The 52,841-nt window shown below is 66.3% G+C and carries 43 protein-coding genes and 3 pseudogenes (1 of these 46 cut by a window edge); 15 read left to right on the plus strand and 31 right to left on the minus strand.

Features of this window, described 5'->3' with window-relative positions:
* On the minus strand, window positions 1-207 hold the 5' portion of the coding sequence (gene repA / locus J5474_RS06550; protein WP_209360017.1) for a plasmid partitioning protein RepA. The gene continues 978 nt to the left of window position 1, outside the view; the window shows 207 of its 1,185 coding nt (coding positions 1-207); its start codon is at window positions 205-207; its stop codon lies beyond the left edge, outside the window.
* A gap of 499 nt (window positions 208-706) precedes the next feature.
* On the opposite strand from repA, the gene J5474_RS06555 reads away from it, so the two are divergent.
* Complete coding sequence (locus J5474_RS06555) at window positions 707-1,537, plus strand: MBL fold metallo-hydrolase (RefSeq protein WP_209360018.1); 831 nt, start codon at window positions 707-709, stop codon at window positions 1,535-1,537.
* A gap of 6 nt (window positions 1,538-1,543) precedes the next feature.
* Here J5474_RS06555 and J5474_RS06560 read toward each other — a convergent pair whose 3' ends face one another.
* The 4 genes from J5474_RS06560 to J5474_RS06575 form a co-directional block, all read right to left on the minus strand.
* Window positions 1,544-2,617 carry a 4-oxalomesaconate tautomerase gene (locus tag J5474_RS06560; RefSeq protein WP_209360019.1) on the minus strand — a complete coding sequence of 358 codons (1,074 nt, stop codon included), beginning with the start codon at window positions 2,615-2,617 and terminating at the stop codon, window positions 1,544-1,546.
* Complete coding sequence (locus J5474_RS06565; RefSeq protein ID WP_209360020.1) at window positions 2,610-3,281, minus strand: 4-carboxy-4-hydroxy-2-oxoadipate aldolase/oxaloacetate decarboxylase; 672 nt, start codon at window positions 3,279-3,281, stop codon at window positions 2,610-2,612. The genes J5474_RS06560 and J5474_RS06565 overlap by 8 nt, the downstream gene beginning before the upstream one ends.
* Before the next feature lie 93 nt (window positions 3,282-3,374).
* Entirely contained in the window at window positions 3,375-4,334 is a 960-nt protein-coding gene (locus J5474_RS06570) for a VOC family protein (RefSeq protein WP_209360021.1), read from the minus strand.
* 11 nt (window positions 4,335-4,345) lie between these two features.
* Window positions 4,346-5,071, minus strand: coding sequence for a PIG-L deacetylase family protein (locus J5474_RS06575; RefSeq protein WP_209360022.1), 726 nt, complete (start codon window positions 5,069-5,071; stop codon window positions 4,346-4,348).
* 182 nt (window positions 5,072-5,253) lie between these two features.
* Here J5474_RS06575 and J5474_RS06580 point away from each other — a divergent pair, with 182 nt between their 5' ends.
* Window positions 5,254-6,432, plus strand: coding sequence for a LysR family transcriptional regulator (locus J5474_RS06580; protein ID WP_209360023.1), 1,179 nt, complete (start codon window positions 5,254-5,256; stop codon window positions 6,430-6,432).
* A 21-nt stretch (window positions 6,433-6,453) separates the two neighbouring features.
* On the opposite strand, the gene J5474_RS06585 is transcribed toward J5474_RS06580, so the two are convergent.
* From J5474_RS06585 to J5474_RS06605, 5 genes are all read right to left on the minus strand, one after another.
* A complete protein-coding gene (locus tag J5474_RS06585; RefSeq protein WP_209360024.1) occupies window positions 6,454-8,013 on the minus strand; it encodes an FGGY-family carbohydrate kinase in 1,560 nt (519 codons plus the stop codon).
* 91 nt (window positions 8,014-8,104) lie between these two features.
* Window positions 8,105-9,211, minus strand: coding sequence for an N-acetylglucosamine-6-phosphate deacetylase (gene nagA, locus J5474_RS06590; RefSeq protein ID WP_425342864.1), 1,107 nt, complete (start codon window positions 9,209-9,211; stop codon window positions 8,105-8,107).
* On the minus strand, window positions 9,208-10,242 hold the full coding sequence (locus tag J5474_RS06595; protein ID WP_209360025.1) for an SIS domain-containing protein: 1,035 nt from the start codon (window positions 10,240-10,242) through the stop codon (window positions 9,208-9,210). Before J5474_RS06595 ends, nagA begins: the two co-directional genes overlap by 4 nt.
* Window positions 10,239-11,000, minus strand: coding sequence for a GntR family transcriptional regulator (locus J5474_RS06600; RefSeq protein ID WP_209360026.1), 762 nt, complete (start codon window positions 10,998-11,000; stop codon window positions 10,239-10,241). Before J5474_RS06600 ends, J5474_RS06595 begins: the two co-directional genes overlap by 4 nt.
* A complete protein-coding gene (locus J5474_RS06605) occupies window positions 10,997-11,869 on the minus strand; it encodes a glucosamine kinase nucleotide-binding domain-containing protein (RefSeq protein ID WP_209360027.1) in 873 nt (290 codons plus the stop codon). The genes J5474_RS06600 and J5474_RS06605 overlap by 4 nt, the downstream gene beginning before the upstream one ends.
* Before the next feature lie 137 nt (window positions 11,870-12,006).
* Here J5474_RS06605 and J5474_RS06610 point away from each other — a divergent pair, with 137 nt between their 5' ends.
* The 7 genes from J5474_RS06610 to J5474_RS06640 all read left to right on the plus strand — a co-directional run bounded on the left by J5474_RS06610 (window position 12,007) and on the right by J5474_RS06640 (window position 18,890).
* Complete coding sequence (locus J5474_RS06610) at window positions 12,007-12,927, plus strand: N-acetylmuramic acid 6-phosphate etherase (RefSeq protein WP_209360028.1); 921 nt, start codon at window positions 12,007-12,009, stop codon at window positions 12,925-12,927.
* A complete protein-coding gene (locus tag J5474_RS06615; protein WP_209360029.1) occupies window positions 12,924-14,171 on the plus strand; it encodes an ABC transporter substrate-binding protein in 1,248 nt (415 codons plus the stop codon). The genes J5474_RS06610 and J5474_RS06615 overlap by 4 nt, the downstream gene beginning before the upstream one ends.
* A 51-nt stretch (window positions 14,172-14,222) precedes the next feature.
* Window positions 14,223-15,125 (plus strand): carbohydrate ABC transporter permease, encoded by a 903-nt coding sequence (locus J5474_RS06620; protein ID WP_209360030.1) that lies wholly within the window; start codon window positions 14,223-14,225, stop codon window positions 15,123-15,125.
* 3 nt (window positions 15,126-15,128) lie between these two features.
* Entirely contained in the window at window positions 15,129-15,953 is an 825-nt protein-coding gene (locus J5474_RS06625; protein ID WP_209360031.1) for a carbohydrate ABC transporter permease, read from the plus strand.
* 88 nt (window positions 15,954-16,041) lie between these two features.
* Complete coding sequence (locus J5474_RS06630; RefSeq protein WP_209360032.1) at window positions 16,042-17,067, plus strand: Gfo/Idh/MocA family protein; 1,026 nt, start codon at window positions 16,042-16,044, stop codon at window positions 17,065-17,067.
* The gene (locus tag J5474_RS06635; RefSeq protein ID WP_209360033.1) at window positions 17,064-18,059 is read left to right on the plus strand and encodes an ABC transporter ATP-binding protein; all 996 of its coding nucleotides are present in this window, start codon (window positions 17,064-17,066) and stop codon (window positions 18,057-18,059) included. The genes J5474_RS06630 and J5474_RS06635 overlap by 4 nt, the downstream gene beginning before the upstream one ends.
* Before the next feature lie 198 nt (window positions 18,060-18,257).
* The gene (locus J5474_RS06640; RefSeq protein WP_209360034.1) at window positions 18,258-18,890 is read left to right on the plus strand and encodes a nucleoside/nucleotide kinase family protein; all 633 of its coding nucleotides are present in this window, start codon (window positions 18,258-18,260) and stop codon (window positions 18,888-18,890) included.
* On the opposite strand, the gene treY is transcribed toward J5474_RS06640, so the two are convergent.
* From treY to acsA, 13 genes are all read right to left on the minus strand, one after another.
* Window positions 18,891-21,077, minus strand: a complete 2,187-nt coding sequence (treY, locus tag J5474_RS06645; RefSeq protein WP_209360035.1) for a malto-oligosyltrehalose synthase — start codon at window positions 21,075-21,077, stop codon at window positions 18,891-18,893.
* The gene (treZ, locus tag J5474_RS06650; protein WP_209360036.1) at window positions 21,074-22,807 is read right to left on the minus strand and encodes a malto-oligosyltrehalose trehalohydrolase; all 1,734 of its coding nucleotides are present in this window, start codon (window positions 22,805-22,807) and stop codon (window positions 21,074-21,076) included. The genes treY and treZ overlap by 4 nt, the downstream gene beginning before the upstream one ends.
* Window positions 22,804-24,885: a glycogen debranching protein GlgX gene (gene glgX, locus J5474_RS06655; RefSeq protein WP_209360037.1), complete on the minus strand. Its 2,082-nt coding sequence runs from the start codon at window positions 24,883-24,885 to the stop codon at window positions 22,804-22,806. Before glgX ends, treZ begins: the two co-directional genes overlap by 4 nt.
* A gap of 1 nt (window position 24,886) precedes the next feature.
* Complete coding sequence (locus J5474_RS06660) at window positions 24,887-26,035, minus strand: sugar phosphate nucleotidyltransferase (protein WP_209360038.1); 1,149 nt, start codon at window positions 26,033-26,035, stop codon at window positions 24,887-24,889.
* A 574-nt stretch (window positions 26,036-26,609) separates the two neighbouring features.
* Window positions 26,610-29,006, minus strand: a complete 2,397-nt coding sequence (ppsA, locus tag J5474_RS06665; protein ID WP_209360039.1) for a phosphoenolpyruvate synthase — start codon at window positions 29,004-29,006, stop codon at window positions 26,610-26,612.
* 85 nt (window positions 29,007-29,091) lie between these two features.
* Window positions 29,092-30,198: an ABC transporter ATP-binding protein gene (locus tag J5474_RS06670; protein WP_209360040.1), complete on the minus strand. Its 1,107-nt coding sequence runs from the start codon at window positions 30,196-30,198 to the stop codon at window positions 29,092-29,094.
* A gap of 2 nt (window positions 30,199-30,200) precedes the next feature.
* Window positions 30,201-31,094 (minus strand): carbohydrate ABC transporter permease, encoded by an 894-nt coding sequence (locus J5474_RS06675; RefSeq protein WP_209360041.1) that lies wholly within the window; start codon window positions 31,092-31,094, stop codon window positions 30,201-30,203.
* Window positions 31,091-31,993, minus strand: a complete 903-nt coding sequence (locus J5474_RS06680; RefSeq protein WP_209360042.1) for a carbohydrate ABC transporter permease — start codon at window positions 31,991-31,993, stop codon at window positions 31,091-31,093. Before J5474_RS06680 ends, J5474_RS06675 begins: the two co-directional genes overlap by 4 nt.
* Window positions 31,994-32,039: 46 nt before the next feature.
* Window positions 32,040-33,287 carry an ABC transporter substrate-binding protein gene (locus tag J5474_RS06685; protein WP_209360341.1) on the minus strand — a complete coding sequence of 416 codons (1,248 nt, stop codon included), beginning with the start codon at window positions 33,285-33,287 and terminating at the stop codon, window positions 32,040-32,042.
* Window positions 33,288-33,461: 174 nt separating this feature from the next.
* Window positions 33,462-33,713, minus strand: a complete 252-nt coding sequence (locus tag J5474_RS06690; protein WP_209360043.1) for an acyl carrier protein — start codon at window positions 33,711-33,713, stop codon at window positions 33,462-33,464.
* Complete coding sequence (locus J5474_RS06695) at window positions 33,710-34,951, minus strand: dihydrolipoamide acetyltransferase family protein (RefSeq protein ID WP_245216298.1); 1,242 nt, start codon at window positions 34,949-34,951, stop codon at window positions 33,710-33,712. Before J5474_RS06695 ends, J5474_RS06690 begins: the two co-directional genes overlap by 4 nt.
* 16 nt (window positions 34,952-34,967) lie before the next feature.
* Window positions 34,968-36,956, minus strand: coding sequence for a pyruvate dehydrogenase (acetyl-transferring) E1 component subunit alpha (pdhA, locus tag J5474_RS06700; RefSeq protein ID WP_245216300.1), 1,989 nt, complete (start codon window positions 36,954-36,956; stop codon window positions 34,968-34,970).
* A gap of 2 nt (window positions 36,957-36,958) precedes the next feature.
* Entirely contained in the window at window positions 36,959-38,656 is a 1,698-nt protein-coding gene (gene acsA / locus J5474_RS06705; RefSeq protein WP_209360046.1) for an acetate--CoA ligase, read from the minus strand.
* A 416-nt stretch (window positions 38,657-39,072) separates the two neighbouring features.
* Between acsA and J5474_RS06710 the strand changes: the two genes are divergently transcribed.
* Window positions 39,073-41,652, plus strand: coding sequence for a cation-translocating P-type ATPase (locus J5474_RS06710; protein WP_245216302.1), 2,580 nt, complete (start codon window positions 39,073-39,075; stop codon window positions 41,650-41,652).
* 14 nt (window positions 41,653-41,666) lie between these two features.
* On the opposite strand, the gene J5474_RS06715 is transcribed toward J5474_RS06710, so the two are convergent.
* Entirely contained in the window at window positions 41,667-42,824 is a 1,158-nt protein-coding gene (locus J5474_RS06715; protein WP_209360047.1) for an EI24 domain-containing protein, read from the minus strand.
* A gap of 430 nt (window positions 42,825-43,254) precedes the next feature.
* Here J5474_RS06715 and J5474_RS06720 point away from each other — a divergent pair, with 430 nt between their 5' ends.
* Entirely contained in the window at window positions 43,255-43,983 is a 729-nt protein-coding gene (locus J5474_RS06720; RefSeq protein WP_209360048.1) for a response regulator transcription factor, read from the plus strand.
* Here J5474_RS06720 and J5474_RS06725 read toward each other — a convergent pair.
* Together J5474_RS06725 and J5474_RS06730 are read right to left on the minus strand one after the other, a co-directional pair.
* A complete protein-coding gene (locus tag J5474_RS06725; protein WP_209360049.1) occupies window positions 43,938-45,929 on the minus strand; it encodes a hybrid sensor histidine kinase/response regulator in 1,992 nt (663 codons plus the stop codon). The two genes, J5474_RS06720 and J5474_RS06725, sit on opposite strands and share 46 nt — an antisense overlap.
* Before the next feature lie 105 nt (window positions 45,930-46,034).
* Window positions 46,035-46,460, minus strand: a complete 426-nt coding sequence (locus tag J5474_RS06730) for a phasin family protein (protein WP_209360050.1) — start codon at window positions 46,458-46,460, stop codon at window positions 46,035-46,037.
* A 410-nt stretch (window positions 46,461-46,870) separates the two neighbouring features.
* On the opposite strand from J5474_RS06730, the gene J5474_RS06735 reads away from it, so the two are divergent.
* Genes J5474_RS06735 through J5474_RS06745 form a run of 3 tightly spaced genes read left to right on the plus strand, consistent with a single transcriptional unit; the run spans window position 46,871 to window position 48,276 of the window.
* A complete protein-coding gene (locus tag J5474_RS06735; RefSeq protein ID WP_209360051.1) occupies window positions 46,871-47,149 on the plus strand; it encodes a glucose-6-phosphate isomerase in 279 nt (92 codons plus the stop codon).
* Window positions 47,150-47,158: 9 nt separating this feature from the next.
* Window positions 47,159-47,716, plus strand: coding sequence for an HPF/RaiA family ribosome-associated protein (locus tag J5474_RS06740; protein WP_209360052.1), 558 nt, complete (start codon window positions 47,159-47,161; stop codon window positions 47,714-47,716).
* Window positions 47,713-48,276, plus strand: a complete 564-nt coding sequence (locus J5474_RS06745; RefSeq protein WP_209360053.1) for a hypothetical protein — start codon at window positions 47,713-47,715, stop codon at window positions 48,274-48,276. Before J5474_RS06740 ends, J5474_RS06745 begins: the two co-directional genes overlap by 4 nt.
* 343 nt (window positions 48,277-48,619) lie before the next feature.
* On the opposite strand, the gene J5474_RS06750 is transcribed toward J5474_RS06745, so the two are convergent.
* The 5 genes and pseudogenes from J5474_RS06750 to J5474_RS23240 all read right to left on the minus strand — a co-directional run.
* Window positions 48,620-49,396 carry a Crp/Fnr family transcriptional regulator gene (locus tag J5474_RS06750; protein WP_209360054.1) on the minus strand — a complete coding sequence of 259 codons (777 nt, stop codon included), beginning with the start codon at window positions 49,394-49,396 and terminating at the stop codon, window positions 48,620-48,622.
* Window positions 49,397-49,616: 220 nt separating this feature from the next.
* Entirely contained in the window at window positions 49,617-50,261 is a 645-nt protein-coding gene (locus J5474_RS06755; RefSeq protein WP_209360055.1) for a phosphoribosyltransferase, read from the minus strand.
* Window positions 50,262-50,270: 9 nt separating this feature from the next.
* Window positions 50,271-50,789: an Hsp20/alpha crystallin family protein gene (locus J5474_RS06760; protein ID WP_209360056.1), complete on the minus strand. Its 519-nt coding sequence runs from the start codon at window positions 50,787-50,789 to the stop codon at window positions 50,271-50,273.
* A 656-nt stretch (window positions 50,790-51,445) separates the two neighbouring features.
* A pseudogene (locus J5474_RS06765) lies at window positions 51,446-52,193 on the minus strand (IS66 family transposase); the annotation flags it as partial.
* A gap of 1 nt (window position 52,194) precedes the next feature.
* A pseudogene (locus tag J5474_RS23240) lies at window positions 52,195-52,353 on the minus strand (IS1595-like element ISTme1 family transposase); the annotation flags it as partial.
* Between the two features lie 29 nt (window positions 52,354-52,382).
* Here J5474_RS23240 and J5474_RS06770 point away from each other — a divergent pair.
* A pseudogene (locus tag J5474_RS06770) lies at window positions 52,383-52,619 on the plus strand (ATP-binding protein); the annotation flags it as partial.
* Window positions 52,620-52,841 lie beyond the last annotated feature (222 nt).

Raw genomic sequence — 52,841 nt, forward strand, 5'->3', positions numbered from 1 at the left:
GCCTTCGGCGTGGGCCTTGCGCAGGAACTGGCCGGATACACCGAGCAGATCCGCCACTTCGGGAGCGGAAAAGGCGCGCAATGATTTGGTGTTGTCCGGCGCGAAGGCCGACAGCAGGTGTTCCCGGATTGCGGTCGTCAGGCGTTCGGAAATATCCTGCGCCAACTCAGACGGACGGTCTGCCGAGATCGGTGTCACGGGAATCATGTGGTTGCCCCAAAATGCTCAATGTGGCCTTTTCCGCGCCACTTGGGGATAAAAGGTGCGATTCACGGCCTTAAGTCAACGATAATCTTGGGAATAGCGCATCTACACCGGCAATTTCTGCAACCACAGCACGGGCTTGATGGCAATCCCCTAGCTCCCTTTCGCGCCACTGTTTAACTGAAGATGAAACCTTCGCGGCGAATTTCCGGAGTGGCAATGAAAGCCCGTGCATATGTTTACAACTGTAAATTATTGTATGTCCGCAGGGTATGTGACACAAGATATGGTAGGCTTATCCATTCTCAGCTAATAATGGCAACGGATGTCGCGCGGAAATTCCAGCCCCATGAATTTCGACAGCGGAGCAAGGGCTGGTTGAAAAGTCCGTCTGTGCCCCCTTTCCTGCCTGTTTCCTCTTTGGCAGCGCGTGCGCCATTGAAACCGCGCGCGGCTTGCGGTTCTGATGGCGCTCCGAGGCAGAATCAAATGGAGCGGACAGGTGCAACACCGTGTCTTGAGCGGCGGCGTCCCGGTGGCGGAGACCACCACGCCGGCCCCCGAATCGCGTGGTGCGCGGGCGCCGGAGCTGCGCGTCATTGCCGCAACCAGCACGCGGTTGCCGGTCGGGTCGCGGCGCGAGGGCGAAGACGATCGCCGCGCGCGGAGCCGCTACCTGCTGGTGTCGCACCCCGAAGGCGGGTTGGTGCTGATCGACGGCGGTGCGGGTCCTGGTATGGTGCCGCGACGGGGCAGGGGCCTCACGCCGGTGGGGCTGCTGACGCCCTGGGACTTGCTGGCAGCCATCGAGGTATCGCCAATTCAGTTGACCGGGGCGGTGGCCACGGGGCTGGATCCCGACCGGGTGTCCAACTTCGGGCGGCTGCCGCAGGGCATACCGCTGTATTGTTGCGACCGGGCGTTCGCGGCCGCGACCTCTGGCGGTATCGCGGGCGGGCTGCCGCGCCCTGCCACTCAGGGGCCGGGCGCGAGCCTCGGCAAGGCTCGGACGGCGCTGCAGCCGGTGAGCGCCCTGCCAGAGGCGGCGTGGCACGGTGTGACGGGGCGTGACCTTTTTGGTGATGGATCTTGCCTGCTGATTGCGTTGACCGACCGAACCACCGGACACATTGCTGTGCTGATGCCGAGGGTGGAACGGATCGCGCACCCGATGCTCTGGCTTACCCGGCCGGATCTGCGCATCACCGCCGAAGACGGCAACCGCGCTTTGCGGGGGATGCCGGAAGTGGTGCGCCGCCTGATGAAGCTTGATGCCCGCCTCTTCCACGCCGCCGACCCCGGTTCGACGGAGATCGACGTGGCGGAAATCTGACAGGTCTTAGCGCGGCGCGGGGAAAACGCGCCCCTCCATGAGCTTGCGCGCCGTGCGCAGCGTCCCGGCAGAAGCCACGCGGCCATCGGCGTCACGGTGCAGCAGGACTTCGGCCGTACCGCTTGGATGTTCGACTGCGAATATGTCGCTGCCCGGCGGGGCGGCCACCTGCGCGGCGGGTCCGTCTGGCAGGCAGCAGGCGGCGGCTACGGTGACGGCGGCAAAGACCCCGATTGAAGCGTGACAGCGGTGCGGGATGAAGCTGCGCGTCGCGATCACGCCGCCTGCGCGCGGGGCTGAGACGAGCGTCATCTTGGGTACCGATTTCTGCGCCACGTTGCCAAGGTTCATCATCGGCCCGGCCTTCAGGCGGATCGACTCCAACCGCGCCTTCAGTCCTGCGTCGGCCTCCAACGTCTCACGGTCCTCGGCGCCCGTAAGACCAAATTCGGAGGCAAGCAGTATGGCGCAGGGCATGCCGTAGTCGATCAGCGTGACCTGGATGCCGTCAATCACGTCGACGGTGCGGCCCGTGGGCAGCATGGTGCCGCACATCGACCCTTCGATTCCGGTGAACATGAGCGGTACGGCGGCATGTGTTCCGGGCACGCCGTCGATACGGGCGTTGCCTTCATAGCTCACCCGCCCGCCCGGCGTCGTCACGGTTGCCACGGCGACCTCGCCGGTGTTGACCATATGGATCCGCACGTGGGACGCATCGCCCGTTGCGGAGACCAGCCCGCGCTCGATGGCGGCGGGTCCGACGCAGGCGAGGATATTGCCACAGCCCTGTGTGTCAGTCACCACCGGACGGTCGGTGAAAACCTGAAGAAAGAGGTAATCCACGTCGGCGTCCGGGCGCGAGGGCGGCGAGAGGACGGCGACCTTGGAGGTCAGCGGGTCGGCACCGCCGATGCCGTCGATCTGGCGGGGGTCGGGGCTGCCCATGATCGCCAACAGAAGCGAGTCCCGTTCGGCGGGGTCGGGGGGCAGATCTGTGGCGAGAAAGACCGCCGCCTTCGACGTGCCGCCGCGCATCCAGAGGCAGGGGATGCCGCCGTCAAAGGATCGGTCAGACATATTTCAACCCCTTCGCCTCCAGCCGCTCGCGCATGCCGTAGATATCGAGCCCCAGTTCACCCGCCGCCAGCCGCTGCCGCTTTGCCTCTTCTGCATCGAGGCGCTCTTGCGCGGCGGCCATGACGGTTTCGGCCTCGGCACGGGGGATAACACAGACGCCATCATCGTCGGCCACGATCACGTCGCCGGGATTGACCAGAGCACCCGCACAGACCACGGGTACGTTGACCGATCCCACGGTCTCCTTCACGCAGCCCTGCGCGGAGACAGCGGTCGACCACACATGGAATCCCATCGTCCGCAGGTCGCGTGTGTCCCTTACGCCCGCGTCGATCACCAGGGCCCGGCATCCCCGCGCCATGGCCGAGGTGGCCAGCAGGTCGCCGAAATACCCCATGTCGCAGGGCGCGGTGGGGGCCAATACCATCACGTCCCCCTCCTGCAGCTGCTCGATGGCCACGTGCACCATCCAGTTGTCCCCCGGCGCGGCAGAGATGGTCACCGCAGAGCCCGCGATAGCGACATCCTGCTGGATAGGGCGCATCCCCGCGCCCATCAGTCCGTTTCGCCCCTGGGCCTCGTGCACTGTGGCAACCCCGGCGGAGCCGAGCCGCTTGATCACCGCTCCCGAGGCGCGTTCGATGTCCTGTTTCACGATGCCCATGGTTCTCTCCCTGTTTTCAAACGTCGAAGGGTCCGCGCCCGCGCCAGCCGGAGCGAAGCTCCGTCGGATCGCCCGCGTCAGAGGGCGAAGCCGTTATTTCCGAACCGGTGGCGTGCCATGGGTGTGGAAACTCTCGATGGTCTTCAGCCCCCAGGCCTGTCCCTTTTTCCGGTCGTTTTCGGTCCAGCAGACTGGTTCCCAATCCGGGGCGAGGATCAGGCGGGCGCCGGCGTTGGCAAGTTCCACCCGGTTGCCCGCCGGTTCCCAGACATAAAGAAAGAAGGTCCCCTGGATGGCATGCTTGTGCGGTCCGGTCTCGATATGTACGCCGTTCTGCAGGAAGATATCCGCAGCGCGCAGGATGTCCTCGCGCTGATCGGTGGCGTATGTGATGTGGTGCAGGCGCCCGCCTCCGCCGCCGTGCTCCTCGGTGCAGGCAAGGTCGTAGGTCTTGTTGTTCACGGTGAACCAGCAGCCGCCGAGGCGCCCGTTGTCCAGCTGGATATATTCGGTCACGCGGGAGCCGAGGCAGGTTTCCATGAAACGACGGACCTCCGTCACGTCTTCCGCCAGCAGGTTCACGTGGTCGAGCCGACGGGGCGCGGCGCCGGTGAAGGCGGAGGCGGTATTCTTCAGCGCGGCCCTGTCGGATTCGGCCTGTGGCTGATACCAGCGCGTCTCATGATAAAGCTCGAAGACATGGCCGAAGGGGTCCTCGAAGCGGAAGGCTCGCCCGTGGCCCTGGTCACCCTCGACCCATCCGTGGGTTTTGTAGCCCGAACCTTGGATTGCCGAGACGCGGCGATCGAGTGCCTCCACCGAGGCGCAGCGGTAGCCGATGTGGGCGACGCCGGTGGTGTCGGAGCGGGTCAGTTTGAGAGTGTGGTACTCGTAGTCGTCCCAGGCGCGCAGGTAGGCGGAGGTTGCGTCCTCGCCCGACAGTTTCAGCCCGTAGAGGCGGGTGAAAAAATCAAGGCTCTCGTCGTAGCGGTCGGTCAACATCTCCACGTGGCCCAGGTGGGCGACGTCGAAACTCGGGTTGGTGACGGTCATGCGATCCTCCCTCAGAGGGCGTCGACGCAGCGCGGGAACACGCTCTGGAACCCTTCGGCATACTGGCAGTCGCGTCCGCCAGCCTGCCCGCCGGAGTTGCGCGTGAAGTGGTTGGCACGCTGCTGGGCGACGCGCGTGTAGTAGTCCCATAGATGGACCTGCCCCTGCATCGCCTCCATGGCGGCGCGCTTCTTGTCCCAGACCGGGGTGATGTCGAGGAAGGTGTCCGGCTTCCAGCCCATCTGCTCGGTCTGGTGCGGCTCGAAGAGGTAGAGCTGCGGCGCACCCAGTACCTTTTCGCCGGGATTGTGGCCCCAGGCCTGCGCGATCATCCGGCATTCCAGCGCCACCTGCGTCATGTACATGTGGTCGGTGTTGTAGGGGTCGTACTGGGAATGCGACATCATCCAGGCGGGTTGCACGGCGCGGATCAGGTCGACGAGGCGGAACTTGTCCTCCTTCTCCAGCTGCAGCGGGTAGTCGCCCAGGTCGAAGCATTCCAGCCGCGCGACGCCGAGCGCCTCTGCCGCGGCCTCCGCCTCTCCGCGCCGGATGGCCTTCACCTCCTCCAGCGTCTTGCCGTCCTTCCACAACCGCGCGCTCTCACCGCGCTCGCCGAAGGACAGGCAGGCCACAGTGACGTCCACCCCCTGTTCGGCGGCAAGCGCGATGGCCCCGCCACAGCGCCAGACAAAATCGGCGGCATGGGCAGAAATGACGAGTGCGGTGCGGGTCATGCAGGGCTCCGGTTCTGTTTACTCACTTCTTGGCATCCCACGGCGAACCGGGCAGGGGCAATTTCAAAACATCCCCCTTGGCATAAGTTCATGCTATAGCGATCCGGAAACCGCAGGTCGGAAAGCACCGGGCCCGCGTCCGGAAAAACCAACAATACTCGCCGCAAGACGGACCGTACCCCATGCTATCCCGCAATCTCAGGCATTTCCGCCTGTTTCTCGCCGTAGCGGAACTCCGCAGCCTCACCGCCGCCGCCGAGCGCGCGCGCATTTCGCAACCCGCCGTCACGCAGTCGCTCAACAAGCTGGAAAAGGACACTGGCGGCGCGCTGTTCGAGCGCAACCGGCAGGGCGTTTTCCTGACCGAACGCGGCAGGGTGTTCGAAAGCCGTCTGCGATGCGCCATGGACCGGCTTGACGCGGCGCTGCGCGAGGTTTCGCCACGGCTGGTGCTGACGGCGACGGCGGCGCAGCTGGAGGCGCTGATCGCCGCCTCGGAGGCGCAGAACTTCACGCTGGCTGCCCGAACCCTGAAGCGTGCGCAACCGACAGTCCACCGCGCCGTGGCGCAGCTGGAACGTGGGGCGGCACGAGCCCTGTTCGAACGCACGTCCTTTGGCATGGTGCCGGTGCGGGCCTGTCAGAATCTGGCTCAGTCGGCGCGGCTGGCGTTTACCGAGATCGCGCAGGCGGAAGCGGCGCTTGCGGACTTCGATGGGCGCGAGGTCGGGCGGATCGTCATAGGATCGTTGCCGCTGTCACGATCCGTGGTGCTGCCAGAGGCGCTGGCGCGGTTCCGGGAGGCGCGCCCCAAGCAGCCGGTAACGGTGATCGACGGCGATTACGACGCCTTGTTGCTGCGTCTGAGGCGGGGCGAGGTCGATCTGATGATCGGCGCCATGCGAGATCCGCTGCCCATCGGGGACGTGACGCAGGAGCCTTTGTTCGACGACGTTCTGAGCATAGTGGCGCGGCCCGGGCACGCTTTGGCCGGGTCTCGGGTGGGGCTTGACCTGCTGGTGGATCACGCCTGGGTGGTGCCGCGCCCCGGCACGCCCTCGCGGGAACAGTTCGACGCGCTGTTCACGGGGCGCGTGGCGATGCCCGACAGCATTCTCGAATGCGGGTCGATCCTGTTGATGCGGGAGCTGTTGCAGCGCTCCGACCTTTTGGGCTGCATCAGCGCGCGGCAGGCGCGGGCGGAGGTGGAGGCAGGCCTCCTTGTAGCTCTCGATACGGGGATCGGCTGGCCACGCCGGGGTATCGGGCTGACCACGCGCGCCGGCTGGGTGCCGACGCCCGCGCAGGCACAGATGTTGGACCATATCCGCGCCGCCGCGGGCGAATTGCCCGCGCTATAGGCGATCGCGCCCGTGGCCAGGTCAGGCCTGCACTGCGCGCGTGGCGAGGCGCTGCATTTCCTCGAACAGTGCGAAACGCGGACCGTGCCAGCCGCGATCAGCATCGGGCTGCGTGACGTCCCCGGCACGAGACATGGCCGCCATGGCCTGTGTGGCGTCGGCGTATACCCCGGCCGCCAGTGCGCCCAGCATGGCGGAGCCAAGCAGCACCGGTTCTGCCGTTTTGGGCGCCACGACGGGCAGGCCGGTGGTATCGGCGAGGATCTGGCGTACCACCGGATGCCTCCCGGCGCCGCCGCTGATGGCGATGCGCGCAACGGTAGCGCCTTCGCGGGCCTGCGCCTCGATGATCTGGCGCAGCCCGTAGCCCAACCCACAGAGAGTCGCACCGTAAAGCGCCTTCAGGGACTCCAGATCGCGCCCCATGCCGAGCCCGACGATCACCGCGCGGCGGTGCGGGTCGGCGTGCGGCGCGCGATTGCCCAGCACCTCCGGCAGGACGTGCAGGCCCCGGACCAGCGAAGGCAGGTCGCCCAGGCGATCCGCCAGCCAGGCCGGGAGCGATTTGCCCTCGGCCTGGGCCAGCGCGCGGGCTTCGGTGGCAAAGGGGTGGTGATCGATCAGCTGATCCACGGCGGCCCCGGCGGCGGACTGACCACCCTCGTTCAGCCACATCCCCGGCACCATGGCGGACTGATACGGCCCCCAGACACCGGGAACAAAGGCAGGGTCGCGCGTTGTCGTCATGGTGCAGGAGGAGGTGCCGAAAACATAGGCCATGTCCTGCGCCGGATCGCCAGCCGTTCCTACGGTGCCAAGCCCGCCGGCGTGCGCGTCGATCAACCCTGCGCCGACAGGGGTGCCTTCGACCAGGCCGAGGTCGGCGGCCGCCTGCGCCGTCAGACCGGCCCCCAGCGCCGTACCGGCAGGAACCACCCGCGCGCCGATCCGGTCAAAGTCATCGTCGCAAAGTTCGCCCAGGCCGATCCTTTCGAAATACCCGGCATCCCAGCGGGCTTCGTGCGCGAGGTAGGTCCATTTGCAGGTCACCGTGCAGATCGAACGTGCGCAGTCGCCCGTCGCCCGCCACGTCAGGAAATCGGTCAGGTCCATGAACTGCCGCACGGCGGTGTAGTGGTGGGGCACATTTTCCTTTAGCCACAACAGTTTGGGCGTCTGCATCTCCGGCGAGATGTGACCGCCGACATAGTCCAGAACCGGGTGACCGATGGCGTTGATCCGCTCTGCCTGTTCGGTGGCGCGGTGGTCCATCCAGACAATGATGTTGCGGCCGTCTTCCAGCGGCAGCGGCACGCCGCCAGCACCCAGCAGAACAAGCGAACAGGTGGCGTCGAACCCCAGCCCCTTGATGTCCCGGGCGCTCACACCGGCTTGCGCCACCGCGCCGCGCACGGCGGCGCAAACCGCTTGCCATATCTCGTCGGAGGATTGCTCCACCCGGTTTCCCGGGCCTTTCCACAGCGCGATCTCCTGCGCGGCGGTGCCCAACAGCGTGCCGCGTGCATCAAAGACCCCCGCCCGTGCAGAGCCGGTGCCCACGTCTATTCCGATCAGATACATGCGCTCGCTCCCCACCGTTATTCCTGTCAGCGCATGACTGACGCCGCGCGCGTGGGCTGTCAACGGCATGCAGGCGCGGTCGCGGAGCGCCCTAGACCGGACCGGCGTAACGTCCCCGCGCATCAAGGCGGATGGCCCGGCACGGTTTGCCGGGAGTCAGCCGCCCGAGGCCAAAATCCTGCCGGAGCAGTCGCGCCGGTGCCCGCGTCGCCATCTCCAGCGCCCGCGCCCGGTCCAGACCGAGACTGCCCAGCACCCGGAGCGCCTGCGGCATGTCCAGATCCGCCCCGGCCAGCGTGCCGTCTTCCAGCGTGAGTCGCCCGTCACGGCGGAGGACGCGGCGACCGTTCAGGGTGAATTCGGTGATCTCCGAACCCACCGGCGGCATGGCGTCGGTGACGAGGAACAGCGAGGCATCGGTCTTGGGCGCCGCCAGCGCCAGCCGCAGTGCCGCCGGGTGCACGTGGATGCCGTCGGCGATCACGCCGGCGCTGACCTGCGGCGCGTCCAGCACCGCGCCTACCATCCCCGGCGCGCGGTTGCCGAGCTGGCTCATGGCGTTGAACAGATGGGTAGCGCAGCGCACCCCGGCACCGAAGCACGCCATGGCGGTATCATACTCGCAATCCGTGTGGCCCAGCGAAAGGATCACCCCCGACGCCGCCAGCCGGTGCATCCGCTCCAGCGAGACGGACTCAGGCGCGACGGTGACCATGAGATTGGGCAGGCGCTGCACCGCCTCAAGAAGAAAGGCCTCGTCGGCGTCCGTCATCGCGCGGATCAGGGCGGGGTCGTGTGCGCCCTTCCGGGCCATCGAGAGGTGCGGCCCCTCGAGGTGAAGGCCAATGACGCCGGGCGCGCCCTCTGCCACGGCCTGCGCCACGGCATCCACCGCCGCGCGGGTGCGGTCTGGTGTGTCGGTGATCAGCGTGGGCAGCAGGGCCGCCGTGCCTGTGGTGGCGTGGGCCTGCGCGATACGCGTGACCCCCCGGGCGGTGGTATCCTCGTTGAACAACACCCCGCCGCCGCCGTTCACCTGCAGATCGACGAACCCCGGCATGAGCGTGCCGCCGAAAACCTCGGCTCCCTCCGGTGCGGGGACGATGGCCTGCAGGACGCCACCCTCCAGCGCCAGCGCGTGGCCGTGCCAGAGCGTTTCGCCGTCAAATATTTCGCGCGCCGCGATCAGGTGCATCATACCGTCTCCGTCACCTTGCGCAGGTGGCGCGGGTTGTCGGGGTCCACGCCGCGTGCGCGCGCGACCTGTTCGACCATGGCATAAAACGACACGATCAGCGCCAGCGGGTCAGTCAGCGGATGGCCTGTGCGCACGGCGGGCAGGGCCACCGCGTCCTGCGCCGCGCTGGAGGTGGTGAAGACCTGTGCGCCCATGCCCGCGAGTTTCTCGGCCACCTCGACCAGCCCCTTCTGTGCGGCGTCCCGCACCGCAAGCGCGATCACCGGAAAGCCGCGCCCGACGATGGAGACGGGGCCGTGCAGGACCTCCGCGCTCGAATAGCTTTCGGCATGCAGCTGGCATGTTTCCTTGAACTTCAGCGCCGCTTCGTTGGAGGCGGCGTAGCAGGGGCCTCGGCCCAGACAGTAGAGTGATTCGGCCTCTCCGAGGGCGTCGCCCAGCGGGGACCAGTCGGCGTCCACCGCCTGTGCCAGCGCGTCTGGCAGGGCGTGCAGGGCCGCCAGCAGGGGCGCGTCGCGCAACAGCTCCGCGACCAGCCAGACGCCCGCCACGGCGGAGGTCACGAAGGTCTTGGTCGCGGCGACAGACAGCTCGGGGCCGGCGTGCAGCGCGAGCGCGTGGTCGGAGACCTGCGCCAGCCTGGAGTCCAGGTGGTTGGTCAGGCCCAGCGTCAGCGCGCCCTCCTCGCGCATCATCGTCACCATCTGCACGATGTCCGGGCTGGCCCCGGATTGCGAGATGGCGAGGCAGGCCGCCCCTTTCACCCGCAGACGCGCCCCGTAGATGGAGGTGACCGACGGCCCGACGGAGGCAACCGGCAGGCCGGCCATGATCTCGGCGGCGTATTTCACGTACGTCGCGGCGTGGTCCGAGGAGCCCCGCGCGACCGTTGCCAGAAAGGGCGGATCGAGCGTGCGCAGGGCGTCGGCGGCGCGGGCCATGCCATCCGCGCCGTTTTCCAGCAGGCGGGCCACGGCATCGGGGATCTCGCGCACCTCGCGTTTCATGTGGCTTGGCTGGATTTCGGTCATGGCTCGCCCCCGAGGGTCAGGTCCGCGACAAACGTGTAGGCGTCGGCGCGGTAGAGTGATTGCGTGAATTCGCAGACCCGCCCGGAGGCGAGGAAGGACGTACGCTCCATCCGCAGGCCCGGCGCGCCGGGGGCGAGGTCGAGCAGTTCGGCATCCGGGCCGTCGACGATCACCGCCGTCAGCTTCTGCACGGCCCGGACGGGCATGGTGCCCTGTGCCTCGAGCACGGCATAGAGCGACTGCGCCACCTCCAGCGGGTTCGGCAGGATGTCGGTCGGCAGGGAGGCGCGCTCGATTGCCATGGGGGCGCCGTCGGCCAGCCGCAGGCGGGCGATGCGGGCAACGGAATCGCCGTCGTGCAGCGACAGGGCGTCGACCTCTTCCGGCGTGGGCAGAAAGAACCCGCGTTCGAGCCAGCGGGCGGTGACGGTCAGGCCCCGGCGGGCCATGTCCTCGGTAAAGGAGGTGAGGCGGGTGAGTGCCTGATTCACCCGTGCGGGCGTCGGTGCCACGAAGGACCCGGAGCCCTGACGTTGCACGATGCGGCCCTCGTCGACGAGGCTCTGGATCGCCTTGCGGACAGTGACGCGGCTGAACTCCGTAATGGTGGCGATCTCGCGTTCCGGGGGCAGGGGGGCGCCGGGGGGCAGTTGGCCGCCCTCGACGCCCGCGCTCAGGCGGTTGCGCAATTGCAGGTAGCGCGGCCCGGCTTCGGGTCGATACCAGTCAGCGGGATGGAGGAAATCCGCGATGGTCATGGCGCGGCTCTTGCGGCAAGGCGCAGCGCGCCATCAAGCGCGGAACCCTGCGGTTCGGTCAGCCCCGCGGTAAGGGGTGCCGGCAACCACTCGGCATAAAGCGGCCCTACGCCGCCAGTCAGACAGAGCGGCGCCCCGTCGCGGTGGTCGAGTGCGCGTAGGCCTTGTGTGATCCAGCCGGCACCGGCGGTCATCAGGCCGGTGGCGGTGGCGTCGCCCGCACGCGCGGCCGCGACGATGCCGGGGGCGAGTGTGGCAAAGTCATGCGCCCTTGCACTCGTGGCGAAGGTCACGATGCCCGCCGCGCCGCCACGTTGGTCGAGCGTCTGCGCGACGAAGGGGGTGGGAGGTGACACCCCATCCGCGACGCGCAAGGCATGGCGCAGGAGTTCGCGCCCGAGCCACGCGCCGGATGCCTCGTCCGAGAGCAGGAACCCCCAGCCGCCGACAGAACGGATGCCCTGCGGGCCCTGTGCCGCGACAAAGCTGCCGGTGCCGATTGCGGCAAGTGCGCCGTCACGGGGGCCGAGCGCGCCCGCGACCATGATATCGCGGTCCTCCGTAACGGTGAGCCGGGTCAGCGGCAGGCCCTCGGCCACGCGCTGCCCGATGGTGTCGGAGATCACTCCGGCCAACCCTGCGTGCGCGGGCGCATCGCGCAAAGCCTCCAGTGTCAGGTTGGCGGCCTCCGCCGCCATGTCCAGCGCCGCGCGCAGGTTCGCGACCGTGGCGGCAAGGTCGGTGGTGGCATTGGCCGGGCCGCCCTGGGTAGTTGCCAGGACCGGTCCATCCGCGCGGGCGATCGCGACGCGGCAGCCGGTGCCGCCGCCGTCCATGCCGATCAGATAGGGCGCGGGTGCGGTGCTCATGCCCCCTTGCTAACATGCGTCTTGGGATTTGAGAACACCAAAGTGATACCAATAGGCGTAGATTGCACCAATGGCCTGCGACCCCTTGTCAAAAGGTATTGTTTAGGTATCGTACCGTAAATCTTTCGGAGACTCACATGCCCGACTCCCCGCGCCCTGTCGACGCCCTGCCGCCCGAGGCGGCCCTGCGCGCGATGCTGGACGGGCAACAGGCGGCGCTGCGCGTGATCGAAGGGGCGCTTGAACAGATCGCGGCAGCCTCTGACCTCATGGCGAAAACGCTGAAGGGCGGTGGCCGGGTAGTCTACGTGGCGGCGGGCAGTTCGGGCCTCATGGCGCTGGCGGATGCCTGCGAACTTCCGGGCACATTCGGGATCGACCCCGCGCAACTGCGGCTGGCCATGGCGGGGGGCATTCCCACCGGGCCATGGATGCCAGGCCATACAGAGGACGAAACCGACACCTCTGCGGTCGATGACCTGTCGGAGGACGATCTGGTGATCGCGCTCTCGGCCTCTGGCACCACGCCGCAGGCCTGTGCGCTGGCCGATGCGGCACAGGCGCGGGGTGTGACGGTGGTCGCGCTGGCCTGCGTGGCGGAGGCGCCATTGCTGAAGCGTGCCGACGTTGCCATTGCCCTGCCGACCCCGGCGGAGGTGGTCGAGGGATCGACCCGCCTGGGCGCGGGCACGGCGCAGAAGGCGGCGCTCAACATGCTCTCGACGCTGGCGGGTATCCGGCTGGGCCACGTGCACGAAGGCCTTATGGTCAACCTGCGCGCTGACAACGCCAAGCTGCGCGCCCGCGCCACGGGCATTGTCGCGCGCCTTGCCGCCACCGACTGCGACACCGCCGCGGCTGCGCTGCGCGCTACGGACGGCAATACCAAGGCCGCCGTGCTGGTGGCCGAGGGCCACGACCCCGCCACGGCCGCGCGCCTTCTTCACGACAACGACCACGACCTGCGCCGCGCGCTCGCGTCCGAACGCGCAATGGGGGCGTGCAACACGAAGAGCCTGTTGAGCAGGCCAACCATCCAACAAGGAGAGACCACATGACCAAGACCCTGAAAGGCGCCCTGCTGCTGAGCGTTCTGGCCTGCGCCGCCCACGCCGAGGACGTCACGCTGACCATCGAAAGCTGGCGAAACGACGACCTGAAGATCTGGCAGGACGAGATCATCCCCGCCTTCGAGGCCGAGCACCCCGGCATCACGCTGAAGTTCACGCCCTCCGCCCCTGCGGAATACAACGCCATCCTCAATTCGAAGCTGGACGCGGGATCGGCGGGCGACATTATCACCTGCCGCCCCTTCGACGCCTCGCTGGCGCTGTATGACGGCGGCAAGCTGGCGGACCTGTCGGACCTGCCCGGCATGGCGAATTTCTCGGACGTGGCGAAATCCGCATGGATCACCGACGACGGCCAGCACCCGTTCTGCGTACCGATGGGCGCCGTGATCCATGGCTTCATCTACAACAAGGAGATCTTTGCCGAACTCGGGCTGGAAGAGCCGAAGACCGTCGCGGAATTCCACGACGTGCTGGCGAAGATCAAGGAGGACGGCAGCTATATCCCGATGGCGATGGGTACCAACGACCAATGGGAAGCCGCCACCATGGGCTACCAGAACATCGGCCCGACCTACTGGAAGGGCGAGGAGGGCCGCACCGGCCTGATCGAGGGCAAGGCGAAGCTCGACGATCCCGCCTTCACCGAGGTTCTGTCCGAACTGGCGACCTGGGGCGACTACATGGGCGACGGCTTCGAGGCGCAGACCTACCCCGACAGCCAGAACCTGTTCACCCTGGGCCGCGCGGCGATCTACCCGGCCGGGTCGTGGGAGGTCTCGGGCTTCAACGGTCTGGCCGATTTCGAGATGGGCGCTTTCCCGCCGCCGGTAAAGGCCGAGGGCGATACCTGCTACATCTCGGATCACACCGATATCGGCATCGGCATGAACGCCGCCTCTGCCCACCCGGAGGAAGCGAAGGTGTTCCTCGACTGGGTGGCTTCGCCGGAGTTCTCGAAGATCTTCGCCAACGCGCTGCCGGGCTTCTACCCGCTGGCCTCCGAGCCGGTGGAGATCACCGACCCGCTTGCGGCCGAGTTCGCGTCCTGGCGCGACGAATGCCAGAGCACGATCCGGTCCTCCTACCAGATCCTGTCGCGCGGCACGCCGAACCTGGAGAACGAGCTGTGGAACGCCTCGGCCAACGTGATCCGCGGCACTGAATCACCCGAGGACGCCGCCAAGCGTCTGCAGGAGGGCCTATCCTCCTGGTACGACAAGCAGAAGTAAGGGCACCGGCCCCGGGGCGTGACCCCGGGGCCACCCGGACCGGAGGCCGCCATGCCGAAACCCCATGTCCTGATCTTCCTCGCGCCCGCAGTGCTGGTCTACACAGCGGTGATGATCTACCCGCTGTTTGACACACTGCGTCTGGCGCTGTTCGCCGCCGACGGGCAGGAGCGCGTCTATGTCGGGCTCGCCAATTTCCGGCGGCTGTTCCTGGACCCGCTGTGGTCGGATCAGTTCTGGAACGCGCTGGGGAATAACTTCTGGTTTTTCCTGATCCACATGCTGGTGCAGAATCCTATCGGCGTGGCGCTGGCGGCGCTGCTGTCCTCGCCGCGACTGCGGTTTGCGGCAGCCTACCGCACAGCGATCTTCGTTCCCACGATCCTGTCCTTCGTCATCGTGGGTTTCGCGTGGAAGCTGATCCTCTCACCGATCTGGGGCATTGCGCCGTCACTGTTGGACGCGGTGGGGCTGAAATCGCTCTTTGCGCCGTGGCTGGGCAAGGAAGCCTACGCGCTGACCACGCTGGCGCTGATCTCTGTCTGGCAGTTCGTCGGCATCCCGATGATGCTGATCTACGCCGCGCTGTTGTCGATCACCGAAGAGATCCTCGAGGCGGGCGAAGTCGACGGCATCACGGGCATGGCGGCCTTCTGGAAGATCAAGCTGCCGCTCATCCTGCCGTCCATAGGGATCATCTCCATCCTGACATTCGTGGGCAACTTCAACGCCTTTGACTTGATCTATGCCGCCCAGGGCGCGCTGGCGGGGCCGGATTTCTCCACCGACATTCTGGGCACATTCCTGTACCGGACGTTCTTCGGTTTTCAATTGCAGCTAGGCGATCCCTATATGGGGTCGGCCATCGCGTCAGCCATGTTCGGTATCATCCTCGTGGGGGTCTGTATCTACCTCTTCGGCATCCAGCGCCGCCTGCGGCACTACCAGTTCTGACCGATGAAGCGTCTGACCCCCGCCCTCATGCACCTGGCGCTACTGACCTATACGGTTGTCGCGCTGTTCCCGGTCTTCGTGATCCTTATCAACAGTTTCAAAGCGCGCAAGGCGATCTTCCGCGAACCTCTGGCGCTACCGGACGCCGACAGTTTTTCGCTGGTCGGATACCAGACGGTAGCGATGCAGGGGGATTTCCTGCTGTATTTCCAGAATTCCATGATTGTGACGGTGGCTTCGCTGACCTTCATCCTGTTGTTCGGGGCGATGGCGGCTTTTGCGCTGTCGGAATACCGGTTCCGGGGCAACACGCTGATGGGGCTGTACCTGGCGCTGGGGATCATGATCCCGATCCGCATCGGCACAGTGGCCATTCTGGAAATGATGGTGAAGACGGGGCTGGTGAACACGCTCTGGGCGCTGATCCTCGTCTACACCGCACAGGGTCTGCCGCTGGCCGTCTTCATTCTGTCGGAGTTCATGAAAGGTGTGTCGGACGATCTCAAGAACGCCGGCCGCATTGACGGGCTGAGCGAGTACGCGATCTTCTTCCGGCTCGTGCTGCCGCTGGTGCGCCCCGCGCTGGCCACCGTCGCCGTATTCAACATGATCCCGATCTGGAACGACCTGTGGTTCCCGCTGATCCTTGCCCCCGCCGAGGAGGTGAAGACGCTGACACTCGGCTCCCAGGTCTTCATCGGGCAGTTCGTGACGGACTGGAACGCGGTGCTGTCGGCGCTGTCAATGGCGATCCTGCCGGTGATGGTTCTATATGTCGTTTTTTCGCGGCAACTCATTCGGGGGATCACCTCGGGAGCGGTGAAATGACGAGCCGACTGAACACCGTCACGCCCGGTGGATACGCCGGGCAGCCCCCGATCGCCCCTTTCGCGCACCCTAAGAAGGGAAACACCGCATGATCCGTGTCCTGATCGCGGGCCTCGGCAACATGGGCTTTTCCCATGCGCTGGCCCACCACAACCATCCCGACAGTCAGATCGTCGGCATCGTGAAGCGTTCGCCCGAACCCGACCCGCGCCTGCCGTATCCCGTCTGGACCGACTTCCACGAAGCGCTGCGCGAGACCCGCCCCGATCTCGTTGTCATCGCCACCTACACGGACACCCATGCCGCATTCGCCATCGCGGCAATGGAACAGGGCGCGCATGTCTTTGTGGAAAAACCGCTGGCGCTGACCGTTGCGGATGCGCGCCGGGTGGTGGAGATGGCGACAAGGCTGAACCGCAAGCTGGTCGTCGGATACATCCTGCGTCACCACCCTTCGTGGGTGCGGTTCATCGAGGAGGCGCGCGCCCTTGGCGGGCCATATGTCTTCCGCCTGAACCTCAACCAGCAGTCCGAGGGCGCGACCTGGGAGACGCACAAGGCGCTGATGCAGACGACATCTCCGCTGGTCGATTGCGGCGTGCATTACGTGGACGTGATGTGCCAGGTCTGCGGCGCCGATCCGGTCTCTGTTACCGGGATCGGTCTGCGGCTGTCGGAGGAGATCGCGCCTGACATGTACAACTACGGCCAGCTCCAGGTGCGGTTCAGCGACGGGTCAGTGGGCTGGTACGAGGCCGGCTGGGGCCCGATGATGTCGGAGACGGCGTTTTTCGTGAAGGACATCGTGTCGCCCAACGGTGCGGTGTCGATCCGCGACCCCGACACGGGCGATTCCGACTCCGTCGACGGCCACACCCGGGTCGGCTCCCTGCTGGTGCATCGCCCCGGCGACGACCGCCTGATCGACCTCCCGGACGAACCCGGGCACCAGGACCTGTGCGACGCGGAACAGGCATTCGTCCTGCGCGCCATGGCGGAGGATACCGACCTGACGCGCCACATGGCGGAGGCGGTCGACAGTCTCGCCATATGCCTCGCCGCCGACCGATCCATCCGCACCGGGCAGCCGGTGAACCCGAAGGACATGACATGACCGCGCTCACCCTCGAAAACGTCTCGAAGTCCTTCGGCAAGGTCGAGGTGCTGAAGGACATCGACCTGACGGTAGAGGATGGCGAATTCATCGTTTTTGTCGGGCCGTCGGGCTGCGGGAAATCCACGCTGCTGCGGGTCATCGCCGGGCTGGAGGAAGCGACCTCCGGTGAGGTGTCCATTGACGGCGAAAAGGTCAACGGCATCCCGCCCGCCCGGCGCGGCATCGCCATGGTGTTTCAGAGCTACGCCTTGTACCCGCACCTGACGGTGCAGGACAACATGGCGCTGGGGCTGAAGCAGGACGGCGCGCCCAAGGCCCGCGTGGCGGAGCAGGTCGCAAAGGCGGCGCGGATGCTCGATCTCGAACCCTATCTGAAGCGCCGACCCGCCGAACTGTCCGGCGGCCAGCGCCAGCGCGTCGCCATCGGGCGGGCCATCGTGCGCGACCCGAAGCTGTTCCTGTTCGACGAGCCGTTGTCGAACCTCGACGCGGCGCTCAGGATGAACACGCGGGTCGAGATCGCAGCCCTGCACCGCACGCTGAAGGCGTCGATGATCTACGTGACCCACGACCAGATCGAGGCCATGACGCTGGCTGACCGCATCGTGGTGCTGCGCGACGGGCGGATCGAGCAGGTCGGCGCGCCGATGGACCTGTACAACGACCCCGCGAACCGCTTTGTCGCCGGGTTTCTGGGCGCGCCGTCGATGAATTTCTTCGAACGGCTCCCCGGCACGCGGGCGGGAGAAGTGCTGGGCGTCCGGCCGGAGTACCTGCGCCCCGAGCAGGGCGGGCGTCTGCGCGGCACCGTCACCCACGTCGAACGGCTGGGTGGTGATACGAACCTTTTGGTGGCTTCCGATGCGGGCGAGGGGTTTGCCGTCCGGCTTTTCGGGCAGGACCCCACGCGCGTGGGCGATGATGTGGCATTCGACTTTGACGACGCTCGCGCGCTGCGGTTCGACGCCCTGGGGCGGCGGATGCGGTAGGTCTTGGCCGCGGAGCGGATTTCCGTGACTGCGTCGCATTGCCGGCAAGGGCGAACGCGTTCCGGCTGAAGCACGACCGGCGTCGTGCCCTGGCTGCTGACCTGGTTGCAGCCCGCGCGGATTCGCGGCAAGCCTGCGACACGACAGCAGGGAGGCCGCCATGACCCATTCGACCCCGACACGCCGGGACGCCCGCCCATGAGCCGCGTCGTGGACATGGATGGGCTTCTGGCCGAGGCGCTGGCGCTGATGGAACGGCCGGGGCGGCAGGTCCTCGCCATCGCGGGGGCGCCCGGTTCGGGCAAGAGCACCACGGTCGAAACCCTGCTGGAGCGTATCGAGGCGATCCATCCCGGGCAGGCCGCGATCCTGCCGATGGACGGTTTCCATTACGACGACGCGGTGTTGCACGCCATGGGCCGCCGCCTGTGGAAAGGCGCGCCGGATACCTTCGACGTGGGCGGCCTTGCCTCCGTCCTCACCCGCCTGCGCGCCGGGACGGAGGGGGTGGCCGTTCCCGTCTTTGACCGCGCGCTGGAAATCTCGCGCGGGTCGGCCCGGCTGATCGCCCCCGAGGCGCGTCTGATCCTTGCGGAAGGCAATTACCTGCTGCTCGACCGCGCGCCCTGGTCGGCGCTGGCCGACCTCTACGACCTGACGGTGATGGTGGACGTCCCGGAAGAGGAGCTAGCCCGCCGCCTGCGCCGCCGCTGGGAGCACTACAAGCTGACCGAGGACGAGATCGGCCAGAAGCTGGAGGTGAACGACCTGCCCAACGGCCGCACCGTGCGCGATGACAGCCGCCCCGCCGACCTCGTCCTGCACCAGTGATCAGCCGGTCGGGTCCAGCGCTGCCTCGCGCGTGTCGAGCCGCGGCCCCTCTGGGGTGAGCGTCAACGTCACGGAGCGCGCCCCGTGGCTGCGGGTGAGGGCGAGGCCGTAGGGCGTTTCCTCCACCGTGACCGTGCCCTGACCAAAGACTTCCGGCCAGCGGCGCCGCAGGCGCAGCAGTTCGCGCAGCAGCGCCGTTTTTCGTTCCCCGAAATCAGTCAGGGATTGCGACGGGTCGAGCGGCGCGCGGTTGTCCGGATCGGTGAGCGCAAAACTGCCCGCCTCGGTGCCCTGGTAGATATCCGGCACGCCGGGGATCAGGCAGCGCAATGCCAACTGGTCGAGCGACAGCGCCTCGCCCAGTGTCACCAGTTCGGTCAGCGCCGGGTCGGGGGCCTTGCGCCATGCCGCCAGCAGGGCGCGGGCAAAGGTCTGCGCCTCGCCCTCGGCCCGCGCATCGGGGTCGTGCCAGGAGGTCACTTCCTTCGCCTCGCGCAGCGCCTTCTCCATGTGGGCGGCCAGCCGGTCCTCAAGGTCTGTGCGCCCCTCTTCCCAGATCGCCAGCGCCGACTGCAGCGCGTACCAACGGATGGAATCGTCCACAGTTTCGCCGGCCTCGATCGACTGCGCGCGGGACCAGAGCGCGCGCGCTGCCTCAGGGCGGTGGGTCAGGGCGACAAGGCGGGCGCGCGCGTCTTCGGCCCGTTTCGTGTCATGGCTGGAACCAAGCGTCATCGCCTCCGGCCATTGCGCCAGTCGGTCACGACACCATTCGGCAAAGGCTGCCGGGGTCAGTGATTCCGCGTCGGGTTCCGAGCCGACTTCCGCCTCTGCCAGACACCGGGTGTGGCGGTAGAAAGCAGTATCTTCCTGTGCCTTCGCCACCACCGCGCCGGTGACCTGCTGATAGCGGCGGGTAAAGCCCTGCACGGCGGGACCATTGGCCTGCACCATCAAAGTGCAGAGCGCGTCGAGCGTCGCCCGGTCCCTCAGCAGGGTTGCCGCCTCTTCGCGCATGTGGCGGATCAGGGCGCTGTCCTCGGGGCGCGGGCCGTCTACGTCGATGTAGCTGCGGTACTGTGGAAAGACGGTGAGCATGGCACGGAGTGTGTCGCGCAGGTCGGCAGGGGACTCCTGGCCAATTTCGGTCAGCGCCGCGCCGGCGCGGGTGACGAGCTCGTTCAGTTCGGCGCCCAGATCGCCGGCGAGGATCTCGCGCCGGGCTTGCCGGCAGGCGTCCTCGTAGCCGCCGCGCGCGCCCGTGGCGCCGCGCCAGATCGTATCGAGCCGGTCCAGACCACCGCCGTCCAGCAACAACCGGGTGATGCGGTCGTTTGCCTCGTATCCGGTGGTACCCTCTATAGGCCAATCGGGCAGGGGCTCGTCGCCCGTCAGGATCTTTTCCACCCAGATCGGCGTGTCGGGGCTCGCCTCCGCGCGCAGCCAGCGCAGATATTCAGCGGGATCGGCCAACCCGTCGACGTGATCGATGCGCAGACCCTGTGCCAGTCCTTCGCGCAGGAGGCGCAGCGGCAGCGCGTGCATGGCGTCAAACACGGCGCGGTCCTCCACCCGCATCCCGATCAGTTGGGTGATGTTGAAAAAACGTCGGTGCGTCAGCCGCCTGCGCTCCGTCTGCCAGAACCGCAGGTGCCAGTGCTGGCGCTCCAGCACATCAGCGACCGGTCCCGATGTCGTGCCCGGCGCCAGTGGCAACCAGCCGCCCTCCCAGACGATCCGCTCGCCTTCAAGGCGAAAGGCGCCCTCCTCCAGCATTTCTTCAAGCGGTTTGGGCAGGATCGGGAGGATCAGGCCGCGCCCCCAGTCGACGTCGAAGAATGGCGCATAGGCGCTGTCCGCCCCGTGGGTGAGGGCGTCCAGCAGCCAGGGGTTTTCGACGCTCAGTACCGTGTGGTTGGGTACGAGGTCGAGGATGATCTGCAAGCCGTGTCCCCGGGCTGCCTTGGCCAGACGGGCAAAACCGTCCTCCCCGCCCAGCGTCGGGTCGATCTCTGCCGGGTTCGCCACGTCGTAGCCGTGGGTGGACCCCTCGGCGGCGGTAAATAGCGGCGACAGGTAGAGGTGGCTCACCCCGAGTTGGGAAATATGCGGCAGAAGGTCGATCGCGCGGGCGAAATCGACGCCCTGGCGCAGTTGCAGGCGATATGTGGCAACGGGGTGGCTCATGTGATCTGGACCTCGATGGAAAAGGAGTCGTGGCCGGGTTGGCCAAGGCGGAAGTCCGGGGCCTCCAGCGCGGGGCCGGGCAGGGGGTCGCCCAGAGACAGACGCATATGCAGTCTCCCGGCGTTGAAGGGCCAGCGGACTTCGAAGGCGCGGCCATGGCGGGACACGTCGCCCTCGCCGATCTTGCCGGATGCGAGCAGCGGCACGATTTTCGCGGCGCGGATCTGTGTCAACTGGCGGGTCAGGGCGCGCCAGTCCTCGGCGCGCGCCGGGTCGGGGGCGGGGTAGGGGCGGCAGGCCTCCATCGTCGCGACGGCGCAAGGGTCCGGAATGTTGGAAGTGTCATAGCCGATTGCGGACAGTTCCCGCGCGCGCCCCTTGCGCACGGCGTCGCGCCCGTCGTCGGTGGGCGGATCGCAGAAGAAGTGGAAAGGAGTGGTACTGCCCTCTTCCTCACCCATGAACAGCATCGGGACGAAGGGCATCAGCAGCAGCGCGGCGTGCACCGTGCGAGCAGGGTCTTCGCCGACGAGGGAGATCAGGCGGCGTCCTTCGGGCCTGTTGCCCGCCTGATCGTGGGTCAGATTGGCGTTCACGAAGGCGGTCCACGGAAGATGCGCGGCCGGGGCGCCTCGGGGGGGCAGATACCCGTCTGGGCCGTCGCCGTTCCGCGCGGGACGCGACTGCCCCTCGTCCACCTGCCCGCGTGCCAGCGCATGGGCGATGTCGCCAAACGGATCGGCGGCGAAGCGGTCGTAGTAGCCCTGCGTTTCGCCGGTCAGGGCAACATGCAGGGCATTGTGCCAGTCGTCGTTCCACTCCGCATCGAAACCGTTCTCCCGCAGATGCGTCAGGTTGCGTTCGTCCTCGCAGATCAGGTGGATAGGTCGATCCCGCACCTCTTCGCGCAGCTTCACCGCAAGGTCGCGCAGGAAACGCTGATCCTGCCCGTCGCGGATCTCGTGCACCGCGTCCAGCCGGAAGCCATCGAGACGGTAGTCCTTCAGCCAGCTGACCGCCGCCTCGCGAAAGAACGCCTGAACCGGCAATTTGGCAAAATCGATACCACCGCCCCATGGCGTATGCGTGTCGGAGAAAAACTCCGGCGCATAGGCGGGCAGGGCGTTTCCGAAGGGGCCGAAGTGGTTCATCACCAGGTCGAGCAGCACCATCATGCCCAGTTCCTGCGCCTGCCGCACGAATGCGCGCAACTCGTCGGGGGTGCCGTAGGCCGGATGCGGTGCGGCGATCAGAACGCCGTCGTAGCCCCAGCCCCGCGCGCCCTCGAACTGCGAAACAGGCATGAGTTCGACGCAGGTGATCCCAAGGGCGGCAAGATCGGGCAGGCGGCGTGCGGCGGCGGTGAAGGTTCCTTCGGTGGTGAAACTGCCGACGTGCAGTTCGAAGATCACCGCATCGTGCAGCGGCCGCCCGTCCCAGGGCGCGCCCCAGTCGAAGCGGCGCGCATCGACAGTGAGCGAGGGCGAAAGCGGTCCGCCCTGCTGATGGCGGGACAAAGGATCCGGGCGATCCTCTCCATCCACACGGAACACATAGGGCAAACCATCGCGGGCCGTTACGTCGGTTTGCCAGTGACCACCCGCGTCCCGGGTCATGGCGTGGTCGGTGCCGTCCAGCTGCAGCATGACCTCCCGCGCCGAAGGCGCCCAGAGTGCGAAACGCCAGCGATCCGCCTCCAGTGGCCGCGCTCCCCATAGTGCAGCACTCATGCCCTCAACACCGCGACAGACTGCGGCGAGAGCATCAGGTCCGCCTCGGCGGCTTCGTCGCAATCCACCGGATCGCGGGCCGTGTCGAGGATCAGGTGCCAGTCGCCCTCGGGCAGGGTGAATTCGCATTCATCGCCCGCGTTGAACACCAGAAGCAGCGCCGGCTGGTCGCCGGTTTCGTGACGCAGGGCAACCGCTTGCAGGCCTGCGTCCTGCCAGTCGCCGTCGGTCATCTCGCGGCCTTCGGGGTGATGCCAGGTGCTGGCCGTCGCCTCCGGACGCGGCCAGAAACCATAGGGCGCCAGCAGATCGCGGCGCTCGCGGCGAAGTTTCGTCAGCGCCGCCACTGCCTCCGTCATTTCGGGGCGGGCGGCGTCCCAGTCGATCCAGGTCGTTTCATTGTCCTGGCAATAGGCGTTGTTATTGCCGTCCTGCGTCTGGCCCAGCTCGTCACCTGCAAGGATCATCGGCACGCCCTGCGACAGCAGCACTGTCGCCAGCATGGCCTTGGCCCGGCGCAGGCGGGCGGCGGTCACGGTCTCATCGTCGGTGGCGCCCTCGACCCCCATGTTGTCGGACAGGTTGTGCGAATGGCCGTCGCGGTTGTCCTCGCCATTGGCCTCGTTGTGCTTGTCGTTGAAGCTGACCGTGTCCCAGAGGGTGAAACCGTCATGCGCCGCCACGAAATTGATCGACGACGAGGCGGGGCGCAACGAGTGGTCGAACTGAACCGGGCTGGCCACCAGACGCTCTGCCAGATCCGGGAGCAGGCCCTGATCCCGCCGCCAGAAGGCTCGGACGTCGTCGCGGAACTTGTCGTTCCACTCCCGGAAGGGCCAGGGGAAGCCGCCAACCTGATAGCCGCCTTCACCCACGTCCCATGGCTCTGCGATCAGCTTGACCTGGCTCAGCACGGGGTCCTGCCGCAGCGCGTTGAAAAAGGCGCCTTCGCGCTCGAACCCCTGCGGTTCACGCCCCAGGGTGGAGGCGAGATCGAACCGGAAGCCGTCGACGTGCACCGCCTCCACCCAGTAGCGGAGACTGTCCATTACCATACGCAGCACCATCGGATGAGCAACGTTCAGCGTATTTCCGGTGCCGGTGGTGTCGAACCCGTGGCGCGGGTTGTCGGGCGAGAGCAGGTAGTAGGACGCGTTGTCGATGCCCCGGAAGGACAGGGTCGGGCCCAGCTCGTTGCCCTCGGCGGTGTGGTTGTAGACCACGTCCAGGATCACCTCGATCCCGGCGGCGTGGAACTTCTTGACCGCCGCGCGGACCTCGCGCACGTCCTCGCCAGCCAGGTAATTGCGGTTCGGCGCGAAGAAACCCAGCGTATTGTAACCCCAGTAATTGCGCAGGCCCTGCTCTTCCAGATGGCGGTCCTGTACGATGGCGTGGATCGGCAGAAGCTCGATCGTCGTCACACCCAGCCTGTGCAGATGGTCGATGATGGGATCGCTGGCCAGTGCCTTGATCGTGCCCCGGTCGGCCTCGACGACGCCGGGGTGGCGCATGGTCAGCCCCTTGGCGTGGGCTTCGTAGATAACGGTATCGCGCCATGGAATCTGCGGTGAGGCGTCCGCCTCCCAGTCAAAGACCGGATCGGCCACCACCGCCTTTGGCATGAAGGGCGCGCTGTCACGGGTGTCGCGCTCCAGATCGGACCCGCCCACCGGGTAGCCAAAGAGCGCGTCGTCCCATTTGAGATAGCCTCGCATGGCCTGCGCGTAAGGGTCGAGCAGCAGCTTGTGGGGATTGAACCGATTCCCCTGCTCGGGTTCGAACGGCCCATGCACGCGGTAGCCGTAGGCCTGCCCCGGCATCAGATCGGGCACCCGACCGAAATGGATGCCACCCTCGGCGCGCGGCATCTCGAGGCGGGAAAGCTCGGTTTCTCCCGCCGCATCGAAGAGGCAAAGTTCCACCTTCTCGGCGTTCTCGGAAAACAGCGCGAAATTGGTCCCGGATCCGTCGAAACGCGCGCCCAGTCGGTCGGGGCGCGCGTCGGTGGCGGTGATCGTCAGATCGCGGGGGTCGGGGTGCCCCTCGCTGTGTCTGTCTGGTTGTTTGTCGAACATTTCAGTGTCCCAATGAGGCATGATTGCCACGTCCGGCGGAGGTGCCTAGGCGGGCGGAGGTATAGGCGCGAGTGGCAGCGGCGCGGCGCGCCATCATTTCGGAGGTGATCAGCACGGTCTCTCCGTCGCGGCGGAACCAGCGGGCGTCCTCCGCGTGGTCGAAGCCCGCGACAAACCCGTCAGGCAGAACCACGTCGTGCGCGACGATCACCTTGTTCAGGCGACAGCGCCAACCCAGCCGAGCGCCGGGCATCAGGACAGAGCCGTCAACGGTTGCGTGGGCGCGCGCGGGCGGGAGGCCGGTCATGGTGTGCGGCAGACGCACGGGCGGCGTCGATCCGAGGAAATCGAGCCATGCCAGCCGGTAGGCCTCCAACGTGCCGACATCCCGCCAGTAGGCCCCCGTGCCGGGGCGCACATCGGGCAGGCGATAAATACCGAGCGCGTCATCGGCCATGGCGCGGGGCAGCACGTCGTGGCCAAAGTCCATCGCGCCGTCGTCATCCATCAGAACGGCGCGCAGCCACTCCCAGTCCAGGACGTAGATGCCGGTCGAGGCCAGTGCCCGACCCGCGTCGCCCGGCATGGGAACGGGATTCGCGGGCTTCTCGGCAAAACCTGTCGCACTGCCATCCGGCCCTTCGGAAAACACCCCGAAACTGCGCGCCTGCTCCAGCGGAACGGCGGTGGTGGCAACGGTGACGGGCTGCTTGTGGCCCCGGTGGTGTGCAAGCAGCGCGTGCAGGTCGATGTCCAGCACATGGTCGCCGGAGAGGATCATCACCTCCTCCGGCGCCAACGCATCGATGGCGGAAACATTGCGGCGCAGCGGATCGGCGGTGCCGCGATAGCCCTCCGCACCGAATGTGCGCCCATCCAGCACCCGCAATCCCTTGGGTAGAAACGTCGCCCAATGATCGGAGAGGTGCTGCGCCAGATCCTCCGGCCGGTACTGTGTCGCCACCATCAGACGCCCGAATCCCGTGCGCACAACGGCATCGAGGATGAAGTCCACGATCCGGCCCTCGCTTCCGCCAAATGGCAGTGCGGGCTTGCACTGTGAATCGGTCAGCTCGTGAAGGCGCGACCCACGGCCGCCCGCAAGAAGAAAGGGCAGGCAGCGGTCGACGGGGGGAGTGGCAGAGGCCATGACGTGTTCCTGTCAGATACGTGCGCGCCTTGTGGTCGCGCAAAATACATGCGCGGCTCCGGCGTCGCTTCACTTGTAAGCCATGTTCGCCCGTCGGTGGTTGCGGGCGAAAACCGTTATCGGGTAGAGTGTCTACGCCAATAGAACACACACCCCCCGGACCAAGTTCCGGCAAATGTTGTGGATGTGATGATGTTTTTCTCGGCGCACGGATTCGTGCATCTGCAATTAACGTGCCGTTCCAAAAGGGAAACCTCGTTGCGCCCGGAGAAAGGACTTCGGCAGGGGGCGAGCCAGACCTGCCTTCTTTGTGAGGGAACCCATGAAGGTGCATCCATCGCACTCAGGACGGTCAATTGGTGGCAATATCCGGAGCCTCCGCACGCGGAAAGGGCCGTGACCGGCGATCACAGCCGACCCAGCGGGTATGGGGTGAATGGCCCGTTCGTATGACCGGAAAGCCCGTATGACCGGAAAGCAAGCCGCGTGCGGGATCGCGGCTTGCTCGCATATCGTCAGGATATCAGCAGCGCGATCAAGCAGTGGGAAAATAGCCCGGTCGCCCTGCAGTGGGTCACGGGCTTTCCGCCTCGGCAACGTGCTGTTTCACGGCAAGAAAGCTGTCTGGCGTTACCGAGATCGAGTCGATTCCGGCGGCGACCAGCGTGCGTGCGAAATCGGGATAGTTTGACGGGGCCTGCCCGCACAGGCCGATCTTGCGGTCGGCGGCGTGCGCCTTTTCGATGGCGGTGCGGATCATCCAGACCACCGCCGGGTCGCGTTCGTTGAACAGCCCCGACAGACGGTCGCTGTCGCGGTCTATGCCCAGCGTCAGCTGAGTCAGGTCGTTCGATCCGATGGAAAACCCGTCAAAGCGTTTTGCGAATTCCTCTGCCATGATGACGTTCGAGGGTATCTCGCACATGACGTAGAGTTCCAGGTCGTTCTGGCCGCGTTCCAGACCCTCTGCCTGCATGACGGACAGGACCTTGTCGGCTTCCTCGGGGGTGCGACAGAAGGGGACCATGACCTTTACGTTTCTGAACCCCATCTCTTCGCGCAGCCGGTGAATGGCCTGACATTCCAGCCGGAACCCGTCGCTGTAGCCCGGATCGTAGTAGCGCGAGGCGCCGCGCCAGCCGATCATCGGATTTTCCTCCTCGGGTTCGAATTCCCGCCCGCCGAGCAGATCAGCGTATTCGTTGGTCTTGAAGTCGCTCAGACGCAATATCATCGGATTTGGATGGCAGACCGCCGCGATCCGCGACAACCCACGCGAAAGACGGTCGACGAAGTATTCCCGCTTGTCGTCGTAACCCGCTGTCAGATCGGCGATTTCGGCGCGCGCGGCGTCGTCCTTCAGCCGGTCGAAATCGGTCAGCGCGCGGGGGTGGATGCGGATGGCGTTGGAAATGACGAATTCCATCCGGGCAAGGCCCACGCCATCGGCGGGCAGCCGCCACCAGCGCGCCGCCGTGGCCGGATTGGCGAGGTTCAGCATCACCTTGGTCCGGGTCTGCGGCACATGGTCGAGGTCCAGATCTTCGACCTGGTATTCGGCGATGCCCTCGTAGACGTGCCCCACGTCGCCTTCGGCGCAGCAGACGGTGACCTCCTGCAAATCGTGCAGCAGGTGAGTGGCGTTGCCGCAGCCGACGATGGCGGGCACACCCAGCTCGCGGCTGACGATGGCGGCGTGGCTTGTGCGCCCGCCGTGGTCCGTCACGATGGCCGAAGCGCGCTTCATCACCGGCACCCAGTCCGGGTCGGTGTTCGAGGTGACAAGGATCGCCCCATCAACGAAGCGGTCTATGTCGGCCACATCCTCGATCAGGCAGACGGCGCCGGTGGCGATCTGTTCGCCGACCGACAGCCCGGAAATCAGTTCGGGACCGTGCTTGCCGATGGAATAGCTGCGCAGCGCGGCGCCGTGTAGCGTGGATTGCACGGTTTCTGGTCGGGCCTGTACGATGTACAGCTTGTGGGTCTCGCCGTCCCGGGCCCATTCCATGTCCATAGGCATTCCGTAATGGCGTTCGATCACCGTGGCCTGACGCGCGAGGTCCAGCACCTCGTCGTCACTCAGCACAAAGGCCGCGCGTTCCGCGCGCGAGGTGGGGACGTTCCTGACCGGGCGGGGGGTGGATTTGTCCGCGTAGATCATCTTGATCTCCTTGGAACCCAGCTTGCGCTCGATGATCGGCCGCAGGGCGGGATCGTCGAGGAACGGTTTGTAGACCTGGTATTCATCCGGGGTGACGGCCCCTTGCACCACGTTTTCGCCCAACCCCCAGGCGGCATTGATCAGCACGACCTTGTCCCAGCCGGATTCAGTGTCGATGGAGAACATCACCCCAGACCCGCCGATGTCGGAGCGGACCATCTGCTGCACGCCCACGGACAGGGCCACATCGAGGTGGTCAAACCCCTTGGCGTTTCGGTAGCTGATCGCCCGGTCGGTGAACAACGAGGCATAGCAGTTGCGGCAGGCCTTCAGAACGTCCTCCTCGCCCGAGACGTTCAGAAAGGTTTCTTGCTGCCCGGCAAAGCTGGCGTCGGGCAGGTCCTCGGCGGTGGCGCTGGACCGCACCGCGACCGAGAGCGCAGGCCGGCCGGTGCGGTTGCACAGGGTACGGTAGGCGGCGGTGATCGCCTGCGCGGTGTCCTCGTGCCAGTCGCCCGAAGCGATCGCCTTGCGGATGGTATTCCCGGCCTCGTGCAGGGTGATCTTGCCAGCGTCCAGCCGCTGCATCGTGTCGCCGATCAGGCTGGCCAGGCCGTTGGCTTCGATAAACCGCCGGAAGGCGCCCGCGGTGGTGGCAAAGCCGGGTGGAACGGCAATGCCGAGTCCGCCCAGTTCCCGCACCATTTCGCCCAGCGATGCGTTCTTGCCGCCGACAAGGGGCACATCATCGCGGCGCACGTCCTCGAAGAAAATCACTTCGCCCGTCGCGGTCTGGTTGGTGGTCATCGTCGGCCTCCCCTGCGCCACATGTTGCACAGAGATTATCCAAAGGCACCGCCGGGGCGTTGACCTCGATCAAGTCGCCCTCCAGTTACATTGCCTGCCCGGTGTCCGGGGTGAACAGCTTGGCCTTGGTCATGTCGACTTCGAAGCGAAACCGGGTCCCCTCCGGGCGGGCGTCTTCGGGGCGGACGCGGGCGATCATCTCGGTGCCGCCGATGTCGAAGACGATCATCGTGTCCGGACCGGTGGGCTCGACCACCTCGACCGCTTCCTCGAAGACAAAGCGGTTCTCGCCGGGAAGTTCGGTTTCCGCCGCGAAAATCGATTCCGGCCGCAGTCCGAGGACGACCTGATCGCCGTCCTGCAGTGTCACGCGGTCGGCCAATGGGCGGGGCAGGGGGAAACGCAGGCCGGTGCCCTTTGGCTGAACGGCCAATGCCGCCCCGTTCCGGCACAGCACCCCCGGAAGCATGTTCATCGGCGGCGACCCCATGAAGCCCGCCACGAACAGGTCGACGGGGTTCTCATAGATGTCGGCCGGCGGCGCAAACTGGCGGATGTGGCCGTTGTCCATCACCGCGATGCGGGTGGCCAGCGTCATCGCCTCGATCTGGTCGTGGGTTACGTAGACGATGGTCTTGCCCAGCCGCTGGTGTAATTTCTTGATCTCAGTGCGCATGGAGATGCGCAGCTTCGCGTCGAGGTTGGACAACGGCTCGTCGAACAGGAAGACCTCCGGCTTGCGTACGAGGGCGCGGCCCATGGCGACGCGCTGGCGCTGGCCACCTGAAAGCTGCCCCGGCTTGCGGTCCAGCAGGTGGTCTATCTGCAAAAGCTGGCTGAATTCTTCCAGCGCTGCCTGCTGGTTGTCCTTCGGAATGCGCCGGGTCTGCATACCGAAGGTGATGTTGTCGCGCACGGTTTTGGTCGGGTAAAGCGCGTAGGATTGAAACACCATGGCGATGTCGCGGTCGCGCGGCGGCACGTCGTTGACCAGCTTGCCACCGATGCGGATCGCGCCACCGGTCGCGGTTTCCAACCCCGCGATCAGATTCAACAGCGTGGACTTGCCGCAGCCCGACGGCCCGACCAGCACGACGAACTCGCCCGGTTCGATCTCCATGTCGATGCCCTTGATCACCTCGGTGGCACCAAAGGACTTGCGAAGCTTTTCCAGCCGGATTCCCGAGGCCATGGCTATCCTTTCACCGCGCCGGCGGACAGCCCGCGCACAAAATACGCGCCGGCCACCACATAGACCAGCATGGTGGGCAGCGCGGCGATGATCGCGGCGGCCATGTCGACGTTGTATTCCTTCACCCCGGTCGAGGTGTTCACCACGTTGTTCAGCGCCACCGTCACCGGGTTGCTGTCGCCGATGGTGAAGGCCACGCCGAACAGGAAGTCGTTCCAGATCTGGGTGAACTGCCAGATCACCGTGACCACGATGGCCGGGATCGACATTGGCAGCACGATCCGGAAGAAGATGCCGAAGAACCCCGCCCCGTCGACCTTGGCCGCCTGGAGGATGCCGTCCGACACGCTGACGAAGAAGTTTCGGAAAAACAGCGTGGTAAATGCAAGGCCATAGACCGTATGCACTAGGATGAGCCCCGGCACGGTGCCCGCCAGCCCCAGCTGCCCCAACGTGCGTGCCATCGGCAACAGCACAACCTGAAATGGAATGAAAGCACCGAACAGGATCAAAGCAAAAATCCAGTCGGCGCCGGGAAAGCGCCACTTCGTCAGCGCATAGCCGTTGATCGCGCCCAGCGTCGTGGACAGGATCACCGCCGGAACCGCCATCGCGATGGAATTCCACATGAAAGGTTTCAGCCCGTCGCAGCGCACACCGACGCACGCCGAATCCCAGGCCTTTGCCCAGGCATCAAAGGTGATCGCCTGCGGCAGGCTCAGCAGGGTGCCCTCGCGGATCTCGGCCAGCGACTTCAGCGAGGTCGAGACCATGACCACCAGCGGCAGGAGGTAATACAGGCAGAACAGCCCCAGCACGGCGAACAGGCCCATCCGCATCAGCACGCTGCGCAGGCCCTTCGGCTGGACGATCCCGCTGGTGCGGCGCTGTCTCATCGGTTGGTCCGCCGCAGTTCGGAATACAGGTATGGCACGATGATCGCCGTGATGGTCATCAGCATCATCGTGGCGCTCGCCGCCGCTACGCCCAATTCGCTGCGCTGGAAGGCGAAGGCATACATGAAGGTTGCCGGCATATCGGTGGCATAACCCGGCCCACCGCCCGTCAGCGCGATCACCAGATCAAAGCTCTTGATCGCCAGGTGTGCGAGGATGATGACCGTGGACAGGAATACCGGTCGCAGGATCGGCAGGACGATGGAGGTGTAGGTCTTCCACCCGCTGGCGCCGTCGACTGCGGCGGCCTTCAGGATCTCGTCATCGACGGACCGCAATCCGGCAAGGAACAGCGCCATGGCATAGCCGGAGCTTTGCCAGACCGCCGCCAGTACCAGCGTGTAGATCGCGTAATCGGAGTTCACAAGCCAATCGAAGGTAAAGTCCTCGAACCCGACCTCCCGCATGAATCGTTGCAGTCCCAACCCGGGGTTCAGCAGCCATTTCCAAACGGTCCCGGTGACGATGAAGGATAGCGCCATCGGGTACAGGTAAATGGTGCGGATAAGCCCCTCGGCGCGGACGCGCTGGTCCAGAAGGATGGCCAGCAGGATGCCGATCGCCATGGCGATGACGATGAACAGGCCGGAGAACACGAACAGGTTGAGGATCGCCACATACCAGCGCGGCGTGGCCCAGAGGCGTTCGTATTGCGCTAGTCCCTGGAAGTCATAGACCGGCATGACCCCGGAGGGCGTCATGGATATGTACGCCGTCCACGCGATGAAGCCGTAGACAAAGAACAGGCTGAGCGCGAACAGCGGCAGCACCACGATCCGTGGCAGCTGCCGTTCGATCCAGCGTTCGGCTTGTAGTCTGGGGGATGGATGTTCGGTCATTGCAATGCGGCAGGGGCCGGGGATGGTACCGGCCCCCTCCAGCCCGTCACATGGCGCGCATGATGGCAGCGGACAGCCGCTCGGTTGCGTCCTCGGAACTCATGTCGGAATTGAAGAACTCCGTCACAAGGTCGAGGATCTCCCCGCGCACCGACCGCGGGATCGCCATCTCGTGCGCCATCGACGGCACCAGCGCGTCGCTTTCGACGGCCTTCAGCAGGTCCTCGTGGGACTTCTGCGCACACATGTCGAAATCATCCAGCGACACGTCAGTACGCGCGGGGATCGACCCCTTGGCCAGGTTGAAGGTCTTCTGGAACTCGGGCGACATGATCAGGCTCGCCAGCACCTGCTGGCCCTTCAACTTGTCCTCACCCGACACCTTGAAGAAGGTGAAGCTGTCGGAGTTCAGGACAAACCCGTTACCCGGTGTCGGCGCGCAGAGGAAATCCTCGCCCGGCACCTTTCCGGCGGCAAGAAATTCGCCCTTGGCCCAGTCGCCCATGATCTGGAAGGCCGCCTCGCCGCGCATCACCATGGCGGTGGCGAGGTTCCAGTCGCGACCGGGGAAGTTCGGGTCCACATAGCCGCGCAGCTTGCGCAACTGGTCAAAGGACGCGACCATGGTCGGGGAGGCGAGCGCCTCCGGGTCGAGTTCAACCAGGGCCTTGCGGTAGAAATCCGGCCCGCCGACACCGAGCACCACATCTTCGAACAGAGTGGCGTCCTGCCAGGCCTGCCCGCCGTGGCCCAGTGGCGTAATACCCGCCGCTTGCAGTTTGTCCGCGGCGGCGTTGAATTCTTCCCAGGTGGTGGGCATATCCTCGACGCCCGCCTTGGCCAGCGCCTCGGGGTTGGCCCAGAGCCAGTCGACGCGGTGGATGTTCACCGGGGCGGCGACGTAGTTGCCATCGTATTTCATGATCGTGGCCAGCGCGGGCGGCAATACGCTGTCCCAGTGCTCGGCCGTTGCCACCTCCTGAACGTCGTTCAGGGCGCCCTGCTGGGCCCATTCCTGGATGCCGGGGCCCTTCAACTGAACGGCGGTGGGCGGGTTTCCGGCTACGACGCGGGCGCGAAGTGCAGTCATCGCCGCATCGCCGCCACCGCCCGCGATGGGCGAATCGACCCAAGTGCCGCCTTGCGCCTCGAAGGCGTCCTTCAGCGTGCCGACGGCCTTGGCTTCGCCGCCCGAGGTCCACCAGTGCAAAACCTCGACGGTGCCTTCGGCGTGAACGGCGCTACTGACGCCCAAGGCCGCGACGGCACAGGCTGCATGCTTGGCCGCGTGCATGGCCGAATTCAATCCACGAAAAAGTCGCATCTGTCATATCCTCCCGAGATGACAGCGGGGGCACCGTGACGGCCCGGTCTCGCGCGATGCGAGGCGGCCCGCAGCCCCCGCTTGCCTTGACGTTAACACCGCGTTTGTCGCGTTCCCTTGACCTCGGTCAATGGGTGGGGGTTTTCATGCCCCGGACATGGCCGCCGCAAGGTAGTCCACCGCCAGTGCGACGGTGGCGATCCGGGGGTAATCCACTTCGGGGATGTTCACGCCCGTGCGCTCGTGCAGGGCGGTCACGATGTTGAGAATATCCATCGAGTCGAGCTCGAGGTCGTCCTGGAGGTGGTCGTGGTCCCCCACGGAGGCCGCGTCGATGTCGGGCGCGACGCGGGTCAGTTCCTCGAGGTAGATGGTGCGGATCTCGGCTGGGGTCATAGGCTTTCGGGGTCCTGGATGAGGGTTTCGAACTCGGTGAGAAAGCGCGCCGCCTGGCGGCCGTCGCTGGCGCGGTGATCGGCGGAGAGCGTGACGGTGATGGTGCTGCGGGGCATGACCTCTTCGCCCACCAGCCAGGGCCGCCGCTGCGGCGCTCCGATGCCCACCAGCGCGACCTGCGGCGGGAAGATCACCCCGGTCATGGCCTCCGGCCCGTTCTCGCCTAGGGCCGAGACGGTGATCGTGCCCTCGGTCATCTCGGAAGCCTTCAGCCGCCCCGCGCGGGCCCGAGAAACGAGGTCGCGCATCCCGGCCATGGTCTCGTCGATGGACAGTGCCGCGCCATCCATCAGCGCAGGCGCGACGAGGCCGCCGCCCCTGAGCGCGACCGCAACCCCCGGGTTAACCACTTTGGCAGGATGAAAGGCGCCGTCTTTATAGTGCCCGTTCACCGATTGCACCCGGCTTGCCGCCAGTGACACCGCGCGCAAAAACAGGGCGCCCAGCAGGATACGGTCGGCGGGGGTTCTATCCGCGTTGCGCGCGGCGAGGAAGTCGATGGCTGGCTGGGCGTCCATCGTGTGGGACAGGTAGAAATGCGGGATTGTCTGCTTCGCCCGCGTCATGGCGGCGGCGATGGCCCTTCGCATCTCGTCCATGGGCGTGCGTGGCAACGCGGGCCGCAGGGTTGGCGCAGGCGGCGCAGCACGGCGTCTGGCACCCACGTCGTCCAGTACGATGGCGCCGCCCGGCCCGCTGCCCCGAATCGTGGCAAGGTCAACGCCAAGTTCGCGTGCCCGGACGCGGGCCGCCGGGGAGGCCCGCAGCATCCGCGGCACGGCGACCGGCGTTCCAGGTTCCGGCGGCGGCTGCCGGGGCGAGGCCGGCTCTCCGGGGGCCGGTTCCGCTGACGGCTCTGCAGGCTGGCCGGCCGCCGGTTGTTCGGGCGGATTACCGGGCGGCTCTACGGGCGGTTCCTTCTGCGGTTTCGCCGGGACAGTTTCCTGCGGGGCCTCGCCCTCCGCCAGGATGACCGCCATCGGTGTGCCCACCGGCAGGGTGGCGCCGATCCGGGCAGTCAGGTCGTGCACTGTTCCGGTCTCGAAGACCTCTATCTCGATGGCGCCTTTCTGGGTTTCGACCACGGCAATCACATCGCCGCGCGCTACCGCGTCGCCTGGCCTGACAAGCCATTCGACCAGCGTCCCCGCCTCCATGTCGGCGCCGAGCGAGGGCATTCGGAATACGCCCATCTCAACGGCCCAACATGGACTTGACCGCCGCGACGATGTCGGGCGTCTGCGGGATCGCGGCATCCTCCAGATGTTTCGGGTAGGGGATCGGTACCTCCTGCGCGCAGACCCGGCCCACCGGGGCGTCCAGCGACCAGAACGCCTGTTCCATGATCCGGGCCATCACCTCGGCCGAGAGTGATCCCGACCGCCAGCCCTCGTCGACGATAAGCGCGCGCCGGGTCTTTGCGACCGAGGCCATGATGGTCGCGTCGTCCAGCGGGCGCAGGCTGCGCAGGTCGATCACCTCGGCCGAGATGCCCTGCTGCGCCAGCGCATCTGCGGCATCGAGCGTCTTGTAGAGGGAGCCGCCATAGGTAATCAGGCTGACGTCGGTGCCTTCGCGTCGCACGGCGGCCCGGTGGATGTCGACCGGTCCGGCGTTGGTGTCGAGCGGCCCGCTGCGATTGTACAGCATGACATTTTCGAAAATCAGCACCGGGTCCGGGTCCTGCAAGGCGGTCCAGAGCATGCCGCGCGCGTCCTCCAGCGTGGCGGGGGCCAGCACCTTCAGGCCGGGGATATGCCCGTACCACCCTTCGAGGCTGTGGGAATGCTGCGCCGCCAGTTGCTTGCCCGCGCCGGTGGCCATGCGGATCACCAGTGGCACGCCGAACTGGCCACCGGACATGTGGCGAATCGTGGCGGCGGTGTTCATGATCTGATCAAGCGCCAGAAGCGAGAAGTTGACCGTCATCAGTTCCACGATTGGGCGCATCCCCGCCGCCGCCGCGCCGATCCCCGCCCCCGTGAAGCCGCTTTCGGACAGCGGTGTGTCGCGGATGCGGTCCTCGCCGAACTCCGCCATCAGCCCCTTCGAGACGGCATAGCAGCCGCCGTAGGCGCCGACGTCCTCACCCAGGAGAAAGACACGGTCGTCGCGCTTCATGGCGTCGCGGATCGCCTGTTTCACCGCCTCACGGTACGTGATTTCCTCGGTCCGGCCAGAGGGCGCGACGGGCAAGGGCGGCTCCGGCTGAGGCCCGAGGACATGGGCTTGCAGCGTTTCGACGGGTTCCCAGGTCCCGGCCTCGGCAAAGGAAACAGCTTCGGCGATTTCGGCGTCCACCGCCCGTTCAATGTCGGCCACGTCCGTGTCGTGGATCAGGCCGTTCTCCAGCAGCCAGCCCTGGAAGCGGACGATGGGCCCCTTTGCGCGCCATTCCTCGACCTCGGCTCTGTCACGGTACAACTGCGCGTCGAACATGGAATGCGCCCGGAAGCGGTAAGTCCGGCATTCCAGAAGGATTGGCCGTCCGGTTTCGCGGATGCGCGCGATGGCGTTGCGGGCGGCCGCCTCCACGGCAACCACGTCCATGCCGTCGACGACCTGCGCCTCGATGCCGTAGCTCACGGCCTTGGCGTGGATGTCGGTCTGCGCCTCCGTCCGGGCCAGCGCCGACCCCATGGCGTAGCCGTTGTTCTCGCAGACAAAGAGCACGGGCAGGTCCCAGAGTTCCGCGAGGTTCATCGCCTCGTGGAACTCGCCCTCGGCCACGGCGCCCTCGCCGAAGAAACAAGCCGTCACACGGTCCTGCCCCTGCATCCGGTCGGCCAGCGCGAGCCCCGCGGCCAGCGGCAGCCCGCCGCCGACGATTGCATTGCCGCCGTAGAAGTTCGTCCCTGCGTCGAACAGGTGCATCGACCCGCCGCGCCCGCCGGAACAGCCCTCCGCCTTGCCGTACATCTCGGCCATGATGGCGGTCATGGGCACACCGCGCACCAGCGCGTGGCCGTGTTCGCGGTAGGTGGCGACGATGCGATCACCGGCCCCGAGAACCGGGATCACCCCTGCGGCGATCGCTTCTTCGCCATCGTACAGATGCAGGAACCCGCGAATCTTTTCCTGCGTGTATAGCTCGGCGCAGGCTTCTTCGAAATGTCGGATGCGGATCATATCCCTCAGCCGGTCCAGAACATGCGCCCGATCGAGATGCGGTTTTCTGGTCATGGTCATGTCTCGTCCGTTTCCAGCGTTGAGATGTCGCCCTCGGGCAGGCCCAGTTCGCGGGCCTTGAGCAGACGACGCATGATCTTGCCTGACCGCGTCTTGGGCAGGGATTTCCGGAACAGCACGGCGCGCGGGGCAACCGCAGCGCCAAGCCGCTTGCGAGCGTGGCCGCGCAGCACGCGTTCAAGCCCGTCCGAGGCCTCGAAGCCGGGGTTCAGCGTGACATAGGCCTTGACGATCTCCCCGGCGGTTTCGTCGGGGATGCCGATCACGCCCGCCTCGGCGACGGCTTCGTGTTCGATCAGCGCGCTTTCCACCTCGAAGGGGCCGATCAGGTGGCCCGAGGTCTTGATCAGGTCGTCGGCGCGCCCGACGAACCAGTAATACCCCTCCGCATCACGCCGGGCGAGGTCGCCGGAGAGGTACCAGCCATCGACGAAGCACTTCGCGTAGCGTGCCTCCTCGTGCAGGTAGGCGCGCATCATCGACGGCCAGCCCGGCCGCAGCGCGAGTTCCCCGATCTCGCCGTCGTGCAGTTCACGCAGACCGCCTTCGGTGCGGTCCACGATGCCGGCGGTGATGCCCGGCATCGGCTTGCCCATGGACCCCGGCCTGACCTCCATGCCGGGCTGGTTCGCGATCATGATGCCGCCGGTCTCCGTCTGCCACCAGTTGTCGTGGAAGGGCTGGCCGAAAACCTCCGCCGACCATGTCACCGCTTCGGGGTTCAGGGGCTCGCCCACGCTGGCGAGGAAGCGCAGCGAGGAGAAGTCGTAGGGCGCCGCCGCCTCCGCCCCGGCGCGCATCATCATGCGGATGGCCGTGGGCGCGGTGTACCACACCTGCACGCCTTCGGCCTGGATGGTCGAATACCAGCGGTCGAGGTCGAACTCCGCCTCGTCGACGATCATCGTCACCCGGTTCACCAGCGGAGAGATGATGCCGTAGGACGTCCCCGTGACCCAGCCCGGATCGGCGGTGCACCAGAAGATCGTGCCGGGCTGCAGATCGAGCGCATGGCGTCCGGAGAAGGCGTGGTACGCCACGGCGCCATGGACGTGCAACGCACCCTTTGGCTTGCCCGTGGTGCCGGAGGTGAAGTGGATCAGGGCCGGGTCCTCGGGCGCGGTAGCGACCGCCGGAAAATCGGGAGAGGCCGCATCCAGTGCGGGGCCAAGCGCGGTGCATCCCTCGGGCGCATCGCCGTCACCATCGACGATCAGCACCAGCTTCAGGGTCGGGATCTGGTCGCGCCACGGCGCGATCTTGCGGCGGTAGATTGCGGCGGTGGTGACCAGCACGTTGGCGCCGCCGATTTCCATCCGCGTGCGGATCGGTTCCGGGCCGAAGGCGGAGAACAGCGGTGTGAACACCAGTCCGGCCCGCAGCGTGCCAAGGGCGCAGGCATATAGCTCTGGTTCGCGGCCCATCAGGACAAAGACGCTGTCGCCCCGGTTCAACCCGTGATCGCGCAGTACCGACGCGAAGCGCGCGGACAGGTCGCGCAGGTCGGCATAGGTCAGATCGCGGCGTGCACCGTCCTTGCCCAGCCAGCGCAGCGCGACCTGGACCCCGTGACCGCTTTCGACATGCCTGTCCAGCGCCACGCGCGCGATGTTGACAGACCCGTCGCGCGGATCGGCGAAATCCTCGCGGGCCGCGGCGCTGCCTGTTTCCTGCGAATTCGCATGACTGTCCATGGTCACCTCCCGCTGCCATTATGCCTGATGCCGCCGAAAGTTGTTTGCGCGAGATCAATGACCCGATCATTTCCGTCGGTCAGCCACGCAGGTCGGCCACGCAGGTCGGCCGTGCTGGCAAAAGGGGTGACGAGAATGCGGTCGCCCACCGGGCGCATGGACCAAGTCACATCTTCGCAGCGCGGATACGGTGATCCCGGTCGACTGAGCCGGTAAGGACCACATGCGCTTGCACTACCGTCACGTTCATCGAGGATGTTCGTGCGATGCTTCGGACCGGGCATCACGGGCGCGGGCGATGCGTTTCGCATCCATGAGGACCCCGCTTTCATGCCACCGTATTGACTGCAGACAAGCCGCGCGCCACCCTCACCTGGTCTGATGGCCGCGATCCCGTCACGACCGGAGACCCGCCCTTGCCCCAGCCAATCCAGCCGCCTCTCGACGCCGCGCCGCATTCCCGGACGCCCGAAGACGTCATGGACATGCTGCACACGCGCCGCACCGGTTTGACCCCACCCGAGGTGGCCGCGCGCCGCACGCTTCATGGTTCGAACGTGCTCGCGCAGCGGCGCCGACGCGGTGCCCTGGCGATCCTGCTGCACCAGTTCCGCAGTCTCGTGGTTGGTCTTCTTGCGCTGGCGGCAGCGGTCTCGCTGATCCTTGGGGACAGGGTCGAGGCGCTGGCCATTCTGGTGGTCCTGATAATGAACGCAACGATCGGTTTTGTCTCGGAGTGGCGGGCGGCGCGATCCATGGAGGCTTTGCTGCACCTTGCGCAGGCCCAGGCCCGGGTCCTGCGCGAAGGTGCCAGCGTTTCGCTGGATGCCCGCATGCTGGTGCCGGGCGATATCGTGGCATTGGAAGCCGGCGAGGTGGTGACAGCCGACCTGCGGCTGATCGAGGCGGAGGCCCTGACCTGCGACGAATCTGTCCTGACCGGGGAATCCCTGCCAGTGGAAAAACACAGTCGCCCGCTTCCGCTGGACACGCCGCTGGTGGCGCGGTCGAACACGGCGTTCCGAGGGGCGCATGTGACGCGGGGGACTGGGCTGGGCATCGTCTGTGCCACCGGGATGGCAACGGAAGTCGGGCGGATCACCGCGCTGGTGGACGAGGCGGAACCGGCTTCGCCGCTCGAGACGCGGCTCGACGCTCTCGGGGCGCGACTGATCTGGCTGATGTCCGCATTGTGCCTGCTCGCAGTCGGGGCGGGTCTTCTGCGTGGCTATCCGCTGCCCGAGATCCTGCGCACCAGCGTGGCGCTGGCCATCGCAGCGGTCCCCGAAGGACTGCCTGTGGTCGCGACGGCGAGCCTTGCGCGGGGGATGACGCGGATGCTGCGCCGGAATGCGCTGGTGCGTCGCCTTTCGGCGGTTCAGTCACTGGGTGCAGCGACGCTGATCCTGACCGACAAGACCGGAACCCTGACAGAGAACAGGATGAAACTCTCACGCATCCTGCTGCCTTTGGGGGATGTCGCCGCAGAGGACAGCCGGGCGGCCGTGACATTGCGGTTGGCAGGGCTTGCCAGTGACGCTGCGGCGGACCCGATGGATGCGGCCCTTGTCGAGGCAGCAGAGCGTGCAGGGCTCGGGGCGGATGTACCTGCGGTGACCCGGCACCCGTTCGACGCGGAGCGGCGTATGACCGCACAGATCTTTGCCGCCGGGTCTGGCGTCCATGTCGTGGTAAAAGGTGCGCCGGAGGCGGTGTTGGCCGCTTGCACCTTTGAGCGGACAGAGACCGACGTCCGACCGCTTGTGGCCGAGGCGCGGGCCAATTGGGCCGACCGCGTGGCCGAGGCCGGGTCCGAGGGGCTGCGCCTGATCGGTCTCGCCGAAAAGACCGGACAGAATGGCGATGACCCCTGGCATGGGTTGACACTGGTCGCACTTATGGCGCTGTCCGACCCGCTGCGTTCCGAGGTCCCGGACGCGATCAAGGCCTGTCGTCGCGCCGGTATCCGCGTCGTGATGGTCACGGGCGACCACGCGGCCACGGCCGCCCGCATCGCCTGCGAAGCCGGTATCGCGCAGCAGTCGGAACCGGTTCTCGACGGCGAGGCGCTGGCGCGCGACCTGACCGGGGCCGAGACCTTCCCGGTGCTGGCGCGCGTCCCTCCGGAGGTCAAGATGGCGCTGGTCGAACATTTTCAGCGCAAGGGTGAAGTGGTGGCGATGACCGGTGACGGAGTGAACGACGCGCCCGCTCTGGCGCGGGCGGACATCGGTATCGCCATGGGCCACCGCGGTACACAGGTCGCACGCGAGACCGCCGACATCATTCTGCTGGACGATGCCTTTCCGACCATCGTCGAAGCGGTGCGCGAGGGGCGCATCATCTTTGACAACATCCGCAAGTTCATCGTCTACCTGATGGCCTGCAACCTGTCCGAAGTGCTGGTGGTGGGCTTCGCCGTGGCGGCGGGACTGCCGATGCCGTTGATGCCCTTGCAGATCCTGTTTCTGAACCTGGTGACTGATGTCTTTCCGGCCTTCGCTCTGGGTTTGGGGCCGGGATCGGACAGGGTGCTGGATCGTCCGCCGCGTCTGCCGTCCGAGCCGCTTATTACCTCAGGTGACTGGCATCGCGTGGCGGTGCTCGGGCTGGCGCTGACGGCCGCCGTCCTGGCCGCCTTTGTCGCGGCGCTGTACGTCATGATGCTGGAGCCGGGCGAGGCGGTGACCGTCGCCTTTGTCACCCTGTCTCTGTCGCAGCTCTGGGCATTGTTCCTGGTGCGTCGTCGGGGCAGCAACCTGTGGCGTGGCGAGGAGATGCGCAATCCCTTCGTTCTGGGTGCAATCGGGCTGTGCCTGGCATTGCTGGCGGTAGCGCTGGGATGGCCCGGGCTTGCGCGTCTGCTGACGTTGCCTTTCCCCGGCTGGCCCGCGCTGTCGCTTGCGGTCGGCGCGAGCCTCGTGCCTCTGGTTGCGGGCACCGTGGTGCTGTCATGGCGGCAAACTCAGTCCGGCTTGCCATCCGGCAAGGCCTAAAGCCTCGGCGGGCGTCAGCGGGGCACATCGGGCGGCAACGGGCGCGCGACGGCGAGCGTGAAGCCGCCGATGCCCAGAAGCACAAGTGTGAAGTTCACGAACCACCCCAGCAGGGGCACGAAGTTCAACAGCGCCATCAACACCAGCACCCCGGCCAGCGCCAGCAGGCGCGTGGCCAGCCCGTGCGGATGGTCGCCGCGCGTGGCGTCGAGCAGGTGCTGCGCGATGAAATACGCCGCCAGCAGGTAGCCCGCCATCCAGGCGGCGAGGATGGCGAGGACAACAAGCGGCACCATGGGCACGCCGATGATCGTCAGCACCGCGACAGGCACGAGCCCGAAAAGCGCAGCGAGTCCCCCGAGCCCGGCAAGGAAGGCGCTGCCGGGGCGATCCGCCACCGAGCGGCGCAGGCGTTCGGACAGTTCCGATGCAAAGGCGAGAAAGATCGCCGCCACCGCCAGCAGGAACAGTATCGACAATGCCGTGGTCAGCAGCGCCACGCGCACCAGCGGCACCGAGGGCATCGCGCCGGTCCGCCAGCGTTCGTGGGCATCGGTGACGAAGGCCGGGATATCCAACCGTTCGTAGGTCACGCGGTCGGGCGCGATGACGGAGACGGGGATCTCCAATGGCTCGGGCGCGGCATAGGTCAGGCGCCCCAGGATACGCGCGTCGGGACCGAAGGTCAGTGTTTCGGCACTCAGCCGCGCGTCGCCGCCCACCGTGTCGTTCAGTGTCAGCTCGGCCCCGCTGGCGGTCAGCGATCCACCCACAGGACCGTCGAGGATCACCACCGCTCCGGCCAACCGCGCGTTGCCGCCAACGGAGGCCGTGCCAGCCAGCCGCAGGCTGGCGGCGGCGGTGGTCATGTCCTCGCTCACGGGCGCATGTACCGTCACGCTGCCTCCTGCAGCATAGAGGTCGCCCGCGACGGGGGCCTCGATGCCGACATCGAAGCCCACCGCGTGGGCATCTCCCCGGGTCGCCGCCGAGACGATCACCGTTCCGCCGGCCACGAAAAGGTCGCCGGGGCTTTCGCTCGAGACGGTGGCGCCCTGACCCGATACAAAGTTGTCCGAACCGGTGGCAAGGCGCCGGGATTCGGCACCGAGAGGCAGGGCAGCGAGCAAGGCAAGGGCGGTCAGGAAATACCTCAGGGGGGATCTGGACATGGCAGAGTCTCCGGTGTGTGGGCAGGCGTCGTGTCGGGAGACGAAGATGGCAGTGCCGGCCGCCGCCGTCATTGTCAGCGGTCAAGGCCGGACCGGAACGGGATACCAAAGGGCACTGGCCGCTGGCACCGCAGGCTTTCACCCGTGGGGAAAGCTGGCCGTGGCGATCGGGGCAGCGGTGCCGGGATCAAGTGGCCTACGTCATTCTGCGGGCCGGGATCGGCCGCCACCTCGGCTGGTGGATGCCATGGCCGGGAGCATTTAGTGACAAGCCCGGAGCCCTGAGGTATCGTCCCGCATCAGAAAGGGGGCCTGACGGCAATGGCGCAAAAGGATTTCGGCCGACACCGGAGCCGAAGTCCCCCGCGTTTCCCTTTCAGCCCCACGCTACCCGGACGATGCCCTTGCCTGACAGGACCCGGATCATTTCATGACGACCGACACGACCGCCCATATCCTGGTGGTGGACGATGACCCCGAGATTCGGCGAGTCCTGCGGCGCATTCTCGAAGGTGACGGTCGGACCGTGCTGGAAGCCGGGGATGTCGCCACCATGCAGGAAATCCTCGACCAAGAGCGCGTCGTCCTCGTGACCCTGGATCTGGGTCTCGACCCGGGTGACGATCTTGCACCGGCTCGGCGCCTGCGTGCCAGATGGAACGTGCCGGTGATCATCATCACGGCGCGGAGTGCGCCAGCGGACCGTGCCGAGGGGCTTGCGGTCGGGGCCGATGATTACATTGTCAAACCGTTCGATGGCCGCGAGGTGGCGATCCGCGTGGCCCGGGTCCTGGAACGCTACGCCGCCCGGACCCCGGCGAGCGCCGGAGCGGTTCGGGTGGGCGACACGCTTGTCGACCTGGCAGCATGGCAGGTAACGCCGGACGCGACCGGGGAGACTGTTGAGCTGACCGGCCTGGAAACAGAGCTGATGGCACTTTTCCTGGCTCGTCCCGAGCAGGTGCTGAGCCGCGACGACATCAGCCAAGCGCTGCACGGACGGCCCTGGTCGCCATTCGATCGCACCATTGACGGTCATGTCGCGCGCCTGCGGCGCAAACTGAATGGCATCCCGGATGCGCCGACAAAGATACGTTCGGTGCGGGGCGTGGGTTACGTTCTGTCGGCACCGATCACGCCCGTCCCTGCCTGGCGCTGAACACGGCGCAACGCTTCGGCCATGGCCCAAGCGAGACTGTGCAGGGTGTAGGGCTTTTGCAGGAGTTCAACGGCCAGTGCGCTGTTCTGATCGTACAGCGCGTGTTTCGAGGCATGACCCGAGGCAAGCAGCCGCGCCATACCCGGATAATCGCGACCCAGCCGCGCCATCAGGTCGAAACCTGTCAGCGTTCCGGGCAGCACCACGTCCGAGAACACAAGATCCACGGGCTCTCCGGCGTCCAGCCTCGCCAGTGCCTGGGTCACGTCCCCCGCCTCGAGCGCCACGTAGCCCAGGGCTTCGACCCGGTCCATCGTCGCGTCGCGCACCAGTGGGTCGTCCTCGACGATCAGCACCACCTCGCCATCGCCCATGGGCAGCCGGTCAGGGACTTCGCCAGCGCTCGTCGAAGCCGGTGGGGGAGCGACCAAAGGCAGGAACAGCGTCACGCGGCTGCCTTTGCCGAGGGTCGAGTCGAGGTCGATGAAACCCCCCGCCCGGTTCAGCGTCAGTGCCACGCTGGTCAGTCCCAGCCCGGCCCCGGCGTGTCCGGGACTGGCCGTGTAGAAGGGTTCCAGCGCCTGGGCCAGTGTCTCGGGAGACATGCCGTGCCCGGTGTCGGTGACGCTGACGGTGACGTACTGCCCGGCCCGCCCGTGGGGGTGGCGCGCCGCCTGGGTCGCATCGAGCGTGACACAACCGCTGGCCAGAGTGACCACGTCATCCCCGCCGCAGGCGTCGCGCGCGTTCAGCACGAGGTTCAGCAGCGCGCCGTCCAGCTCCGCCTTGTCGATGGCGATGGCGGCGCCCGGCGCGCCGGGTACGAACACGACGCGAATGCCGTCGGACAGAAGGCGGTGCAGCAGGTTCCAGGTCTCGGCCAGATGTGTGTCGATCTCGAAGGCGTGTCCGCCCGACCGCCGCGGTCCGGCGAGTGACAGCAGCCGCTGGCCAAAGCCCGCGGCAAGGCGTGTCGCTTCGGTTGCGCGGGCAATATGGGCGCGGGCCAGATCGCCCTCAGCCTCCGATGCCGCGAATTCGAGGTTCGACAGGATCACCGTCAGCAGGTTGTTGAAATCATGCGCGACGATCCCTGCCATGCGTCCCACGGTTTCCAGGCGTTGCGAGTGCGCCAATGCCTCCGCAAGACGCGCCGACCGTGTGCGGTCGAGTAGTACACCGGTCATCCAGCGCTGATGGCCTGGACTGTCCACGGACGCCGCCCCGAGCAGTTCCAGCCGCCGCGGCTGCCCGTCGATCTCCGTGGCGAACTGCATGTCCAGCGTTCCGTCACTCCCGGGCGGGAGAGTGCGGGCGCGGGCCTCTTCCAGCCGGCGGGGATCGTCCCCGGTTGCGAGGATATCCCATGCGGTTTCCGGCTCGTCGTCGGGACCCATGCCGAGAATCTGTCGCAGCGTGGCGGACAGGTAGAGCTTGCCGGACCGGTAATCGCGTTCGAATACGCCGATGCCCGCGTGCTCCATCACAGTTTCCAGGCGCCTTTCGAGCGTCGAGACGTCGTCCATGAGCGACGCCGCTCGATCCTGCTCGGCGGTCAGGTCCAACGCGGTGACGGTGATCCCCGAAATATGCCCGCCCGCCTCTCGGATCGGACTGACGTACCAGCGCGCAAAGCTGGTGGAGCCGTCGGGCAGGGAGCTTTGCACGGTGCCCGTGCTATCCTCGCCTGCCAGCCCCCGAATATGGCGCGCGCGCATCTCTGCGGGAATCCAGGGGCTGACCTCGTAGTGCTGTCGCCCCTTCAGTGGGCTGTCGCCGGTCTGGAACGCGCGGCGCCAAGCGTCCGAGGCGGTGACGTAGCGCATCTCCCGGTCGAAGACGGCGACCGGCACCTGCACGCCCGCGATATGCCCTGACAACTGGTCGGCCAGGCTGCGCAGGACGGCGTCGTCGGGTGACGGCGGCAATTCCCCTTGTCCGGCCATGGTCGTCCTCCCGCCCGTCCTGCCGACGTATGCTTTCGCCTGCAGGATGAGGATGCCCCTTTCCAATGCAAATGGAAAAGAGCATTGCGTCCTGTCCCCGGGCCGTCAGACCGGCGTGTGCCCCGTGGTGTGCGGCGTGGCCTGTTCGACGGCGGTCGAGATCGCGTTCAGGGCCTCATTTTGGGCTTCTTCGGCACCCTGCGCCGCCTGGTCGAGCGCGAGGCTCCAGACCTTGCGATACTCTTCGGCGTATTCGCGGACCGTCTTTGCCATGAAGCGGCTCCAGGCCTCGGCCAGGGTGCCGGGGGCCTGTGGTTTCAGCAATTGTGTCATCAGGCCATCGTCGGCATGCAGACGATGCGTGGTGAACCGCAGCAGCTCTTCATTCATTTCGATGACGCGCTTCGCGGCATTTGCCTGCATCTTGAGCATGGCGTCGAAAAGCGGCTGGTCGAAACCGTTACCGAGGCCGAGGGGAACGATGCCAGCCTCTGCCATGGGGTGCGAGGTGGAGCGGGTTTCGGTGGCCATGGTCAGTCCTCCTTTGCAGGTCGAATCCTTTTGGCATGGCGGGGCGTGCGGGGCATTGTTAACGGTCAACGATACGCTGATCAGGAGGGAGCGACGGCCCGTGCGAGGCCCCCGGTGCACATACAGGCGCGGCCGCGGCGCAGGACGTGCACAATCCGGCCTCCACCCAGAGCTCCTTTGCAGCCTGGCGACCACACCCGTCTATGCTGCCATTGTTCGACCGTGACATCCCGGGCCGAACGCCATTGTGTATTCGGTCGCCGCCACGGCCCGCAGTGGCGCGACGCGATCCGTGCCCTGCATGACAGCCGCCTTCTGAAAGGGCGCCTTGGCGCAACTGGTTGACGGCTGTCAATGAGCCGCCGCAGCAGGGGTGAGAGGCTGGCCCCAGACGACAGAGGAGCTATCCCATGACCCGTTTCCCACTTGCTGCGCTGGCCCTCTCGGGCCTCCTGCTGGCCGCTGCGTGCGAGAACATGACACCCGAACAGCGCACCGTGGCCGGTGCCGCAGGCGGCGCTGCCGCCGGGCTGATCACCGCCGAAGCGCTGGATGCCGATGATGACTGGCGCCTGATCGCGGGGCTGGCCGGTGCCGCAGCGGGCGTCATGGTTGCGCAGAACGCCACTACGGACCGTTGTGCCTATGCGCGCGGCGACGGCACGTATTACTACGCTCCCTGCCCGTGAGGTCCCGCCATGCAAATCGAACCGATCCTGAGCTGGCGTAATCTGGACCCCTCGGATGCAGTGGCGGAACTGGTCGCGCGCCGTATCGCCGTACTTGAACGCCTGCACCCACGCATCACCGGCTGCGAGGTCGTGCTGGAGGCCGATCAGAAACGCAAGGCCCACGGCCGAGTGGTAAAGGCGCGGCTGACACTCCACATCCCCGGCCCCGATTTTCATGCCGAACGCGCAGTGGCGCAGGGCAGCGCCCGGGGTGACCTGCTTCTGGCCGTCAACCGGACCTTTTCCGCTGCCGAGAAGCACCTGAAGAGGCAAAAGAAGACCATGGCCGGGCTGGAGGTGAAACATCATGCGCCCGTGCTGCACGGCGAGGTCACCCAGCTGGAGCCGGAACTGGGCTGGGGCACGATCCGCGCCGATGACGGCCAATCGGTCTATTTCCAGCGCGACAGCCTCACCTCGGATGCCTGGGACCAGCTCGAAATGGGGCAGCGCCTGCGGTTCCGCGAGATGATGGGCGAGAAGGGTCCTTATGCAGTGGCCGTCAGCCTGGCGGCGGCGTCATGACCCGGGACACTCTCACAGTCATCCGCGTGCCCGAGGCCGTCGGTGTCTTTGCCAGCGTCGAGGCATTACAGGGCGCGATATATGACCTGATGATGGTGGGCTTCAGCCGCCATGACATCAGCCTCCTGGCCGACCACGAGACGGTGGAGAAGACGCTGGGCCGCCACTTCTGGAGCGCCGACGAATTGGAGGACGATCCCGCCGTGCCGCGCACGTATTTCGTGTCCGAGGAGGCAATGGGCGAGCTGGAAGGCAGCGTTGCAGGGGGCTTTTTCTTTCTCGGGTCCTATATCGCCATGCTGGCGCTGTTGACCCCGGCCAGCACGCTGGCAGCCTCGGTCGCGGCGATTGCCATCGGCGGTGGACCCGCAGCGCTGGTCGGAACTCTGGCGGCAAGGCAGCTTCATCAGCACCACGTCGAGTATTACGCCGACCAACTGCGACGGGGCGGCATCCTGCTGTGGGTGCGCGTCAAAGATGCCGAGCGCGAGGCACTGGCGCGTGACATCCTGAGGCAGCACTCCGGGAAGGATGTGCATGTCCATGATTGGAGCACGTGACCGCAGTCAATGACTGCGCATCCGGGGCCGGCGCAAGGCGGGCGTCAACCCGGAGGAGGACCACAGTCCGGCGTCATAGTCTCGGGACTTGCTCACGACCTGGTGTACGGGTTTGGCATCGCCGCCATCGCTGTGGAGAATGGTGCCCGGTCGTCGGAAAACTGGTCTGGCGGGCCATTGCCCGCCACAACCGTGAGGTTGGCGCGACAATCAACGAACCGCGTGGATGGCTCCGCTATGAAAAGAGCGGCCTGACCACGGAATTTGGGGCGCAGGTCCTTGAGCTGGGAAACATAACCGATTCTGCGGAATATGCTGCGTCTGGAAAAGCGGCGTGGTTGCATTAACGACTGGCAGCGCCGAATTCACTCAGCCGCTTCAGCCGCTCCGGCGGCATCGTCGCCTCGAACCGGTCGGAGGACGCGACCTGCACAAATGGATGCGGGAAGGGTGTCGCGCGCGGGTTCTCGGCGCCGGCGATGCGATCACGCGGGTATTTACCCAACTGCCGCAGACGTTCCATGTCGACGATCTCGACCAAGTCGGACGCGGGCAAGCGGATGGCGCTCCGCTCGATCAGTTGGTGCAGCGCGCGGCACAGGGTCTCTGCCGTCATGTCAAGCAACGAGGCAAGGTCTCGCCGGGACAGGGCGATGCGGATCAAGGGCACATTTCCCGTGCCGCGGGCGGGCTTCTGGTCGAGCAACCAGAAGGCGACGCGTTGCAAAGTATTCCGGCCCCGCATCCGGATGACTCCCTGTTGCGCCTCCTGATACTGCTGCAGTGTTACCGAAAGAAAGGCTTGGTAATGCTCTGGCCGGGCCTTGAGGAAACTGTTCCAGGCCTCACGCGGCATCCAGCAGACCATGCCATCGGTCGCGGCCTCCACGGCGTGGCCATGCCGCTGACCGTCGGTGTTGCCCACCAGTTGGCCGGGGCCGACGGTCTGGAGAACGTGTTCGGCCCCGTCTTCAGTGAACACCACGATCTTCAGCAATCCCGAGACGACGACGCCGATGCGTCCGACCTCATCGCCTTGGGTAATGATGGTTTCGCCACCGTGGAAATGCGTACGCGTGGTCCGCACCGAGAAGGCAGCAAGCGCCTGATCCCCGAGCATTTGGCAGAAACCCCTGCGCCGAGAAGTGCAGACACGACACCGGTTGTCGCACCGCGATGTGGTATCGGTCTGGCCGTGCATGCCTGCCCCTCTCTGCAACCGAGCGCCGCACGCTCAAAGGGGGTGCGACGAGTCGTCGAAACATCTACCAGAAGAAATACATCCCAAATTTAAAATATTTACCAAACGTTAACTGTGCAGAATTGTGCAGGGACTCGGGTCAGGGACGAAGGCTGCCGCGCAGGGTTTCGGTCACGGTCGCGTCGGGCACCTGATCAAAGATGGTGTAGGCCTGCCCCACGGCGGCCAGCGGCTCGGACGGATGGGGGCAGATCACCTCGATGCCCAGACCGCGCAGGGGGTCAAGCCCGTGGCTCAGCGCCACCGGCAGGGCGGCGACGATCTCGATCGCGCCCTGATCGCGGACAGCGCGGACTGCAGCCGCAAGCGTGGTGCCGGTGGCAGCGCCGTCGTCGACGATCAGCACATGCCGACCTTTCAGTGACAGCGGCGGTCGGGCATCGGCAAAGGTCTTGCTGCGGCGGGCCACCTCGGCGACCTCTTCCCGAGCGATGGCCTCAACCTGCTGCCCGCCAAGGCCCAGCGAGCGCCTCAGCGCGGCATTGTCCACCCGCTGCGACGGATCGGGGCCGGTGACGGCGGCCAGCGCCACCTCGGGGTTGCCGGGGGCGCCGACCTTGCGCACAACCACCACGTCAAGCGGCGCCCCCAGGTGGCGCGCCACGGCGGCCGCGATGGGTACCCCGCCTCGCGGGATACCCAGCACGATCCACTCCGGCCCGATGCGCTGGGGCAGGGCGGCGATCAGCTGCGACGCCGCTTCGGTGCGATCATGAAACAGCACCACGGGCCGTCACGCCGCCGTGACCGAGACGGTGCGCTCCGAAGCCCGGGCAACGGCGGTCTTCGGCAGGGTCACCGTCAGGATGCCGTTGGCAAACTGTGCCTCGACCTTGTCGGTTTCCACGTTCTCGGGCAGGCGGATGCTGCGCTGGAAGCTATCCCATCGGCGTTCGCGCATATGCCAGGTCTCGTCGTCGGATTTCCTCTCCTCGGACTTCTGGCCGCTGACGGCCAAGCTGCCGTTGGACAGTTTCACCGTGATTTGCGCGGGTTCAAGGCCGGGCAGTTCGGCCACCAACCGGTAGCCCTCGGGCGACTCGGTCAGATCCATCGCGGGACTCAATACCGTCATGCCAGTGTCGTCGCGAAAAAGGCGAGGGCCGCGTTCAAACCACTGGCGCGGCTCAAAGGTGTCAAAGAGGCGCTCTATCTCGTCGCGCAGGCTGCCGAAGCCGGTCCATGCGGCAGGCGGGCGTGGTAACGGATCAGAGGTGGTGGTCCGGGTGATGGGGATGTCCTTGGTGGTCATGCTGATCTCCTGAGCAATAAAGCGGGATGCCCCCCGGTCGGGTTCGACAGAAGCCTGATCCGACAGGAGAAGCGTTCGCGACTGGCTTGGACCCACGTCACAGGGACAAGGAGACGCAGGACGCTGCGAACGGGCTCAGGCTGCCAGCAGAACGAGTAAGGGGCATTGACAGCCGACAAGCAGGCGCGACAGGCGATGCCGCGGAGAACGGCACCCCTGCCGGAGAATGCCGCCGGAGCGATCGCCATGGCGAAAGGGACCCACCAATGACGCAGCCCTTTGCAGTATATGGTACAGCGCGGAGCTGATCGCCTTGAATGCGCAACACCATGTAGAGCAGAAAGCCCCCGAAGATTTCCTCGGAAACTGCCTGAGACAGACGTCGGCTATGCGGACAGAGCCAGCGCAGGCGGTAGTATAACCAAGGTCTGCTTCGTCGCAGTTGATTATAGATGCATGCCAGTACAAGCGTTGACCACGTATGACGGAAACCTATCGCTTCTTCTTTATCGCGGGCTTTCCGAACCACGATCATACGATGAAACATGAACACGCTTCGCAAGCCTACGCGAATAAGGACAGCTTCCGCGTGAGCGTGACATGGCAGCGGAACGTCTCACCTGCGTATGCGGTGTCTCCGCGCCCCGGGGTGATCGGCTTGGCGACTTGACGTTCGACGGCAGGAGATCGTCGATCCTGCTGCCGGCCGGGGGGCGGGTGGTGATAACTTCGAGGGTTGCCTTCAGGTTGGCCAAGGGTTCGACGCCGTTGATCCTTGCCGTTGCAATCAGCGAGGCAATAGGGGTCCAAGTTCGTCCGCCTGCGTCGTGACCGGCGAAGAGTGCGTTCTTTCCGGTCATCGCGATAAGGCGGATCAGGTTTTCAACGACGTTGGCGTCGATCTCGACGCGGCCGTCGTGGAGAAAGGTCTGCAAGCCGTCCCACTGCCGGTGGATATTGGTCAACTTCTCGCCGAGGCGCAACTTGGCCGAGACCCGCAAGCGCTGTGCCTGAAGCCAGTCCCCGAACTCGGCGACGAGTGGTGAACTGCCGGTTTGGCGGGCAGACAGGTGCAGGCCCTCGGCCGTAAAGACCACACCGGGCGGGTCATCGCCTCTTTGACCCCGATCGGCGCCAGCCAGCGCCCTGAGGTAGCCGGTCGTGGTCGGCCAGGTCCCCCGGGGCGAGGACAGGTACGGCCGCTTCGTCTCTCACCCACCAGGTGCAGCCAAAGGACGCTGTCGAGAGGGCATGAATAGCTTGCCGGATGTCTTGAGGTGCTCGGGTCAGCCGGTCGACAACGGTACTGAGGTGGAAGGCAGCGGTGCCTGCCCAGTCCAGGTTGCTGCGGTCGAGCTGGATCCCGGAGCGAGCCAGGACAGGGCTCTGCCTGTAAAATGAAAGGGAGCCCCCGCATCATTTTCAGCCGTTTCGTCGTGTAATCCTCCCACCTGGGGTGGGGCGGCGGTGCGACCTTCTTCGGATCTGCGAAGTGCCGGACCCATTCGCGAGAACCCTTGCGCGACTCCCGCTGGTAGGTTTCATCCGCCTCTACGATTCCCGAGAAGCCCACGGCTGGGCTGGTGTCGGGCAGTGGATGAACTCGGCTATCTCCCCTTCGCGCAGACCGGCGGCCAGCTGCTGTTCCATCTCGTCAGCCGCCTCTGCGAGCGCACCTCGATCATCGTGACGACCAATCTCGACTTCGGGGAACGGCCTTCGGTCTTCGGCGACGCGAAGATGACCACTGCGCTGCCCGACCGCCTTACCCGTCACTGCGACATCGTCGAAACCGGCAACGAGAGCTGGCACTTCAAGAGCCGCGAATGACCAAGACCCCGCTGACCCGATACCGCTGCGCTGTATGGAGGCCACACCGCATCGGGCCAGCTAGCCGTGCGTTCCAAGGGGGGCATTTTTGGATGCCGTTAGGGGGCAAGATTGCGTGCCGATTGACAACCGAGGTCATCCACTTCGTGGAAATCGGCCGATGCCGTGGAATGGGAAACACTGAAATGGGTCGACTGGTCCAACAACCGCCGCCTTATCGGG

The sequence above is a fragment of the Sagittula salina genome (assembly GCF_017813235.1).
Lineage (GTDB): Bacteria > Pseudomonadota > Alphaproteobacteria > Rhodobacterales > Rhodobacteraceae > Sagittula > Sagittula salina.

Excerpts from the sequence above, each read along its gene's own strand:
- J5474_RS06560 (WP_209360019.1), bottom strand. The coding sequence starts at position 2,617 with ATGTCTGACCGATCCTTTGACGGCGGCATCCCCTGCCTCTGGATGCGC.
- J5474_RS06565 (WP_209360020.1), bottom strand. The coding sequence starts at position 3,281 with ATGGGCATCGTGAAACAGGACATCGAACGCGCCTCGGGAGCGGTGATC.
- J5474_RS06570 (WP_209360021.1), bottom strand. The coding sequence starts at position 4,334 with ATGACCGTCACCAACCCGAGTTTCGACGTCGCCCACCTGGGCCACGTG.
- J5474_RS06575 (WP_209360022.1), bottom strand. The coding sequence starts at position 5,071 with ATGACCCGCACCGCACTCGTCATTTCTGCCCATGCCGCCGATTTTGTC.
- J5474_RS06580 (WP_209360023.1), top strand. The coding sequence starts at position 5,254 with ATGCTATCCCGCAATCTCAGGCATTTCCGCCTGTTTCTCGCCGTAGCG.
- J5474_RS06585 (WP_209360024.1), bottom strand. The coding sequence starts at position 8,013 with ATGTATCTGATCGGAATAGACGTGGGCACCGGCTCTGCACGGGCGGGG.
- nagA (WP_425342864.1), bottom strand. The coding sequence starts at position 9,211 with ATGATGCACCTGATCGCGGCGCGCGAAATATTTGACGGCGAAACGCTC.
- J5474_RS06595 (WP_209360025.1), bottom strand. The coding sequence starts at position 10,242 with ATGACCGAAATCCAGCCAAGCCACATGAAACGCGAGGTGCGCGAGATC.
- J5474_RS06600 (WP_209360026.1), bottom strand. The coding sequence starts at position 11,000 with ATGACCATCGCGGATTTCCTCCATCCCGCTGACTGGTATCGACCCGAA.
- J5474_RS06605 (WP_209360027.1), bottom strand. The coding sequence starts at position 11,869 with ATGAGCACCGCACCCGCGCCCTATCTGATCGGCATGGACGGCGGCGGC.
- J5474_RS06610 (WP_209360028.1), top strand. The coding sequence starts at position 12,007 with ATGCCCGACTCCCCGCGCCCTGTCGACGCCCTGCCGCCCGAGGCGGCC.
- J5474_RS06615 (WP_209360029.1), top strand. The coding sequence starts at position 12,924 with ATGACCAAGACCCTGAAAGGCGCCCTGCTGCTGAGCGTTCTGGCCTGC.
- J5474_RS06620 (WP_209360030.1), top strand. The coding sequence starts at position 14,223 with ATGCCGAAACCCCATGTCCTGATCTTCCTCGCGCCCGCAGTGCTGGTC.
- J5474_RS06625 (WP_209360031.1), top strand. The coding sequence starts at position 15,129 with ATGAAGCGTCTGACCCCCGCCCTCATGCACCTGGCGCTACTGACCTAT.
- J5474_RS06630 (WP_209360032.1), top strand. The coding sequence starts at position 16,042 with ATGATCCGTGTCCTGATCGCGGGCCTCGGCAACATGGGCTTTTCCCAT.
- J5474_RS06635 (WP_209360033.1), top strand. The coding sequence starts at position 17,064 with ATGACCGCGCTCACCCTCGAAAACGTCTCGAAGTCCTTCGGCAAGGTC.
- J5474_RS06640 (WP_209360034.1), top strand. The coding sequence starts at position 18,258 with ATGAGCCGCGTCGTGGACATGGATGGGCTTCTGGCCGAGGCGCTGGCG.
- treY (WP_209360035.1), bottom strand. The coding sequence starts at position 21,077 with ATGAGCCACCCCGTTGCCACATATCGCCTGCAACTGCGCCAGGGCGTC.
- treZ (WP_209360036.1), bottom strand. The coding sequence starts at position 22,807 with ATGAGTGCTGCACTATGGGGAGCGCGGCCACTGGAGGCGGATCGCTGG.
- glgX (WP_209360037.1), bottom strand. The coding sequence starts at position 24,885 with ATGTTCGACAAACAACCAGACAGACACAGCGAGGGGCACCCCGACCCC.
- J5474_RS06660 (WP_209360038.1), bottom strand. The coding sequence starts at position 26,035 with ATGGCCTCTGCCACTCCCCCCGTCGACCGCTGCCTGCCCTTTCTTCTT.
- ppsA (WP_209360039.1), bottom strand. The coding sequence starts at position 29,006 with ATGACCACCAACCAGACCGCGACGGGCGAAGTGATTTTCTTCGAGGAC.
- J5474_RS06670 (WP_209360040.1), bottom strand. The coding sequence starts at position 30,198 with ATGGCCTCGGGAATCCGGCTGGAAAAGCTTCGCAAGTCCTTTGGTGCC.
- J5474_RS06675 (WP_209360041.1), bottom strand. The coding sequence starts at position 31,094 with ATGAGACAGCGCCGCACCAGCGGGATCGTCCAGCCGAAGGGCCTGCGC.
- J5474_RS06680 (WP_209360042.1), bottom strand. The coding sequence starts at position 31,993 with ATGACCGAACATCCATCCCCCAGACTACAAGCCGAACGCTGGATCGAA.
- J5474_RS06685 (WP_209360341.1), bottom strand. The coding sequence starts at position 33,287 with ATGCACGCGGCCAAGCATGCAGCCTGTGCCGTCGCGGCCTTGGGCGTC.
- J5474_RS06690 (WP_209360043.1), bottom strand. The coding sequence starts at position 33,713 with ATGACCCCAGCCGAGATCCGCACCATCTACCTCGAGGAACTGACCCGC.
- J5474_RS06695 (WP_245216298.1), bottom strand. The coding sequence starts at position 34,951 with ATGCCCTCGCTCGGCGCCGACATGGAGGCGGGGACGCTGGTCGAATGG.
- pdhA (WP_245216300.1), bottom strand. The coding sequence starts at position 36,956 with ATGACCAGAAAACCGCATCTCGATCGGGCGCATGTTCTGGACCGGCTG.
- acsA (WP_209360046.1), bottom strand. The coding sequence starts at position 38,656 with ATGGACAGTCATGCGAATTCGCAGGAAACAGGCAGCGCCGCGGCCCGC.
- J5474_RS06715 (WP_209360047.1), bottom strand. The coding sequence starts at position 42,824 with ATGTCCAGATCCCCCCTGAGGTATTTCCTGACCGCCCTTGCCTTGCTC.
- J5474_RS06720 (WP_209360048.1), top strand. The coding sequence starts at position 43,255 with ATGACGACCGACACGACCGCCCATATCCTGGTGGTGGACGATGACCCC.
- J5474_RS06725 (WP_209360049.1), bottom strand. The coding sequence starts at position 45,929 with ATGGCCGGACAAGGGGAATTGCCGCCGTCACCCGACGACGCCGTCCTG.
- J5474_RS06730 (WP_209360050.1), bottom strand. The coding sequence starts at position 46,460 with ATGGCCACCGAAACCCGCTCCACCTCGCACCCCATGGCAGAGGCTGGC.
- J5474_RS06735 (WP_209360051.1), top strand. The coding sequence starts at position 46,871 with ATGACCCGTTTCCCACTTGCTGCGCTGGCCCTCTCGGGCCTCCTGCTG.
- J5474_RS06740 (WP_209360052.1), top strand. The coding sequence starts at position 47,159 with ATGCAAATCGAACCGATCCTGAGCTGGCGTAATCTGGACCCCTCGGAT.
- J5474_RS06745 (WP_209360053.1), top strand. The coding sequence starts at position 47,713 with ATGACCCGGGACACTCTCACAGTCATCCGCGTGCCCGAGGCCGTCGGT.
- J5474_RS06750 (WP_209360054.1), bottom strand. The coding sequence starts at position 49,396 with ATGCTCGGGGATCAGGCGCTTGCTGCCTTCTCGGTGCGGACCACGCGT.
- J5474_RS06760 (WP_209360056.1), bottom strand. The coding sequence starts at position 50,789 with ATGACCACCAAGGACATCCCCATCACCCGGACCACCACCTCTGATCCG.